This window comes from Halomonas fontilapidosi (genome assembly GCF_014192285.1).
GTDB classification, from domain to species: Bacteria; Pseudomonadota; Gammaproteobacteria; order Pseudomonadales; family Halomonadaceae; genus Halomonas; species Halomonas fontilapidosi.
The window spans coordinates 113,045-167,542 of the sequence record NZ_JACHXQ010000005.1 but is presented as its reverse complement, the minus strand read 5'-3'; the positions used below and the strand labels follow the sequence as shown (position 1 = coordinate 167,542).

Sequence of the window (54,498 nt, the reverse complement as noted above, 5' to 3'; positions counted from 1 at the left end):
ACCCTCGAGGAGATCGAGGAGGAGATCCGCGACAGCTTTATCGAGGCCGGGGGCGAGACCTTCACCTACATTCCCTGCCTGAACGACCGCGACGACCATGTCGCCGCACTGCTCTCCGTGATCAACAACGAGCTGGGGGGCTGGGTGTAGGCTCCGCCACGTCTTGTCGGATTCTGTCCACCCTGTATCGGGCCCGCCAATGGCGGGCCCGACATGTGTCAGCCGTGGCCGCGATCCGGGTGGGGCACCGGCTTCTCGCCGATCTCCTCGTCGCGCAGCTCGGGCGGGTTGCCGCGGGTCTTGTCCTCATGGCGCAGCTGCAGGTGCAGGCCGGTCTTGGCCAGCAGGTGGGCGCTGACCGGGGCAGTGATGAACAGGAACAGCGTGATCAGCATCTCCTGGATATCGGGCTTGCCCTCGATCACCCAGAAATACAGCATCGAGGCCGCCAGCATGCAGCCTATTCCCAGCGTGGTGGCCTTGGTAGGGCCATGCAGGCGCATGTAGAAGTCGCGCAGGTGGGCCATGCCCAGCGAGCCGATGAAGGCGAAGGCGCCACCGGCGATAAGCAGGAAGGCAATCACGCCTTCGAGGAGCACGTAAAGCGTCATGGGGCCCCCTATTCGATGATGTCGCCGCGCAGCAGGTACTTGCAGACCGCCACGGTACTGATGAAACCGAGCATGGCGATTAACAGCGCCGACTCGAAGTAGGTCTTGGTGTTCAGCCATAGCCCCATCAGCACGATCAGCGCAATGGAGTTCACGTACATGGTGTCCAGGGCCAGGATCCGATCCGGCATGTCCGGTCCCACCGCCAGCCGATAGACGTTGAGCAGCAGGGCCGCCACCACCAGGGCCATGCTGGTCCACAGGGCAATATCTAGCATTCGTAGATCTCCTTCAGCGGCCGCTCGTAGCGTTCACGGATATGCGTGATCAACGCGTCCTCGTCTTCCACGTCCAGGGCGTGAACCAGCAGGGTCCGGCCATCCAGTCGCAGGTTGGCCGATACCGTCCCCGGAGTCAGGCTGATGGTATTGGCCAGCAAGGTGATGGTGAAGCGGTCCTCCAGCATCAGCGGATATTCCACGAAGTGGGGGCGCATCCGGCGCCAGGGATTGACGATCAGCCAGGCCACTTCGATGTTGGCAATCAGGATGTCGCCGAGCACCCGCAGAACGAAACGCAGCAGCAGCCAGGGCTTGGCCACGTGGGGCTGGGCGTCCCAGAAGCGCTGGGTGGCCAGGGGGATGACGACTGCCAGGAGGCCGCCCAGCAAGAACTGTCCGAACGCGGTGCTGCGTACCAGCAGCAGCCAGACCACCAGCAGCAGGATCGACAGCAGAGGGGTCGGCAGCCAGGGCCGGGGCTTGATCATGGTGTGTCTCCGGCATCGTTCAACAGGGCGTTGACCACCACCGCGGGGTTGGCCAATTGCTCGGCAGTGGCCCGGGTGTAGTCGCTGACCGGTCCCGCCAGCACCACCAGCAATGGCGAGGCGCCCAGCAGCCAGGCAACCCCGAACCACTGGCGTCGCGGCAACGGCTGGCCCATCGGCTCCCCCTGGCTGCGCCAGAACAGGGTGGAGCCGGCGCGGGACAGGGCGATCAGTGCACACAGGCCGGTAGCCAACAGGATCGGCCACAGCCAGGCACGTTGGCCGCCTTCGGCCGAGGCCATCAGCAGCGCCTTGCCGATGGCGCCAGAAAGCGGTGGCAGGCCGGCTACCGCCACGGCACCAAGGAAGAACAGTCCGGCCAGCAAGCCGCCCTGATGGACGGGGCGGCCTTTGACCAGGCGGGTACCTGCCTTGCCGCGCTGCACCCCGATCAGTTCGGCCAGCAGGAAGAGACCGCCGGTGATCAGGGTGGTGTGCACCAGGTAGTAGAGCAGGGCGGAAACGGCGGCCGGCGAGCCCATGCCGATACCGGCCAGCAGGGTGCCCACCGAGACCAGCACCAGGTAGGCCACCAGCAGGCGCAGGTCGCGGGCGGCCAGCACGCCGACCCCGGCCGCCACCAGGGTGCCCAGCGACAGCCACCACACCCAGGCCTGCTCGATGTCCGCCAGGGGGCCGGCATGGTCGCCAAAGACCAGCGAGTAGACGCGCAGAATGGCGTAGATGCCCACCTTGGTCATGATCGCGAAGAGCGCCGCCACCGGCGCCGGGGCGGCGGCGTAGGCGCGCGGCAGCCAGAAGTAGAGCGGCAGGATCGCCGCCTTGAGGCCGAACACCACCAGCAGCATCAGGCCGCCGGCGGTGACCAACCCGGCGCGCTCGGCGGGCAGCTCGGCAAGGCGAGTCGCCATATCGGCCATATTGAGGGTGCCGGTGGCGCCGTAGAGCACGCCCACCGCGATCAGGAACAGCGAGGAACCGGCCAGGTTGAGCACCACATAGTGCACGCCAGCCTGGATGCGTGCCTTGCCGCCGCCGTGCAGGAGCAGGGCGTAGGAGGCCAGCAGCAACACCTCGAAGAACACGAAGAGGTTGAACAGGTCGCCGGTGAGGAAGGCCCCGTTGATGCCCATCAGCTGCCACTGGAAGAGGCCGTGGAAGTTGCTGCCGCGCTCGTCATCTCCCGCACAGGCAAACACCACGGCCCCCAGGGCAAGCACCGCGGTGAGCAGCACCATCAGCGCCGAGAGACGGTCGAGCACCAGCACGATGCCGAAGGGCGGCTGCCAGCCCCCCAGGGCGTAGTAGGTGACCTCACCACCGGCGGCACGCGCCACCAGCGCGATACCCACCACCACCAGCAGCGAGGTCGCGATGACCCCGATCAGGCGCTTGGCGCGGACGGCGCCCTGGCGGCGATAAAGCAGCAGTATACCGGCGACCAGCGGCAGTACCACGGGCAGGACGATCAGATGCTGCATCATGGGCGTCCCTCTCCCTCTTCACGTTTGCGGCCGTCGACATGGTCGTTGCCTGCCTCGCTGCGGGCTCGCATGGCCAGGATCACCACGAAGGCGGTCATCGCGAAGCCGATCACGATGGCGGTGAGCACCAGCGCCTGGGGCAGCGGGTCGGCGTAGTCGGCCGGTCCGTTGAGGATGGCGGCGCCGTCAGTGGTCAGCCCGCCCATGGAGAACAGGAAGAGGTTGACCGCATAGGAGAGCAGAGTGAGGCCGACCACCACCGGGAAGGTCCTGCCGCGCAATATCAGATAGAGGCCGCAGGCGGTCAGCACGCCGGTGGTAATGGCGTAGAGGCTTTCCATCAGCGTTTCTCCTTGCCGGGTCGCGAGGTGGGAGGGGAGTCGAAACTGCTGGCGGCTTCCTTGGCCGGACGGTGGGCCGTGGTGACCTTGCCCAGGTTGGCAAGGATCATCAGCGTGGCGCCGACCACCGCCAGATAGACGCCGAGGTCGAAGAGCATGGCCGTAGCCAGTTCGAACTTCCCGACCAGGGGCAGGCTGAAATAGCTGAAGGCCGAGGTCAGGAAGGGGTGGCCGAACAGCCAGCTACCGAGTCCCGTGAGGGTGGCGACGGCGACACCGGCGACCGCTACCGGTTGATAGGGGAAGTCGAGGCGCTGCTGGACCCACTCCACGCCGCGCGCCATGTACAGCAGAATCAGCGCGACGGCAGTGACCAGGCCGGCGATAAAGCCGCCGCCGGGCTGGTTGTGGCCACGCAGGAAGATGAAGGCCGATACCAGCAGGGCCAGTGGCAGCAGCGCCATGGAAATAGAGGTGAGGATCGCCGGGTAGCGGTCCGGCGACCAGAGGCGGCCCTCGCCGTCGCTGTGCGGCATGAACAGCCGCAGTCGGTTAAGCAGCTTGAAGATTGCCAGCCCCGCCAGTGCCAGCACGGTGATCTCGCCCAGGGTATCGAAACCACGGAAGTCCACCAGGATGACGTTGACCACGTTATGACCGCCGCCACCGGGGACGCTGTTCTCGAGGAAGAACCCGGAGATGGGCGCGTTGTCTCGGGTCAGTACCGCATAGTTGAGGCTGGCCACCACCATGCCCAGGGCGCCGGCCAGCACCACGTCGCGCAGATTGCGGCGATGCGAGGATTCCCGCGGGGTCTTCTGGGGCAGGAAGAACAGCGCCAGCATCAGCAGGATCATGGTCACCACTTCCACCGAGAGCTGGGTCAGCGCCAGGTCGGGCGCGGAGAAGCGGGCGAAGGTCAGGGCAACCACCAGTCCTACCACCGAGAGCATCAGCAGCGAGATCAGCCGGTAGCGATGGGTGGCGGCGGTGCCGATGCCGCCGAAGATCAACAGACCGGCGCCCAGCAGCAGGATGCCGTCGAGAGGCTGGTTGCCCTTGCTGCCGGTGAGCAGCGGCATGCCGGCCAGGCCCAGCCCGCCCATCAGCAGCGCGGCGAGCAGCAGCAGCAGCATGTAGCGCTGCAGCGAGCCTCCGTCGAAGCGGGCCAGGCCGACTTCGGCGCTGCGCCCCAGCCGCTGCAGAGCGGCTTCGAATACCAGGCGGGCATCCACCGGCCGGAATCCCTTGAGGAAGCGGCGCAGGTCGGCGTGTCGCCAGTAGGTCGCCACGCCGGCAACCAGCGCCACCAGGCTCATTAACAGCGGCAGATTGAGGCCGTGCCAGATCGCCAGGTGGAACGTGAACGCCTCACCCAGCACCGGTGCCAGGGCCAGGCCCAGCAGCCCCTCCGCCAATACCGGCGCCAGGCCCACGACCACGCACAGCGTTACCAGCAGTATCACCGGTGCGCGCATCAGCCAGGGTGGCTCATGGGGTGATTTGGGCGGCCCCTCCTTGGGTGGCTTGAAGAACACCGCATGCACCAGGCGCAGCGAGTAGGCCACCGAGAGGACGCCGCCCAGGGTCGCCAGCACCGGCAGTAACCAGCTCAGCCCACCCAGCACCGGCGTTGCCAGGGATTCGGTAAAGAACATTTCCTTGGAGAGGAAGCCGTTGAGCAGCGGCACCCCGGCCATGGCGGCCCCCGCCACGCTGGTCAATACCGCAGTGACCGGCATGGCACGCCGCAGCCCGCCGAGGCGTCGCAGCTCGCGGGTGCCCGCCTCGTGGTCGATGATCCCCGAGCTCATGAACAGGGCCGCCTTGAAGGTGGCGTGGTTAAGGATGTGAAAGAGCGCCGCGAGCACGGCCATGGGCGTACCGATCCCCAGCAATACGGTGATCAGCCCCAGGTGACTGACCGTCGAGAAGGCCAGGATGCCCTTGAGGTCGGTCTTGAGCAGGGCGAACCAGGCGCCGTAGAGCAGCGTCGCCATGCCGACCAGCGTGACGGTTACCGACCACAGCTCGCTGCCGGCGATGGCCGGGTGCAGCCGCGCCATCAGGAAAATCCCGGCCTTGACCATGGTGGCCGAGTGCAGGTACGCCGAGACCGGGGTCGGGGCGGCCATGGCATGGGGCAGCCAGAACTGGAAGGGAAACTGCGCCGACTTGGTGAAGGCCCCCAGCAGCACCAGCCCCAGCATCAAGGGGTAGCGGGGATCGGCGAGGATGATGTCGCCGCTGGCCAGCACCTCGTCCATGGCGTAGCTGCCGACCATGTCGCCCAGCAGCAGCAGGCCGGCGAGCAGCGCCAGGCCACCGGCACCGGTCACGGTCAGCGCCATGCGCGCGCCCTTGCGGGCGTCACTGCGATGCGACCAGAAGCCGATCAGCAGGAAGGAGGAGATACTGGTGAGTTCCCAGAATAGCCACAGCAGCAGCAGGTTGTCGGCCATCACAATGCCGACCATCGAGGCCATGAAAAGAATCAGGTAGGCATAGAAGCGCCCGAAGGGTTCCGACGGCGACAGATAGTAGTGCGCATAGAGCAGGATCAGCAGGCCGATCCCGATGATCAGCAGGTTGAACAGCACCGATAGCCCGTCCAGCCGAAAGGCCAGGTCGAGGCCTAGGGTGGGCACCCAGTCCACGGAGAAACGCAGCGCCTCACCCGCCGCCAGGCTCGGCAACTGGACAAGGGTCAGCGCCAGCGCCAGTGCGGGCAGCAGCGCGGTGGCCATAGAGCAGAAATATCGCCCGCGTCGCTCGGTGAAGGCGGGCACCAGCACCCCCAGCAGGGGCAGCAGGGCTATCCACAGCAATGTCATCGGTTGGTCATCCTGCGCGAGTCCAGAAACGGGGGACATGACGTGCACACGGAACAGGATGACGCAAGCGACATGCGGTTGCACTCCGTCCCTGGGCTGGTCCCCATGGCGTGATTTCTCCCCACTCTAACGCAATGGGGACGCATTCGCCGCCTCCTTGCCTTTCAACACTTTGACTCTATAGAGTAAGCGATCGAAGCGGTGGAGTGGCCACCTTGCCGCGATCGCCGTCACGACGGGGGAGGGTGCCTGATGCAACTTGCTGTGCTGGGAGGCTTCGTGGCGGCGGTCATGGCTCCCCTGCTGCATCACTGGTTCGGGGCACGAACCCCGCTGGTGATGGCCTTGTTGCCTGCCGCCCTGGCGGCCTGGCTGATCGGCCAATGGCCTGCGGTCGCAGCCGGTGAAGTCCTGCTGCTGGAATGGGCCTGGGTGCCGGGGCTCGATATTACCCTGACCTTCCTGATCGACGGTCTCGCCTGGCTGTTCGCCATGCTGATCACGGTGATTGGTGCCCTGGTGCTGGTCTACTCTGGCGAGTACCTGCGTGGTCATCGCGATCTGCCGCGCTTCCTGGTGGTGATCACCGCTTTCATGATGTCGATGCTCGGCCTGGTGCTGGCCGACAATCTGGTCACGCTCTTCGTGTTCTGGGAGTTGACCAGCATCACCTCCTACCTGTTGATCGGCTTCAACCATACCGACCTCGCCGCTCGCAAGGCGGCCCTCCAGGGACTCTTCGTTACCGTGGGCGGCGGACTGGCGTTGCTGGCCGGGTTCGTCATGCTCGCTGTGGCCGGCGATAGCTGGTCGCTGGTCGAGCTTACCCGCCGCGGTGAACTGCTTCGCGAGCATGCGCTTTACACGCCGATACTGGTCTGCGTGCTGCTGGGCGCCTTCACCAAGTCGGCGCAGTTTCCCTTTCACTTCTGGCTCCCCAACGCCATGGCGGCGCCGACTCCGGTCTCCGCCTACCTGCACTCGGCGACCATGGTCAAGGCGGGGATCTATCTGCTCGCCCGGCTGCATCCGGCCATGGGCGGCACCGAGGGCTGGGTGATCAGTCTATCGCTGGTGGGGGCGCTGACCATGGCCACTGGCGCCTTCATGGCGATCCAGCACACCAATGTCAAGAAGCTGCTGGCCTACTCCACTGTGATGGCGCTGGGCACCTTGACCATGCTGCTCGGCATTGGCACCCAAGGGGCGCTGGTCGCCTTCGTGGCCTTCCTGCTGGCCCACTCGCTCTACAAGGGGGCGCTGTTCATGGTGGCCGGCATCCTCGACCACGAGACTGGCACCAAGGACGTCACCGCCATGGGGGGGCTGCGCCGGGTGATGCCGCGCACCGCCGCCGTGGCCATGCTCGCCGCGCTGTCGCTGGCGGGGCTGCCACCCTTGCTGGGCTTTGTGGGCAAGGAGTTGATGTTCGCGTCGGTGCTCGAGGCCAGCGCCTGGCGCCCGCTGATTCTGCTCCTCGCTTTCATGGCGGCCTTTCTGACCCTGGCCGTGGCGGCCATTGTCGCCCTGCGCCCCTTCTTCGGCGCGTCCCGCGAAACGCCCAGCACACCCCATGAGGCGCCGCGTGCCATGCTCGCCGGGCCCGCTCTGCTGGCCGTACTGTCGTTGCTGTTCGGCCTGACGCCGGGGCTGCTCGACCCCCTGGTAGGGGCCACCGTGGCGGGTGTCCTGGCGCCGCCGGGGGAGACCCTCGTCGAGGCACACCTGGCGATTTGGCACGGCATCAATCTGCCTCTGCTGCTATCGCTGGCAAGCCTGCTGCTGGGGCTGCTGGTCTACCGTTACTGGGATCGCCTGCGGGCAATGCTGGCCCGCCTCGAGCCGCTCATGGCCCGCGGTCCGGAGGCCGGCTATGAGGCGCTGATGGCCGGCGTCGTGGCCGTCGCCGAGTGGCAGACCCGCCTGTTACAGAACGGGCAGCTGCGCAACTACCTGGTAATGACGCTGCTGGTGCTGGTCGGGCTGGTCGGTCATGCGCTGTTCTTCCGCCACACCCTCGAGTTCGACCTTGCGCTGTCATTCTACTTTCACGAGGCCGTGGTCGCGGGGCTGATGGTGGCCGGTGCCGTAGCGGCCTGCGTGATGCGTTCGCGCCTGGCGGCGGTGGCGGCACTGGGCATCATGGGCTTCTCCATCGCCCTGACCTTCGTGCTGTTCAGTGCCCCGGACCTGGCGATCACCCAGCTGCTGGTGGAGACGCTGACGGTGATCCTGCTGGTGCTGGTGCTGTTTCGCCTGCCGCGCTTTGCCAGCCTCTCGACGCCCACCGAGCGGCTGCGCGACCTGGCGGTGGCGATCCTCACCGGTGGGCTGATCACCCTGCTGATGCTCTCGGTGCTGTCCGGCGAGCGGCTGCCACGGATCTCGGATTACATGGTGGCCAACAGCCAGCCGCTGGGCCACGGCCATAATATTGTCAATGTCATCCTGGTCGATTTCCGGGCGCTGGATACGCTGGGCGAGATGTTCGTGCTGGCGCTGGCCGCCATCGGCGTCTACGCGATGCTGCGTTTCCATGCCCTGGAGTATGACGCCCGGCACACCGTGCCGCCGCGGGAGAGCGACGATGGTTAGATCGGGCACTCTGATCCTCAATGCCGCGGCGCGGCTGCTGCTGCCGCTTCAGCTGCTCTTTTCGCTGTTCCTGCTGTTGCGTGGGCACGACGAGCCCGGGGGCGGCTTTATCGCCGGCCTGGTGGCGGCAGGGGCCTTCGCGCTTTATCTCTTTGCCCTTGGGCGTCGCGCGCTGAGCGAGATGCTCAAGGTGTCGCCTCTCGATCTGGTCGGCATGGGACTGCTGCTAGGCGTGGTCGCGACGCTGCCCGCCTGGTGGGTCGGCGAGCCCTTCTTTACCGCTCAGTGGTGGACGATCCCGATCATCGACTTCAAGGCCTCGACGCCGCTGATCTTCGATATCGGCGTCTATCTGGTGGTGGTGGGCTCGGTGCTCACCGCCGTTACCGCATTGGTCAAGACCGATCAGGAAGACGCTGAACGCTAAGGAGGCTCCGTGGAACCCTTGATGGCCATCGTGATCGGCATCCTGTTCGCCGCCGCCATCTACATGATGCTGCGCCGCTCTATCGTCAAGCTGGTGATCGGGCTGATGCTGCTCTCCAATGCCGCCAACCTGCTGATCTTCGCCACGGCGGGCATGGTGCGCGGCGCCCCGCCGCTGGTGCCGCAGGGCCTGACGGCGCCCGAGGGCGCGGTGGCCGACCCGCTGCCCCAGGCGCTGGTGCTCACGGCCATCGTGATCGCCTTCGGTGTGCTGTCCTTCGCCGTGGTGCTGGTGCGTCGCGCCTGGGAAATCGTGCGAGCCGATGACCTGGACAAGATGAAGGATACCGACACGTGAACCCCCAGATCGGGCTGCCCATCCTTATCCCGCTGCTGGCGGGAGCCATCTCGCTGGTCTTCTGGCGTTCGCGGAGCATGCAGCGCTTCGTCGCCGTGGCCGGTACCGCCGGCCTGCTGCTGACCAGCCTGTGGCTGCTGGCCACGGTCAACCGCGACGGTATCCTGGTGCTGCACATGGGCGACTGGCCGGCGCCCTTCGGCATCAGCCTGGTGGCCGACCTGCTGGGCGCGATCATGGTCGTGCTCACCGGCATCATCGGCTTCGCCGTGGCACTCTTCTCGCTGGCCACCGTGGGCCGAGGTCACGAGGCCTATGGCTACTTTCCGCTGATGCACCTGCTACTGGCCGGCGTTGCCGGGGCCTTCCTCACCGGCGACATCTTCAACCTCTACGTCTGGTTCGAGGTGATGCTGGTGGCATCCTTCGCGTTGCTGATCCTGGGCAGCGAGAAGGCCCAGATGGAGGGTGCCATCAAGTACGTTACTCTCAACCTGGTCTCCTCGGTCATCTTCCTGGTTGCCGTGGGGCTGCTCTACGGCATGGTGGGCACGCTCAACATGGCCGACATCGCCCGTCGCCTGGCGACCCTGGAAGACAACGGCATGGTCGACGTGCTGGCGATGATGTTCATGGTCGCCTTCGGCATCAAGGCGGCGGCTTTCCCGCTGTTCTTCTGGCTGCCCGCCTCCTACCACACCCCGCCGGTGGCTGTCTCGGCACTGTTCGCTGGCCTGCTGACCAAGGTCGGCGTCTATGCGCTGTTTCGGGTCTTCACGCTGATCTTCAACCAGAGTCCGGGTTACACCCACGAGATCCTGCTGTGGGGCGCGGGGTTGACCATGCTCTGCGGTGTGCTGGGGGCGGCGGCGCAGTTCGAATTTCGGCGCATCCTGTCGTTTCACATCGTCAGCCAGATCGGCTACATGATCCTGGGGCTGGCGCTGTTCACGCCCCTGGCGATCATCGGCGGGGTCTTCTATATCATGCATCACATCATCGTGAAGACGAACCTCTTCCTGGTCAGCGGCATCGTGCACCGGCTGCGCGGCACCTACCAGCTGAAGTCGCTGGGGGGGTTCTATCGCAGCCACCCCTGGCTCGCCGTGCTGTTCCTGATCCCGGCGCTGTCACTGGCCGGCATGCCGCCCCTGTCCGGGTTCTTCGCCAAATTCATTGTGATCCGCGCCGGCATCGAGGCCGAGGCTTACGGGGTGACCTTCATTGCGCTGCTGGTGGGGTTGCTTACCCTCTATTCGATGATCAAGATCTGGGCCGAGGTGTTCTGGAAGTCGGTACCGCCCGAGGGCGATGTCGACCCCTATCCGGCGGTCGATCCGCGCGAGATGTGGCTGATGGCCGTGCCGGTGGCCGGCCTGGCGCTGTGCACCCTGTTCATTGGCCTCAATGCCGAGCCCCTCTACGCGCTGGCCGAGGCCTCGGCCGGCCAGCTGTTGGCGCCTGATCGCTATATCCAGGCCGTGCTCGACCATGGCAGGGAGGTCGCGCCATGATCGGGGCCGCCTGGAACCTGCTGCTGGGTTTCGCCTGGGTGGTACTCACCGGGGACTTCAGCGGCCGCAACCTGCTTGCCGGTCTGCTCTTCGGCTATCTGGCCTTGGCGCTGATCCAGCCCCAGGTGCCGGCACTGGCCGGTCATGCCCAGCGGCTTCCGCGCTTGATCCGTTTCGTCGGCTTCTTTATCAAGGAGCTGGTCATGGCCAACCTCAAGGTCTCCTACGACATCGTCACCCCGCCCTGGTACATGAAGCCGGGGGTGATCGCGATGCCCCTCAAGGCCAGCACCGAGTTCGAGATCGCCTTCGTCGCCAACCTGATCTCGCTGACGCCGGGCACCCTGAGCCTGGATGTCTCGGACGATCGGCGTGTGCTCTACATCCATGCCATGTTTCTGGATGACGAACCGGAACTTCGGCGCAGCCTGGCAGAACTGGAGCGCCGGGCCCTGGAGCTGTTCCATTAGCGTAAGGAGGTGACAGCGTGTCGATCGTGATCCTGCTGAGTCTGGCGTTGATGTCCCTGGCACTCTGCCTGGCCTTCGTGCGCCTGTTTCGCGGCCCTAGCCTGCCGGATCGGGTGGTGGCTCTGGAGCTCTTTTCGTCGATCCTCGTCGGCATCATCGGAGTTGTGGCCATCGCCACCGACGTGCCGAGTCTTCTCGATGTGGCCATCGTCATGGCGTTGATGGCGTTCATGGCGGCCATCGGTTTCGCTCGCTTCCTGGAGCGCGGGGGACCACGAGATGATTGAGCTGCTGAAAGAGGGGTTCATACTGGTCGGCGCGATCTTCATGCTCCTGGCGGCACTGGGGATCGTACGCTTGCCCGACCTGCTGACCCGCATGCACGCCACGACCAAGGCCGCGACCCTGGGCGCTACGCTGATCATGCTGGCGGTGGCCATCCATTTCGCTCAGGTGGCAGTGGTGGCGCGGGCCTTCGGCGTGATCCTCTTCATCATGATGACCGCCCCGGTGGCGGCGCATGTGATTGGCCGAGCCGGTTATTTCGTGGGTTCCAAGCTGTGGAGTGGCACGCTCAAGGACGAGCTGCGCCCCAACTACGATCCCTTGACCCATGAGCTGAAGAGTGGTCGCGAGACCGAGGCCAATGCTCGCCGTGAACCCCAGGAAACTGACCCCTCCTGACGCGTTGCGCCTGCCTGCTATTGAAGGCCGCCTGGTAGGCGGCCTTCTGCCGTGTGTGGGGCGGAAAACGGCGGGGCTTTAAGTTATACATATATTGTACGATAATCATGGTCTGTCCATGAATGTGGGGGTCTATCGTGCATCGCAAGCCTTACCTGCCCAGCAAGCTCTGCGGCCACTGTCGAAGATCCTTTGCCTGGCGACGCAAGTGGTCGCGCTGCTGGGAGGATGTGCGCTACTGCAGCGAGCGCTGCCGTCGCGAGGCGCGGCGCACGAGGGTCAGCTCATGAGCCGAGTGCTGGTGTGGCTGCGCAGTGATCTGCGACTGGCCGATAACCCCTTGTTTCATTTCCCGACGCCGCCCGAGTCATTGCTGTGTGTGTTCGTGCTGGACGACACTTGGCTGGACTCGCTACCAGGGCTCGATGCCCCGCGTATCGGGCCGGCTCGCCTGCAGTTTCTCTGGAAGAACCTTATCGAACTGCGGGGTGAGCTGCTCAAGCGGGGCAGTGACCTGCTGGTGCGCATCGGCAATCCCGTCGAGGCGATCGCCGAACTGGTCGAGGCTCACGCCATCGATGCCGTGAGGGTGCGCGCCGATGCCGGCTGGGAGGAGAGTCAGGCCAGCGTGACGCTTGCCGAGCGGATAGGTGGCCAACTGAGCATGGCGCCGCATGATAGCGGCATGCTGCTCGACGAGGCCTCTCTGCCCATGGCGGTGGAGGACATCCCTGCTAGCTTCTCGGCGTTTCGACGCAAGGTGGAGCGTCGCTGGGAGGTTCCTGCGGCGGCGCCGGCGCCGGTGACCCTGCCCGGCTGGCCGGCCAACGCGCCGCGAGGCTTCCCGTCGCTGGGCAAGGTCTGCGCCCGCGCGGCCGCCTGGGCGCCGGATGCCCGTGGCGGCTTTGCCTTTTCCGGCGGCGAGGCGGCCGCGCGGGCGCGGCTTGATCACTATCTGTGGGAGAGCGGCGCCGTGGCGCGCTATAAGCAGACCCGCAATGGTCTCGTCGGTGCCAACTTCTCCACGCGGCTCTCCCCCTGGCTGGCCCACGGCTGCCTGTCGGCGCGCCAGGTGCACGATGCGGTGCGCGCCTGGGAAGCCAGTCACGGGGCCAACGAATCGAGCTACTGGGTAATTTTCGAGCTGCTGTGGCGTGACTATTTCCACTGGGCGGCGCGGCAGGAGGGCGCTTCACTGTATGGCGAGCGCCAGCTGCCCGCCCCCAGTCCAGGCTTCCGTGCCTGGTGTGAGGGGTGTACCGGCGTGCCGTTCGTGGATGCCGCCATGCGCGAGCTATCCGCCACCGGATGGCTTTCCAATCGGGCGCGGCAGAACGTGGCCAGCTTCCTGGTCAATGAACTGGACGGCGACTGGCGGCTCGGCGCGGCCTGGTTCGAGCACTGCCTGCTCGACTACGACGTCGCCAGCAACTGGGGCAATTGGCGCTATGTCGCCGGGGTCGGACGCGACACCCGCGACCGCAGGTTCAATGTGCTCAAGCAGGCAGCGCATTATGACCCCGCCGGCGACTACGTGGCCCACTGGCAACCCGAGTTGGCCGAGTTGCCTCCCGGGCAAGCCCGGCACCAACCCTGGCGGGTGTCGCCGTCGCGCTTTGCCGCCCCGCTGGCGCCGTTATCGCTATTTGCCGACCCGGATTAAGGAGAGCCGCCCCGATGCCTACCGCCACGCCATTCCTGCCCTTGATGCTGGGCCTGGCAGGCCTGATTCCCTTCGTGGCCACCGCGACGGCCGCATGGTTGGCCCCGGTGGTATGGCAGGTCGTCGCCGTTGACGCCTTCCTGTACTACAGCGCGGTCATTCTGTCGTTTCTCGGCGGCGTGCAGTGGGGAGTGGCCATGTCGCAGCAGCCGGCGGGCAGCCCGGCCTTTCGGCTGCGTCTGCTGCTGAGCATGGCGCCGAGCCTGATCGCCTGGCCGGCGCTGCTGCTCCATCCGCTGACAGGCGCCTGGGTCCTGGCGGGCGGTTTCATCCTGGTGCGTCTTTACGAACTGACCCGCAGCAGCCGGGCGATACTGCCCGTGTGGTATCACACCCTGCGTATGCCGCTGACGCTGACCGTGCTGGCCTGCCACGGCCTGTTGATCGCGCGGCTCTGGGGCTACTGAAGCGGCTGGCCTGCTGGCCGGATCTGGGCGATGATCGAGCCGACCACGGAACTGTCCCTGCAGGAGCGACAATGAAACGGATGCTGACCACTCCCTTGCTGCTGGTGCTGCTGGCCGGCTGTCAAGCCACGCCTTCCAGCGAGGCCAGCGAGGCCGGGAAAGTCCCGAACGCTGCGACGACCGACGCCACGGCCGAGCAGCAGGCCGCCGAGCCGGCGGCCACGGTGGATTTCGACAGCTGGCTGGCCGGATTTCGCCGCGAGGCGCGGGCTGAGGGCATCGGCGAGGCGACCCTGTCGCGGGCCCTGGACGGCCTGCGCTATCGGCCGCGGGTGATCGAACTCGACCGTGCCCAGCCCGAGTTCGTGCGGCCGATCTGGGACTACCTGGACACCGCCGTGTCGGCGAGTCGGGTCACCAACGGACGGCAACGCCTGCACAATCACCGCGGCACGGCGCGCGAGATGGCGCAGCGCTACGGGGTGCCCGCCGAGGTGATCGTCGCCATCTGGGGCATCGAGAGCAACTATGGCAGCAACTTCGGTGACTTTTCGACCCTGGAGGCCCTGGCTACCCTGGCCTATGATGGCCGGCGCCGCGCCTTCGCTCGCGGCGAGCTGCTTGCGGCGCTGCGCATCCTGGAGGCCGGGGACATCTCGCCCGAGCGTATGCAGGGCTCCTGGGCCGGTGCCATGGGGCACACCCAGTTCATTCCCTCGAGCTTCGAGGCCTATGCCGTGGACGGTGACGGCGATGGGCGCCGTGACATCTGGGGCAGCATTCCCGACGTGATGGCCTCCACTGCCCACTACCTCGACCGGGCCGGCTGGCAGGCGGGGCAACCCTGGGGCGTGGAGGTTCGCCTCCCCGACGGTTTCGGCTACGCCGAGACCGAGCTTTCTATTCGACGCCCCAGTCGCGCCTGGGCCGAGCGGGGCGTGCGCAGCGTGGACGGGGAACCGCTGCCCGACCTCGCGGCCGCTTCGGTGATCGTGCCCGCTGGCGCCCAGGGCCCGGCCTTCCTGGTGGGCGCCAACTTCCGCGCCATCCTGCGCTACAACAATGCCACCAGTTACGCCTTGGCGGTGGGCACCCTGGCCGATGAGATCGCCGGTCGCGAGGGCGTGGTGCAGGGCTGGCCCCGGGGAGAGCAGCCGCTGAGCCGCCGCCAGGTACGTGAGATGCAGCAGCTGCTCAACCAGCGCGGCTTCGCGGTGGGGGCGCCGGATGGCATCATGGGTCCCAATACGCGCCGTGGCCTGCGTGAGTTCCAGGCCGCCATCGGGGCCACCCCGGATGGCTTCGCTACCCGCCACCTGCTCGAGCGCCTGAAGCGTTGAGCCCCGTCCCTTACCCCTGACCCGGAGACGTCCATGACCCCGATGCGTTATGCCCTTTCCCTGCTGGCTGCTCTGCTGCTGAGCGCCGCACCCCCGGCCATCGCCGCCGACGCGGACAGGGTCTTCGGCTGGGTAGAGAAGGCGACGCTGGAGCCCTGGGGCGTGGAGGTGAAGGCCAAGCTCGACAGCGGTGCCCTGACCTCATCGCTGGACGCCCGTGACATCGAGACCTTCGAGAAAAATGGCGAGGAGTGGGTGCGTTTTCGCCTCAGGCTCGAGGACGAGGCGAGCGGCGAGACCTTCACCGAGCGCATGGAACTGCCGCTCTACCGCGACCTTCGGGTGCGCGGCGCGGGCGGCATCGACGAGCGACCGGTGGTGCTGATGAAGGTCTGCCTGGGGGACACCGTCTACGAGGAGCAGTTCAGCCTGCGCGACCGCGAGGAGATGAACTACCCGCTGCTGCTTGGGCGCCGCTCCATCGGCCACCTGGGACTGCTCGACGTGCGCGATACCTTCCTCAACCGGCCCGATTGCGACGACGACGCCCCGCTCGTTGCCCACGACCCGGACGAGGACGACTAGCTCGACTCCCGGCGGTCAGAAGAGCCGGGCGAGCAGGGCCGTCACCGCGGTCTCCACGCGCAGGATGCGCGGGCCCAGGTGGATGCCCTCGCAGCCCGTTGCGAGCAGTCGTTCCACTTCCCAGGGAATGAAGCCCCCTTCCGGGCCTACCAGCAGCAGCACGGGCTCGTCGAGGTGGCGCGGGCAGTCGCCCGGCAAGCCGGGGTGGGCCACCAGACCGCGGCGCTTGGCCAGCAGGCTTGGCAGCCGCTCCTCGACGAAAGGGCGAAAGCCCTTGGCCAGCACCACCTCGGGCAGCCGGGTATCGCGGGCTTGCTCCAGGCCGAGCACCAGGTGGCGGTGGATCTTCTCCTCGCCGAGCTCCGGCGACTGCCAGTAGCTCTTCTCTACGCGGCGCGTGTTGAGCAGGGTGATGTGCTTCACACCGAGCGCGGTGACATGCTCCAGGGTGCGGGCAAGCATCCGCGGTCGGGGCAGGGCGAGCACCAGATGGACCGGCAGTGCCGGCGGCGGCGCCTGGTCCAGGCCGGCGACATTGAACAGGGCCTCGTCATCGCCCAGGGCCAGCAGTTCCCCGCGCCCTATCTTTCCCCCTTCGATGCCCAGCGTCAGCAGGTCGCCGGGGCTCGCCCGATGCACCTCGCGCAGGTGGGCCAGGCGTCGCGGATCACGGACCCGGGCGAGGCGGCCGTCCTCGATATCGTCGGGAGAGAGCAGGATCAGGTTCATGGGCCTCGTCGCGTTGGAGATTGAATGATGGCCATGCCTTGCATGGTGGGTGTCGCGGTGCACAATAGCCCTACTGGGGCAGCCGCCCCTTCGTAATAACAAGGAGCAGCGCCGTGCGCGTGATTCGCAAGTATGCCAACCGCAGGCTCTATGATACCGAACAGAGCCGCTATGTGACCCTCGAGGACCTGCGTGGCCTGATTATCGACGAGGTCCCGTTCCGGGTGGAGGATGCCAAGAGCGGCGAGGATCTGACGCGTACCATCCTGCTGTCGATCATCATCGAGCAGGAACAGGCCGATGGCGATGCGCAGGTCTTCTCCAACGACCTGCTCGCCCAGTTCATCCGTGTCTACGACATGGCTCAGCCCCTGCCCCTGTCCCGCTACCTGGAGCAGGGCACCAAGCTGATGCTCGAGCAGCAGCAGCGCATGCAGGACCAGTGGCAGCAGGCCATGCGCCACTCGCCCATGGAATTGATGCGCGAGCTGGCCGAGGAGAACATGAAGTTCTGGCAGAAGACCATCAACCAGGCCGGAAGCCCGGACGACGACGACAAGGGCAACGGCAAGCCGTAAGCGGCGTGCCGGGCGAGTTTCTGACATAATGCCGCGACGTTTCTTGCACGGTTTGAGGTAGCACAGCGGATGAAGGTCCTGATCATCGGCGGCGGTGGCCGCGAACACGCCCTGGCCTGGAAGGTCGCCCAGTCTCCACAGGTGGAGACCGTCTTCGTGGCGCCCGGCAATGCCGGCACGGCCCGCGAGCCGCGTCTCGAGAATGTGGCGATCGGCGTCTCGGACCTCTCGGATCTGGTGGCCTTCGCCCGGGACCAGGCGGTGGCGCTGACCATCGTCGGCCCCGAGGCGCCGCTGGTCGAGGGCGTGGTCGACCGCTTCCGCGAGGCGGGCCTGACGATCTTCGGGCCGACGGCCGGCGCAGCGCAGCTCGAGGGCTCCAAGGCCTTCTCCAAGGACTTCCTGGCGCGTCATGCGATCCCCACCGCCGACTACCGCAGCTTCACTGACGTGGCGCCAGCGCTCGCGTACCTCGAGGAGAAGGGCGCGCCGATTGTCATCAAGGCCGACGGCCTGGCCGCCGGCAAGGGCGTGATCGTGGCCGAGACGCTCGCAGAAGCCGAGGTGGCGGTGCGCGACATGCTCGAGGCCAACGCCTTCGGCGATGCCGGGGCGCGGGTAGTGATCGAGGAGTTTCTCGAGGGCGAGGAAGCGAGCTTCATCGTCATGGTCGACGGCGAGACGATCCTGCCCATGGCCACCAGCCAGGACCATAAGCGCGCGGGCGATGGCGACAGCGGCCCCAATACCGGCGGTATGGGCGCCTACTCCCCGGCACCGGTGGTCACCGACGCGGTCTTCGAGCGCATCATGGCGAGGGTCATCCGGCCCACCGTACGTGGTATGGCCGAGGAGGGGCATCCCTACACCGGCTTTCTCTACGCCGGCCTGATGATCGATGCCGAGGACAACCCCAGGGTGATCGAGTTCAACTGCCGCTTTGGTGACCCCGAGACCCAGCCGATCATGCTGCGACTGCGCTCCGACCTCGCCGAGCTGTGCCTGGCCGGGGCGCGCGGCGAGCTCGCCGATCACGCCTGCGACTGGGACCCCCGTGCCGCAGTGGGGGTGGTGCTGGCCGCCGGCGGCTATCCGGGCAGCTACCGCAAGGGGGATGCCATCGCGGGGCTGGAGGCCGCCGAGACCACCGGCTGCAAGGTCTTCCATGCCGGCACCGCCGAGGATGCGCAGGGCCGGGTGGTCACCGCCGGGGGGCGGGTGCTGTGCGTCACCGCCCTGGGTGACGGTGTCGGGGCGGCTCGCGACCTGGCCTACCGCGGCGTCGCCGAGATCGCCTGGCCTGACATGCTCTTCCGCCGCGACATCGCCCACCGGGCCATCGCCCGGGAGCGCCACGACGCCTGACGGCGTGCGATCCCGACACAACAAGAGCAGGAGCGAGGATGGAGCGTGTCAGACTGAGCTTTCCCGCAGAGGATGTGTTGCACCGTCATCCGCTGACGGTGCGCATCACCGACATGAACTATGGCCGCCACCTGGGCCACGATGCGCTGGTGTCGCTGCTGCATGAGGCGCGCGTGGCGGCCCTGGCGTCGCGGAATCTCCATGAGTGGGATCTGGGCGGCTACCCCTGCGTGGCGGCGGACCTGGCCGTGCAGTACCAGGCCGAATCGCGCTGGCCCGATGCCCTGGTGGTGGAGACGGCCGTCCCGGCGCCGGGACGCAAGGCGATCGGTGTCTATCATCGCATCCTGCGCGAGGCCGATGGTGCGACGGTGGCCACGGCCCGTATCAACCTGATGCTGGTCGATCCGGAAAATGGTAGGCCGGTGGTGATCCCGGCTGCCGTGCGGGATGCGCTGGCGGGAGCGAACTGATGTCGCGGGAGTATCCGATCATTGCCTTGACTGGCTCCTCAGGGGCCGGGACGACCACGGTAAAGCGTACCTTCGAGCGGATGTTTGCGCGGGAGGCGGTGCATGCCGCCTTCGTCGATGGCGATGCCTTCCATCGCTATACCCGCCAGGAGTTGGCACGCCTGGTCCTCGATGAGCCCGAGCGCAAGGACGAGCTCTCCCACTTCGCCGTGGAGGCCAACCTGCTCGACCGGCTCGAGGCGCTGTTCCAGGAGTACGGCGAACACGGCAATGGCACCTACCGCCACTATATCCACGCCGAAGACAAGCAGATGATCGAGGCCGGCTATCAGGTGGGCACCTTCACCGAATGGCAGCCATTGCCCTGTGGCACGGACCTGCTGTTCTACGAGGGACTGCACGGCGGGTTGGTCACCGCCGAACTCGACATCGCCCGCCACGTCGATCTGCTGGTGGGCGTGGCGCCGACCATGAATCTGGAGTGGATCCAGAAGATCGACCGCGACATGCGCCACCGCGGCTACGCCCAGGAGGCGGTGATCGACACCATCCTGGGGCGCATGGACGACTATGTGCGCTACATCCAGCCGCAGTTTTCGCGCACCCATATCAACTTTCAGCGGGTGCCCACGGTGGATACCTCCAACCCCTTCGAGGTGCAGGACATCCCCACCGACGCCGAGTCCTTCGTGGTGATCCGCTTCCGCGACCCGGCCACGGTGGACTTCCCCTATCTGCTGGCGATGATCCAGGATGCCTTCATGAGCCGACCGCATACCCTGGTGGTACCGGGCTCGCGGCTGTCGCTGGCCATGGAGCTGATCCTGGGGCCACTGGTCCGCCATCTGCTCGCCCAGCGGCGCTTTCGCTGACTCGAGACCCGACCGAAAGGAGTGACACTCATGGATTGCCTGTTCTGCAAGATCATCGAACGCGAGATTCCCGCCGAGATCGTCTTTGAAGACGACGAGGTGCTGGCCTTCAACGACATCAATCCTCAGGCGCCCACCCATATCGTGATCGTGCCCAAGCAGCATATCGCGACGCTCAACGATATCGAGGAGCGCGATCTGGCGCTGATCGGCCGGCTGCAGTACACCGCGGCGGCGCTGGCGGCGGAGAAGGGCTTCGCCGAGGAGGGCTACCGGGTGGTCATGAACTGCAACGAGCAGGGTGGCCAGACCGTCTATCATATCCACATGCACCTGATGGGCGGTCGTCGCTTCATCTGGCCGGCCGGCTAGCCGACAGGCTCACGGATGGCGCTTGCGCCGACCGTGAGCCAGACGCTTCAGGTGCCATCCCGAGAGACCCATCATGACGCGCTCGCTTTCCCGCACAGACAACCTGATTCACCAGTTCGATACCGTGTTGAGGACCCTGGTGCCCCATGCGGCAGAGCCATCACGCCCTTCGCCGGCGACCGATGCGATCCGCGACGAAGAGCTGAGCGAGGAGGAGCGGCGGCACGCCGCCGGGCTGATGCGCATCAACCATACCGGTGAGGTGTGTGCCCAGGCCCTCTACCAGGGCCAGGGGCTGACCGCCACGCTGCCGGAGGTGCGCGACCAGATGGAGCAGGCCGCTCAGGAGGAGATCGACCACCTGGCCTGGTGCGATGCCCGACTGCAGGAGCTGCATGACCGCCCGAGTCTGCTCAACCCGCTGTTCTACGTCGCTTCCTTCGGCCTCGGGGCCACGGCGGGTGCCGTCGGTGACCGGATCAGTCTGGGCTTTGTGGCCGCCACCGAAGAGCAGGTGGGTCACCACCTCGAGAATCACCTGGTCAAGCTGCCCCCGGGGGACCAGCGCTCCCGAGCGGTGCTGCGCCAGATGGCCGTCGACGAGGCCCACCATGCGCAATTGGCCATCGAAGCCGGGGGCGCCCGCTTTCCCGCCCCGGTCAAGCTTGGCATGAAGCTGATGTCAAAGGTGATGACCAAGAGCGTCTATCGTCTCTGAGCGACCCTGTGAAATCCGCGGCTGATCTGGCGACAGGCCTACGAGGGGGCGCTGTGAACCCATCCCTGGCATAGGACCCCCTCTACGGCCTGTCCCCAGCGCCGCTTGCGGTTGACGTCGTCTTCCGGCGCTACTCCTCGACGATGGTAAAGGAGTGGGTGATCTCGACCCCGCCCTTGACCAGCATGATCGAGGCGCTGCAGTACTTCTCGGCCGAGAGCTCCACGGCACGTGCCACCTGCTTCTCCTTCAACCCCTTGCCGCTGACGGTGAAGTGGACGTGAATCTTGGTGAACACGCTGGGGACCTCGTCGGCGCGCTCGGCTTCGAGGCTGGCCACGCAGTCGGTGACGTCGGCGCGGGCCTTCTCGAGAATATTGAGGACATCGAAGGAGGTGCAGGCGCCCATGCCCATCAGCAGCATCTCCATGGGCCGCGAGCCGGTGTTGCGGCCGCCGTGGTCGGGCGGACCATCGATAACGACGCTGTGGCCGCTGCCGCTCTCGGCGACGAATTGACGACCGTCGGTCCATTTCACGCTGGCTTTCATACGTCAGGCATCCTTAACTTGGCTATTCGGCAGCCTGCTCGGGGCCTTCCCGTCGACAAGCCTGCGAGGAGGCGCTGTGAATACATCCTTGTACGCTACCGACGCCATCCATGGCGTAGGACCTCCTCTACGGCTTGTCCCCGGCGCCCCTCGCTCGGCAGGCTGATGTGAGGGTAATCAGGCAAAGGCGGTCAGCATAGCAGCTACGGCTGCTGTGCTCAGCCCCGCAGGCGGCGGTCGAGGTCGTCCAGACGCTCGGGCGTGCCCACATCGACCCAGGCGCCACGGTGGCGGTGGCCGCCGACGCGGCCTTCGGCCATGGCGCGCCGCAGCAGCGGGGCCAGGGCGAAGGCGCCGGGTGGCTCGTCCGCTACCAGTGCCGGGTCGAGCAGGCTGATGCCGGCGAAGGTCAGGCGCGGCTCGCCCTCGGCGTGCACTCGGCCAGCGGCATCCAGGTGGAAGTCGCCCTGCGGATGGTGGTCGGGGTTGTCCACCAGCACCAGCCGGGCCAGATCGTCGCCCAGGGCGGGCAGGCCGGCCGGGTCCAGATCGCACCAGACATCGCCGTTGACCAGCAGGAAGGGGGCTTCGCCGAGCAGAGGCAGTGCCTGACGGATACCGCCGCCGGTCTCCAGCGGCGTCGTCTCGCGGCTCCAGGCGATATGTACGCCGAAGTCGCGGCCGTCGCCCAGCGCCGCGACGAGCTGCTCGGCGCGGTAGCTGACGTTGATCACCACATCAATGATGCCGCCCGCCAGCAGGCGCTCCAGGTGGTGGACGATCAGCGGCTTGCCGCCGGCCTCGAGCAGCGGCTTGGGGCAGTGGTCGGTGAGCGGGCGCATGCGGGTGCCGAGCCCCGCAGCGAGAATCATCGCCCTCATGCGCCAGCCCCCAATCGCGCCGCCAGCGCCGGGCGGAAGGTGTCGGTGAGCCAGGTGCGAAGGCTCGTGTGGCCGGGCAGGTCGGCGAGGCTGTCCTCCAGATGGCCCAGGAAGTGCGGCAGCCGCTCGAGATAGCCCTCGCGGGCGTCGCGCAGGGTCAACCGGCAGAAGATGCCCAGCACCTTGAGGGCACGCTGGGCGGCCATGGCCTGCGCCTGACGATGGAAGGTCAAGGGGTCGACGCTGGCAGGCAGTCGCTCGTCAGCAATGGCGCGCTCCCGGAAGGCCTCCACCCAGGCGGCGAAACGCGCCGGAGGAAAACGGCAATAGCGGCCGCGCAGCAGCGAGATCAGGTCGTAGCTGAGCGGTCCGGCCACGGCATCCTGAAAGTCGATCAGGTGCAGGGCCTCATCCTGCACCATCAGGTTCATGGCATCGAAGTCGCGATGCACCGCCACCACCGGCTGGGCAATGGCCTCGGCGATCAGCGATTCGCGCAGCGCCTCCCACCCCGGCGGGACAGCCATGCCCAGCCACTCTCCCAGACACCAGACGGGGAAGAGGTCGAGCTCGCGGCCGAGCGTGGCGGCGTCATAGGCGGGCAGTCCCTCGACAGGGGCACGGTTCTGCAGCGTATGGATCAGCTCCAGGGCGCGTTCGTGCCAGGCCAGGGTGGCAGGCGCGTCGTCGCCCTGGAAGCACGCCTGCAGCGGCGTGTCGCCCAGGTCATCGAGTTCGATGAAGCCCTCCGCGAGGTCGACGTTGTGCAGGTTCGGCACCGGTAGATCGGCCGAGCGCCACTGCTCGGCGATGGCCACGAAGGGGTGGCTATCTTCGCGCTCAGGCGGCGCATCCATCAGCATGCGGGTGGTGCCGTCGGGTAACTGCAGGCGAAAGTAGCGTCGAAAGCTGGCATCGCCGGCTGCCAGGCGCATCGCGATCGCGGATACCGGCAGCGCGTGGCGACGGGCAGCCCACTGGCGCAGGCGTTCCGATCGCGTGGGGTCGTGGGCCTCTGGCATCGGTGTCTCGCTCCTTGGGTGTGAAGGCGGGCAGTTGACGCCCCCCTGGAGGCCCCGCATGCTGAGTCCCGACAGCGTCGGCGATGGCAGGGCCCATGCCGGCAGGACAGGCCGGGCGCGGCCTGTATAATACCGATTCACCCCGCCAAGGACATCGTGGAGCATGGGCAAGCGACTCTCGTGGACATGGACGGCCCTGGCTGGCCTGGCTTCCGCCGGCCTGACAACGGGCCCCCTGATGGCGGCGCCGCCCGAGCCATTGCCGGCCGACCAGCTCGACTGGCAGCCCTGGGGGGATGCGCGCCCGGCCGACGCGCTGTGTCGCGGCCGCTACGTGATGCCGGATTACCGGCTGCCGGCGCCGCGCGGTGATAAGGTGGCCAGCGTGTCGGATATCGCCGATTACGGCGAAGAGGGCGAGACGACCCTCGGTGGCGAGGTGCTGCTGCGCCGCGGCGATGCGCAGCTCGAGGCACCTCGTGTGCGCGTGCCGGGCAGTCGCGAGACCGCCTATGCCGAGGGCCCCCTGGCGCTGCGCGATAGCGGCCTGCTGGTGCGCGGCGAGTCCGCCGAGCTGTCGCTGAACAGCGATGCCGCCAGCATCGACAGCGCCCACTACGTGGCCCATGAGCAGCGCCTGCGCGGCGATGCGGTGCGCCTGGCACGCCTCGAGGATGGCCGCTATCGCCTCAGCGAAGCAAGCTTCACCACCTGCGAGCCGGGCAGCGATTTCTGGCGGTTGGTTGGCCATGACATCCTGCTCGACCGCGAACAGGGTGTAGGCATTGCGACCCATGCCCGGCTGGAGCTGGGCAAGGTGCCGGTCTTCTACTGGCCCTGGGTGCGCTTTCCCCTCGATGAACGCCGCCAGACCGGCTTTTTGTGGCCGACGCTGGGGCTCTCGAGCGACTCGCTGGACTATGCCCAGCCCTTCTACTGGAACATCGCCCCGAATCACGATGCCACACTTACGCCGCGCTCGATCAGCGATCGCGGTCTGCTGTTGGGGGGTGAGTACCGCTATCTGTTCGAGCAGGACGCGGGACAGGTCGAGGGCGCCTACATCGTCGATGATCGTAAGGCAGGCGACGACGCCTCCGATGCCTCCGTCCTGGAGAACGGCGATGCCCGCTGGTATCTCGACTATCGCCACGCGGGCCGCGTCGATGCCCGCACCCGCTATCAGCTACGTTACGGCGCGGCCAGCGACGGGCGCTACTTCGACGACTTCGGGCGAGGCTTCAGCGAGGGGGAGAGCGATATCGGTAGCATGCCGCGGCTCGCTCAGATCGACCAGCGTGGCGACGTCTGGCAGCTGCAGGCCAAGGCTCAGGGCTACCAGAAGCTCGACGACCCCTTGCGCGAGCGTGACAAGCCCTTCTATCGTCTGCCCAGCCTGACCGCCAACGCCCGCTGGGCCCAAGGCGGTGGCCTGTACCAGCAGTGGCGTTCTAATGTCACTCATTTCTGGCGTGATGTGGACGAAACGCGGGTGCCCCTCCAAGAGGCGGCCAACGGGACTCGGCTGCACCTCTCGCCGGCCATCGGCTGGCGCCTCGACGAGAGCTGGGGCTACCTCGAACCGCGGCTCGCGTGGCTCGCCACCGCCTATCAACTCGACTACGGTAAGCGCGATACCCAGCGTGACGAGAGCCTCACCCGCAGCGTGCCGGTGAGCACCCTTGACGCCGGTCTGGTGTTCGAACGGGAACTGGAGCTTGGCGGGCGTGGCTATCGCCAGACCCTGGAGCCGCGCGTCAACTATGCGTATGTGCCCGCGCGCGACCAAGCCGACTTCCCGGACTTCGATACCGCCGAACAGGCCTTCTCGTGGCATCAGCTGTGGTCGCCTTACCGCTTCTCCGGAAGCGACCGGGTGGGCGACCTCAACCGTCTCTCGCTAGGCCTGGACTCGCGCCTGCTGGCCGACGAAACCGGACGCGAACGGCTCTCGGTCGGGCTGGGACAGGCCTACTACCTTGAGGATCGCCGCATTGATATGGGGGGCGACCCGGATACGCTGCCGGATCCCGACACGCGTCCGGTGGATTACTATCGGGCAACCCGCGATCGCTCGCCGCTGGTCACGCGCGCCGACTGGCGCCTCAACGACCACTGGCGCTCGCGCTGGCAGTGGCTCTATGACGATCATCGAGAGCAGACCGAAAGCACCTCGCTGGCTCTGCAGTATCGTGCCGATGCCGGCCATGTACTGAACTTCGGCTATCGCTGGCAACTCGAAGGCTTCGACCCGTCCCAGGAGGACGAGGACGTGGTCAGCTATAACCGGGAGGAGTTCGATCTCTCGTTCGCCTGGAAGGCCAGCCGCCACGTGGACCTGATCGGCCGGCTGCTCTATGACAACACCAACGACCGTGCCCTGGAGCAGTTGGCAGGCGTTCAGTGGAACGACTGCTGCTACGGCCTTCAGCTGGTGTGGCGCGAGTGGATCGATGATAGCGATACGGCGAACACCATCGAGGACGACCTCACCGACCGGGGGGTCTTCCTACGCTTCGTGTTCAAGGGGCTGGGCGGCGTCGGCGGTGAGGCCGATCGCTACTTCGAGGAGGCGATCCCGGGATATCGGGCCACTGCCCTTGGCCGGCCGTGAGACATTCGACAACGACGAGAGGAAAGAGAGACATGCGCAGTCGATATATCGCCACCCTGGCGCTGGCCTTGAGCCTGGCCGTTCTGCCCCTGTCGGGGTTGGCGCAGGAAGCCGGTTCCTCGGATTCCCAGCCGCTGGGTCGCCAAGGGCTGGATCGTATCGTGGCGGTGGTCAACGATGGCGCCATCATGCAGAGCGAACTCGAGGCGCGCGTCGAGCAGACACGCAGTCAGCTCGCCCGCCAGGAACAGGGGATGCCGCCCGACGCGGTGCTACGCCAGCAGGTGCTGGACCGCATGATCGTCGAAGAGATCCAACTGCAGATGGCGAGAGATGCCAACCTGAGCGTCGACGACACCGAACTCAACAGCCAGGTGCGCGCCATCGCCGAGAGCAATGGCATGACGCTGGATCAGTTCGCCGATGCCCTCGAGGCTGACGGCCTCTCGCTCGCCGTGGTTCGCGACCAGGTTCGTCGCGAACTGATGATGCGCCAGTTGCAGCAGCGTCAGGTCGCCAGCCGCGTCAACATCTCCGAACGCGAGGTGGACCGTTTCGTGGAGCAGCAGGGCACCAGTCGCGAACAGGCCCGTCAGGCTCTATTCCAGCGCAAGGTCAATGCCGAGATGGAGGAGTGGATCCAGGAGATTCGCAGCCGGGCCTTCGTCGACAACCGTCTCGCGGACTCTTGATGGCGACAGGCGAGAGACCCGTGTTGGCCCTGACCTGTGGCGAGCCAGCAGGCATCGGGCCCGATCTTGCGGTGATGCTGGCGGCCGGCGGAGTGCCCCCCGCTCGAGTCGTGGCAGTGGGCGACCCTGTCCTGCTGGCCGAGCGTGCCACGCTGCTCGGCCTGGGGGTGGAAATCCACACGCTCGCCCCTGGCGAGTCACCGCCGCTGCCGCGTCGTGGTGTGTTGCCGGTGTGGCCCGTGGCGCTGCGGTCCGCCGCGCATCCAGGTTGCCTCGATGTCGCCAATGCCGATCATGTGCTCGAGACCCTGGACGTGGCGATTGACGCCTGTCAGCGCGGCCGGGCCGACGGCATGGTCACCGCCCCGCTGCACAAGGGGGTGATTCTTGATGCCGGCCACGTTGGCTTCACCGGGCATACCGAGTACCTGCGAGATGCCTGCGGGGTGCAGGAGGTGGTGATGATGCTCGCCACCGACAGCGCGCTGCATGCCCGCGAGGCAGGGTGGCCGGGCGAAACGGCGCTGAGGGTGGCATTGGCCACTACCCACCTGCCGCTGCGCGAGGTGGCCGATGCCATCACCGCGCCCCGGCTCGAACGTCTGCTGCGCATCCTTCACGCCGACCTGCAGCGCTGGTTCGGCGTATCGGCGCCGCGTATTGCCGTCTGCGGACTCAATCCCCACGCCGGCGAGGGCGGCCACCTGGGCCGCGAGGAACTGGACGTGATCATCCCAGCCCTGGAGGGCCTGCGGGCCGAAGGGCTGGCCCTTGACGGCCCCCTGCCCGCCGATACGTTGTTTACCCCGCGTCACCTCGAGGGCGTCGATGCGGTGCTGGCCATGTACCATGACCAAGGGCTACCGGTGCTGAAGTATGCCGGCTTCGGCCGCGCCGCCAACATCACCCTGGGGCTACCGCTGGTACGCACCTCGGTGGACCACGGCACGGCTCTCGACCTGGCCGGCACGGGGCGTGCCGACCTCGGTAGCCTGCGGGTCGCGGTGGCCCTGGCCGCCGAGATGGCAGGCCGCGGGGTATAGCCGATCTGGAAGAGCGTCGGGGACAGGCTGAAGAGCAGGTCCTACGCCATGGGTGAGGAGCACTGCTCCGAACGGGCTGGCCATGGATGGCCAGCACCGGACCTGCAAGCGGCGCAGGATGCGAGAGCGCCGCAGGGCGTCGGTAGCGTACAGGGATGACTTCACAGCGCCTGCTCGTAAGTCTGTCGCCGGGAAAGCTCCGTGCACGGAAAATTGCTCAAGACTCTAGCGATAGAAGGACACCCCTGAATGGCATCCCGCCCACCGGTTCACCAGGCCCGCAAACGCTTCGGCCAGAACTTTCTGCGCGACCCCGGCGTCATCTCGCGCATCGTGCGTGCCATCGGGCCCCGTCCCGGCGAGCGGCTGGTCGAGATCGGCCCCGGCCAAGGGGCCCTGACCGAACCGCTGCTCGAGGCGGCCGGCGGCCATCTGGAAGTAATCGAGCTCGACCGTGACCTGATCCCCGGCCTGCGCGTGCAATTCTTCGACAAGCCCGGCTTCGTCATCCACGAAGGCGATGCCCTGAAGGTGGACTTCCGGGCCCTGAAAGGCGATGGCGCGGCACTGCGGGTGGTGGGCAACCTGCCCTATAATATCTCCACGCCGCTGATCGCCCACCTGCTGGAAGCCGGCGATGCCGTGGCCGACATGCACTTCATGCTGCAGAAGGAGGTCGTCGAGCGCCTGGCCGCGGCCCCGGGCGGTCCCGACTGGGGGCGGCTCTCGGTGATGGCCCAGTACCATTGTCGGGTCGATGCGCTGTTCACCGTGCCGCCCGAAGCCTTCGTGCCGCGCCCCAAGGTGGAGTCGGCGATCGTGCGTCTCACTCCCCATCTGGCCTTGCCGTACCCGGCACGTGACGAGAAGCTGCTCTTCGCCCTGGTGCGCGAGGCCTTTGGCCAGCGGCGCAAGACGCTACGCAACAACCTCAAGGGCCGCATCGACGCCGAGACCCTCGAGTCACTGGAGATCGATCCGGGGCGGCGCCCCCAGACGCTCAGCGTCGCGGAGTTCGTGCGTATCGCCAACCACCTGGCCGAGGCCGGACAAGGAGAGCTCTCATGACCCTGACCACCCCGGAAGCACTCGACCATGCCGTCCGCGTCGATGTGGCACCGGATTTCCGCCTCGATGAATCCTCGCCCGACGAGCAACGCTTCGTCTTCAGCTACACCGTCACGGTGCATAACACCTCCGCGCACAGCGTGCAGCTGCTCGCGCGCTACTGGAAGATCACCCAGGGCAGCGGCAAGGTGCAGGAAGTGCGCGGCAAGGGCGTGGTGGGTCAGCAACCGCTGATCGGCCCCGGCCAGACCTTTCGCTATACCAGTCGGGCGATCCTCGATGGCCCGGTGGGGGTGATGGAGGGCGCCTATACCTGCGTCGACACCGCCAGCCAGCGCCCCTTCGAGGTGGCCATCGCGCCCTTCCGGCTGGCCGGGCCCAATCAGGTGCACTGAGCCACCCAGCCGACACCATCTCATCGATTCAGGGAGCCGCGATGTCCACCTATGCCATCGGCGATCTGCAGGGCTGTCACGACGAGTTCGTCGCCCTGCTCGAGCAACTCGACTTCGACCCGCGTCACGACCACCTCTGGCTGGCCGGCGACCTGGTCAACCGTGGCCCGGCCTCGCTGGCCTGCCTGCGCGAGGTCATGGCGCTGGGCGAGGCCGCCACCACCGTGCTCGGCAACCACGACCTGCACCTGCTGGCAGTGGCCCGCGGCGGGGCCCGGGAGAACCGCAAGGATACCCTCTCGGCGATCCTCGCCGCCCCGGATCGCGAGCGCCTGCTCGACTGGCTGCAGTCGCGCCCGCTGCTGATGCGCCGGCGCGCCGGAGAGCAGGACGATACCGTCATGACCCATGCCGGTCTGCTGCCGCACTGGTCGGTCGAGCAGGCTGCTGGTTTGGCCGCCGAGGCCGAGTCGCGTCTCGAGAGCGAACGGGCCGGGGCCTTCCTCGAGCAGATGTACGGCAACGCACCGGCCTGCTGGCGCGACGACCTCGACGGCATCGACCGCCTGCGGGTGATCGTCAATGTCTTCACGCGCATGCGCTTCATCGATGCTGCCGGCTGTCTCGATTTTGCCGCCAAGGAAGGATTGGAAAGCGGGCCGGCGGGGTTTGCTCCGTGGTTTCAGTTTCCTCGCGACGACGACCCCTGGCTGCTGTTCGGTCATTGGGCCGCCCTGCAGGGCGAGACGCCGGCGCGCCGGGTACGCGCCGAGGCGCTGGATACCGGCTGCGTCTGGGGTAACCGCCTGACCGCTCTGGACCTCGAGAGCGGCAAACGCATCAGCGTGCCGAGTCGCCAGCGCTGAGATCTCCTTTCCCTGCCACGAGGCTGCCATGACGACGTTTCAGCATCTTGATATTCCCACTCTGGCGGATTGGCTCGACGCGCGACATGCGCTGGCGCTGGTCGACATCCGCGATCCGCACAGCTTCGAGCACGGCCATATCCCCGGCAGCCGCCGCCTGGACAACGACACGGTGGGCGCCTTCATCGACGAGGCGCCGCGCGAGCTGCCTCTGGTGGTGGTCTGCTACCACGGCCACTCCAGCCAGCAGGCGGCGGCCTGGCTGGCCGGTCAGGGCTTCGCCGAGGTCTACAGCCTGGATGGCGGCTTCACCGACTGGCAACTTCGCCACCCCGATCGTGTGGAGCGCTGAACCATGCCCGAGGATCCGCACCTGCAAGGGCTCGAGGTCTACCGGGTCGGTGGGGCGGTGCGCGACGCTCGGCTCGGCTGGCCGGTCAAGGACACCGACTGGGTGGTTGTCGGCACTACGCCGGAGGAGATGCGTCGGCGGGGCTTCAAGCCGGTAGGGCGTGATTTCCCGGTCTTTCTGCACCCCGAGAGTCACGAGGAGTTTGCCCTGGCGCGCACCGAGCGCAAGTCGGGGCACGGCTATACCGGCTTCGAGGTTCATGCCAGCCCCGAGGTGAGCCTGGAAGAGGACCTGGCACGCCGTGACCTGACGATCAATGCCATGGCCGAGACCCCGGAGGGTGTGCTGGTTGATCCGCATGGCGGCCTGGCCGACCTGGAGGCGCGGCAGTTGCGCCACGTCTCGCCGGCCTTCGTCGAGGACCCGCTGCGGGTGCTGCGTACGGCACGTTTCCTGGCCCGCTATGCCGGCCTGGGTTTCGTCATTGCCGAGCCGACGCGCCGGCTGATGCGCGAGCTGGTGGAAACGGGCGAAATCAGCCATCTGGTCGCCGAGCGCGTCTGGACCGAGACCGAGAAGGCACTCACCGAGCCCTGGCCGGAGGTCTATTTCCGGGTACTCGACGGTTGTGGCGCCCTGGCGGTGCTGATGCCGGAGCTCGCGGCGGATCCGGCGGCCCTTGACGAGGCGCTGCAGCGCCTGCACCGCTTGCCGGAGGATATCGCCGCGGAGGCCCAGGCTCGCTGGCGCTGGGCGCGGCTGGTGGAGCATCTGGATGACGAGGATCGTGATGCCCTCGCCGGGCGGCTGCGGCTGCCGCGAGCCCATCGCGAGCTGGCCACTCAGGCGGCACGTACTCGCACGCTGCTGGCGCGGGTGGCACGCCATGGCCTGGACGGGGCCCGGGTAATGGCCTGGCTCGACGGGATCGATGCCTGGCGCCGCAGCGACCGCGTGGCGCCGCTGATCAGCCTGGTGAGCCTGGAAAATCCGGCGCTGGCCGAGGACCTTGCCCTGGCCTGGCGTCTGGCCCAGCAGATTCTGCCCAAGGCCCTGGTGGCGGAAGGCTATCGCGGGCGGGAGCTGGGTGAGGAGCTGACCCGGCGGCGCTGGGAGGCCATCGAGGGCGTGCTGGCCGCTACCGATGGGCGGCCCTGATGATCACTCCGCCGCAGAAATGCGCCGGCCCTGCCATACGAAGTCCACGGGCCAGAGGCGCTGATCGCCGGCCTCGAAGGCGTCCCAGTGGTGGCGGTAGCGCTTGCCGGTCAGGGGATGGCGCGCCTCCGGAAGCAGCTCAGCCAGAGGCTGCAGCACGAAGGCATGCTGGAGAATCTCGTCGCGGGGCAACTCGACCCCATCGTGGCGGCCGGTCAGCGCGCCGACGGTGAGCAGGTCGATGTCCAGGGTCCTTGGGCTGAACTTCGCCACGCCTTTGCGGCGGCCATTGGCGAACTCCAGCCGCTTGCACCAGGCCTGCAGCTCGCCCACCGGCAGGTCGCTCTCGAAGGCCACCACCAGGTTGTAGAAGTTGCGACCATCCTCGAAGCCTACCGGCTCGCTTTCGAAGACCCGCGAGATGGCAAGCGGGCCGAACGTCGCGGCAAGGGCATCCAGGCAGACGCGCACATGCTGCTCGCGCTCGATGTTGCTGCCGACGCTGACGGTGACCCGGGCCATCAGGCGCCCCCTGTCCAGTTGCCACGCTCGATGCAGACGCCTACCGCGTCGGCGCTCGGCACGGCACCGGGTTTGCGCACGGTGAGGCGCAGCCAGGCAATACCGAACGTGTCGCGCAGGGTCTCGGCCAGGCGTTCGGCGAAGGTCTCGACCAGGGCAAAGTCATGCTCGCCGGCGAAGGCGATGATGCGCTCGCTGATGGCGGCATAGTTGAGGGTCAGGTCGATGTCGTCATCGGCCGCCGCAGGGCGGATGTCGGTGCCCAGCGTCAGGTCGAGACGCAGCGTCTGGGTGATGGTGCGCTCCCAGTCATAGACGCCGATCACGGTGTCTACCTCGAGCGCTTCGATCAAGACAAGATCCATCGGGGCTCCCGGGCCGTTGGAGGTTGCGGACCGGGCGATGCGCCGGCTCCGCCTGCAGGCGCACGATTGTACGCCAGCCCGTCCTCCAGCGACACCGGTGGTGTCGGGTCTGTCGCATGTCCGCCATGGCTGGCAGAATCACCGTCTCACTCCAGCAGGAGGCCGCCCGTGGAGGCGCCATTCGACCTCATCCTGCCGTTGATGGCGATCGGCTATCTGAGCGGCACCTGGCTCGGTGCACTGACGGTGTGTCGATGGGTCGGCGTAGAGGACCCGCGACTGACCGGCTCCTGCAACCCCGGCTTCTCCAATGTCCTGCGCCTGCACGGTCGGCGTCTGGCACTGGCCACCCTGGTGGTGGATGTGGCCAAGGGCATGCCGGTGCTGTGGCTGGCCATGTGGCTGGGCTTGCCGCCCTGGGGGCTGGGGCTGGTAGGGCTCGGCGTGCTGCTGGGCCACAGCTATCCGGCCTGGCATCGTTTCCGGGGCGGCAAGGGCGTGGCCAGTGCCTTCGGCGTGATGCTGGTGCTCACGCCCTGGGTGGCGATCTGCTGCGCCGGGCTGTGGATGCTGCTGGCCTGGCGAATGCGAACGGCGGCCATCGCTTCCCTGGCCAGTGCCGCCATGGCACCGCTGGTCAGCCTTTGGCTGGCGCCGGATTTCGCCGGCGTGGTGATCGTCTTCACCCTGCTGGTGCTGGCGCGCCACGTGCTCAATATTCGCCGACTGGGCAGGGGAGATGAGCCACCTCTTTAAGCTGGAGGCTTGAAGAGCGTCGCTTCGCTCCTCGAAGCGGGAAGAAACCCTTCGCCCAAGGGGCGGATCATGCTGCCTTCCAGCTTCCAGCTTCCAGCTTCCAGCTTCCAGCTTCCAGCTTTCAGCTCTCTTAGCGTATCCATCGGCCAACGCGGCACCGTCTTCATGATGTCTGTCTCGTCGTTCTCGCCGGCCAGCAGACGCTGGGCGCTGTGACATAAAGAGCGCGATCATGACGCCCTTCAGTCTTGTGTGGGAGCTTCCAGGATATCCATCGGCCAACGCGGTACCGCCTGCATGATGCCGGTCTCATCGCGTTCGCCGGCCAGCAGACGTTGGGCGCTGTGACATAAAGAGCGCGATCATGACGCCCTTCAGTCTTGTGTGGGAGCTTCCAGGGTATCCATCGGCCAACGCGGCACCGCCTGCATGATGCCGGTCTCATCGCGTTCGCCGGCCAACAGGCGCTGGGCGCCGACATACGCGATCATGGCGCCGTTATCGGTGCAGAAGCGCCCGCGGGGGTAGTAGGCCCGGGCGTTACGCTTGGTGCACTCCCGCTCCAGGCGTTCGCGAAGGCGAACGTTGGCGCTGACGCCGCCGGCCACCACCAGGCGCTTGAGACCGGTGGCGTCCAGCGCACGGCGGCATTTGATGACCAGGGTGTCGACCACGGCTTCCTCGAAGGCGCGCGCCACGTCGGCGCGAGCCTGGTCATCGAGCTCGCCGGCCTGATCGAGCTGGCGGATGGCAGTCAGCGTGTGGGTCTTGAGCCCCGAGAAGCTGAAGTCGAGCCCCGGACGATCGGTCATCGGCCGCGGAAAGCGCAGGCGCTCGGGGTCGCCTGCCTCGGCCAGCTTGGCCACGTGCGGACCGCCAGGGTAGGCGAGCCCCAGCATCTTGGCCGCCTTGTCGAAGGCTTCGCCCGCGGCGTCGTCCACCGATTCGCCGAGCAGGCGATACTGCCCCAGGCCACTCACTTCGACCAGCTGGGTATGGCCGCCGGAGACCAGCAGGGCAACAAAGGGAAAGCCGGGGGGATCGTCCTCCAGCATGGGGGCGAGCAGGTGGCCCTCCATGTGATGGACGCCAAGCACCGGGATGTCCAGTGCCCGCGCCATGCCGTGTGCGGTGCTGGCGCCTACCATCAGCGCTCCGACCAGCCCGGGGCCGGCGGTATAGGCGATGGCATCCAGCTCGGTGCGTGCCAGGCCGGCCTCGTCGAGCACCTGCTGGATCAGCGGCAGCAGACGGCGCGTATGGTCCCGCGAGGCGAGCTCTGGCACCACGCCGCCGTATTCGGCATGCATCGCGATCTGACTGTAGAGCGCGTCGGCCACGAGGCCGCGCTCGGTGTCGAAGAGCGCAACGCCGGTCTCGTCGCAGGAGGTCTCGATACCCAGTACACGCATGATGATGGCTCGATGGTACATGGAGGGCGGCATTCTACCCTTTTTGCCCTGCCGGCGCAGTTTGTCCTGCCGGCGCAGTAGGGCTATCGCAGTTACGCAAGATGGGAGGTGCTGGACGGCGTAGTGCGGAAACGGTTTGCACGACACCGCTGTGGCGACTAGAATACTGTCCGCTGCAAGACTGGGTCGTGCACCCAGGAGCGGCCTTTCGCTTGTCACGCTTCGTTCCGGTTCGCCTGGCGATTCCGGCGCGTCTTGCGTGACGGCTCCAGGTCCTCACAAGGTGTGCGTACAAACCGAACTCTAGTTACCCAAGGTAGGTGAGTGCTTAATGCCTTCTGTCAAAGTACGTGATAACGAGCCGTTTGACGTCGCGCTGCGTCGCTTCAAGCGTTCCTGTGAAAAAGCCGGTGTTCTCTCTGAAGTGCGTCGTCGCGAGCAGTACGAGAAGCCGACTGCAGAGCGCAAGCGCAAGGCGGCCGCAGCCGTCAAGCGCCATGCCAAGAAGCTTCAGCGTGAGCGCAAGCGTTTCGAACGGCTCTATTGATCCGTACTGGAGTCGGTAGGGGCTCTACGCCCATGCCGCCTCAAGAGGGACGCCAAGCGGCTGCCTAACGGTGGCCGCTTGTTTTTGGTCTCTTCCTCTCTCTCCCGCAGGGAGCCTGAATGGCCGGTCAGATTCCTCAGCGCTTTATCGATGACCTCCTGGCCCGTGTCGACGTGGTCGAGGTGGTCGGTGAGCGTGTGAAACTGAAGAAGGCCGGCCGTAACCACTCCGGGCTCTGCCCCTTCCATCAGGAGAAGTCGCCTTCGTTTACCGTCAGTGCCGACAAGCAGTTCTACCACTGCTTCGGCTGCGGGGCGCACGGCAATGCCCTGCGTTTCCTGATGGAGTACGAGAACCTGCGCTTCCCCGAGGCGGTGGAGCAGCTCGCCGCGCGACTGGGCATGGAGGTGCCGCGCGAAGGCGCCGACGATCCCCGCGCTCAGGCCCGCGAGCGCAAGCGCAAGGAGGGGGTTAATCTGCTGGAGCTCTCCGCCAGCTTCTACCGCGAGCGTCTCAAGATGCCCGAAGCGGAGGCTGCCCGCCGGTACCTGGCGGAACGCGGGCTGTCGCCGGAGATGCAGCAGGCCTTCGCCATTGGCTATGCCCCGGCCGGCTGGGACGTGCTCAAGCGTCACCTTCTGGAGCGTGGCGTTGCCGACGCGGTACAGATCGAGTACGGCCTGCTGGTGCATCACGAGGATAGTGGGCGAACCTATGATCGCTTCCGTGACCGAGTGATGTTCCCGATCCGCGATATCCGCGGGCGGACGATTGCCTTCGGTGGACGCGTGCTGGGTGATGCCAAGCCCAAGTATCTCAACTCGCCCGAGACGCCGGTATTTCACAAGGGGCGTGAGCTTTATGGCCTCTACGAGGCTCGGCAGGCGAATCCGCGGCTCGAGCGCCTGGTGATCGTCGAAGGCTACATGGACGTGGTGGCGCTGGCTCAGTTCGGCATCCGCAATGCCGTAGCGACGCTTGGTACCTCCACCAGCGACGAGCACCTGGGGCGGCTGTTCCGGATGGTCGGTGAGGTGGTGTTCTGCTTCGACGGCGATCGCGCCGGTCGCCAGGCTGCCGCTCGGGCGCTGGAAACGGTGTTGCCGCAGATGATCGACGGGCGCCAGGCGCGCTTCATGTTCCTGCCCGAGGGGGAGGACCCCGATACTCTGGTGCGTCGGGAGGGTGCGGAGGCCTTCGAGGACCGCATCACCTGCGCCAGCCCCTTGTCGGAGTTCCTCTTCGATCACGCCGCCGAGGGTCGCGATCTGGGGTCTATCGAGGCGCGTGAACGCTTCGCCAGCCAGGTGCTGTCGGCGATCGGCAAGCTGCCGGAAGGGGTGCTCAAGTCGCTGCTGTTGACGGAACTCTCGCGACGTACTGGCGTCGACCAGACGCATTTCGAGGCGTTGCTGTCTCGTGAGGTGGCCGAGGCGTCGCCTCCCGATATGTCGCCGGCCTCGGCCGAGCCGATGCCGCCTTCGTCGGGCGAGCGGCCATCGGAAGCCGGGCGGGGTCAGGCGTCGCTGGGGCGGATGGCGCGTGCGCTGCAACTGTTGGTGCACGAGCCGGGATTGGTCGAGCGCCTGCCCGAGGATGACGACTGGTGCGACCAATCCGACCCGGAGGCAGGGCTGTGTCGCGAGGTAGTGCGCCTGCTCAGGGCGGGCGGCTATCGCAGTGCCCAGGTGCTGTTGGCTCACTTCCATGGCACGCCCGAGGGCGAGCGGTTGGCGGCCCTGGCGCGCCAGGAGCCACTGGTTCCCCGGGGGTTGCGGGGCGCCGAGCTCGATAACTGGGTGGCCTACTTTCAGCGCCATCGCCGGCAGCAGTCGCCGCAGGAGGAGTATGACGCCTTGCTGGCGCGAATGCAGGCCGGGGAGCGGCTATCGCAGGAGCAGCGCCAGCGCCTGGGAGAACTGCTTACCGAGCTCAAGGGCTGATGCAGGGGTGATGCAAGATCTAGCCATGCGTCGAGAAGTTGGTGGCGGGGTTGAATTCTCTCCTACTATCACCACATACAAAGGGCGGCCGTGAGCGGCTCAACCTGACAACCTAACACACCTGAATGACCGCGCAAATACACCGAACTGGCAGAAAGGTGGTTTCACCCGCTATACTGTTCGGCTTATCGAGTTTTCACCGCCTCAGTGCTTCAGGTGCTTCATTCTTCTTCGTCGAGATAGGGTTTCTATGGCTGGAAATGCACAGCAGCAGTCACGTCTGAAGGAGTTGATCGCGCGCGGCAAGGAACAGGGCTTCCTGACCTATGCCGAGGTCAACGACCACCTTCCCGAGGATATCGCCGACCCGGATCAGGTGGAAGACATCATCGGCATGATTAACGACATGGGTATCAGTGTCGTCGAGGAAGCCCCCGATGAAGACACCCTGATGATGTCAGATCATTCCACGGACGAGTCGGCCGCCGAAGAGGCGGTCGCCGCGCTCGCCGCCGTGGAGAGCGACGTCGGTCGCACCACCGATCCCGTGCGCATGTACATGCGCGAGATGGGGACGGTGGAGCTGCTGACCCGCGAGGGCGAGATCGAGATCGCCAAGCGCATCGAGGAGGGCACACGCGAGGTCATGTCGGCGTTGGCCTACCTGCCGGGCGCCGTGGACTCCATCCTGGATGCCTACGATGCCACCCAGGATGAAGAGGCGCCAGGACGCCTCTCCGACCTGTTCTCCGGCTTCATCGATCCCGACGAGGGGATTCCTGGCGTGGCCGAGGCCGAGGTGCCCGAGGAAGAGCCTCACGATGAATCCGAGGGCGATGCCGACGACGAGGATGCAGAGGCCGAGGAGGAGAGCTCCGGTGGCCCGGATCCCGAGGAGGCTCGCGCCCGCTTCGAGCAGATCCGCGAGCAGAACACCGCGGCGCTGGCCGCTATCGAAGCTCACGGCCGGAGCTCGAAGGAGGCCCAGGAAGAGTTGGCGCGCCTCGCCCAGCTGTTCTCGCCAATCAAGCTGGTGCCCAAGCACTTCGAGCGCCTGGTGGGGCAGGTGCGCATCAGCGTCGAGCAGGTGCGCGCCCAGGAAAAGGCGATCATGCAGCTGTGCGTGAAGAAGGCCAAGGTGCCGCGCAAGACCTTCATCAAGGCCTTTCCGGGCAGTGAGTCGAACCCCGAGTGGCTTGACGAGTTCAGTGAGGCCAATGCGAAGTACGCTGCCCGCCTGGCGCCGCTGCGCGGCGATATCCAGCGAGCCCAGCGCAAGATTGCCTTCGAGGAGGAGATGATCCAGCTGCCGGTGACCGAGATCAAGGAGGTCAACCGCCGGCTCTCCATCGGCGAGGCCAAGGCGCGCCGGGCCAAGAAGGAGATGGTCGAGGCCAACCTGCGTCTGGTGATCTCCATCGCCAAGAAGTACACCAACCGCGGGCTGCAGTTCCTGGACCTGATCCAGGAGGGCAACATCGGCTTGATGAAGGCCGTGGACAAGTTCGAATATCGTCGCGGCTACAAGTTCTCGACTTATGCTACCTGGTGGATCCGTCAGGCGATTACTCGCTCCATCGCCGACCAGGCCCGCACCATCCGCATTCCGGTGCACATGATCGAGACCATCAACAAGCTCAACCGCGTATCACGGCAGATGCTGCAGGAGATGGGCCGTGAGCCGACCCCGGAAGAGCTCGGCGAACGTCTCGAGATGCCCGAGGACAAGGTGCGCAAGGTGCTCAAGATCGCCAAAGAGCCGATCTCAATGGAGACGCCCATCGGCGACGATGACGACTCCCACCTGGGTGACTTCATCGAGGACGGCACTATCCTGCTGCCCATCGATTCGGCGACCGGCGAAGGGCTGATCGAAGCCACCCGCAACGTGCTCGGCGGTCTCACCGCCCGCGAGGCCAAGGTGCTGCGCATGCGCTTCGGTATCGACATGAACACCGACCATACCCTCGAGGAGGTCGGCAAGCAGTTCGATGTCACCCGTGAGCGGATCCGTCAGATCGAGGCCAAGGCGCTGCGCAAGCTGCGCCACCCCAGCCGCTCCGAGCCGCTGCGCTCCTTCCTCGACGAGTAGTCGTCGGGAAGGGCATTATGCCCGCCCCAACGACAAGCCCCGCCGGCGATGCCTGCGGGGCTTGTTGCGTTCGGGGGTGCGTCAGGCGGCACGACGCGCCAGGGCCCAGCGGCGGGTCAGCAGAGCCAGCTCGATCATGGCGATCAGGATCAGCGCATAGCCGAACAATTCCACCATCTCCTCGGCGGCATCCTTGAAGGTGCGCGCATAGTCGTCGCGGAGAATCGCCTGCCACATCTCGCTGCGGCCATACAGGCGCGAGAACACATAGGTGGTCAGAAAGCCGGCGGCGAACAGGCCGAAGGAGAGGCTGTTGGCGTAAGCCGCGAACTGGGCGGCGAACGCCCGGCGGTGGCGAATTACCCCGTAGAGGCTGGGCAGAATGATGGCGGTCACCAGCAGCTGCCAGGCCCCGTCGAAGACATGGGTATCGAGCAGGGCGTCCTGCTCGCGCACCAGGGAGCTGGCCACGAAGGCGAGCAGCAGCAGGCTGACCTGTGGCAGTTCGCGCAGCCCGAGCCTCACGTAGAGCAGCAGCAGCGTCGAGAGCGCCAGCAGTCCGCTCTGGGCCAGCTCGGTGAAGCCGTGCTCCGAGAAGCGGCTAGCGGGCAGGTTGAGGGCTTCGTCGTAGGCGCCTTGGGCGATGCCGGCGACCAGCAGGATATAGAGGCTGGCTCTCAGGCTGGTGGCAGCAAAGCCGATCGGCATGGGTTGGTCGGGGGGCATACGGGGAGGCATCGCGAGTCCATTCAAACAGATCATCCAGGGGGCAATTATTCTACCTTCCCGTCCCCGGCGTGCCTATTCGACCGGCATACCCGCCGAGCTGGCACGGCGCGCTTCCTCGACGATCCAGTCGTGAACAGCGGCCACCCGGCGGTCGTCCAGGGCGCCAGCGGCATGCACGATGCCGTAGCGCATGCCGGTCGCTACCCGCTTTGCAAAGGGAGCGATCAGTACGCCGTTCTCCAGCTCGCCGCGAATCAGGGTCTGGCGGGCGATGGCGACTCCCATCCCGGCGATGGCGGCTTCCATGGTCAAGTGGTTGCGGTTGAAAGTGTAGCCCCGGCGCAGGTTAAGGGGCGGGGCGTCGATGGCTTCGAGGTAGCGTTCCCATTCGGCATGCTCGTGGCTGCCGCGCCAGGCGGTCACGTCATGCAGCAGTGGATACCAGGCCAGATCAGCGGGGTGGCGAAGGGGAGGGCGCCCGCGTAGCAGGGCCGGGGCGCAAACGGGAAAGATGTGCTCCTCCATCAGCGGCGTAATGAAGAGCCCCGGGACCTGGCCGTCGTTGAGGTCGATGGCCAGGTCGAAGTCGCCGTCGCGCAGCGAGAGGCTGCTGTCCTCGGCCCTGACATGCAGCTCGATGTCGGGGAAGCGCGCTTGAAGCCGTGGCAAGCGCGGCATCAGCCACTTGTGCAGAAAGGAGGGCACCGAGCGCAGGCGGATCACCCCGCTCATCACCCCGCTGCGCAGTCGCCGCACCTCCAGGCCCACGGCCTGGTAGGCCTCGTCCACCACTGCGGCCAGTCGCCGCCCCTCCTCGGTCAATTCCAGCTGCCGTGGCAGGCGGCGGAACAGCTTGAAGCCCAGTCGCTCTTCCAGCTGCTTGATCTGCTGGCTCACCGCGCCGGTAGTGACATGCAGCTCCTCCGCTGCCCGAGTGAAGGAGAGGTGCCGGGCGCTGGTGGCGAAGACTTTCAGCCAGGCATGGGTCTGGGCGTGCAGGAGTCGGCTCATGATTTAGTAAAACTATACTATGGGCGAGATATTCTGGCTTGTTGCCGAAGCAATGCCGCACCAGCATAGAGACATCTTCAACCCAAGGCCAGTAGCGTTCAGTAGCGCTGAACCCGGAGACTGCATGCTCCGCCCGGCCATCCGTCAGTCAGCGAGGCTAGTCACATGGCAATCAGCGTCTTCGATCTGTTCAAGATCGGCATCGGGCCCTCCAGCTCTCACACCGTGGGGCCGATGGCGGCGGCTCATGACTTCGTCCAGGTACTGAAGGGGCGAAACCTGCTGGACCGTGTGACGCGCCTCGAGATTCACCTGCATGGCTCGCTCTCCGCGACCGGCAAGGGCCACGGTACCGACCGGGCGGTGGTGATGGGGCTGATGGGCGAGTATCCGTCGCGCATTGACCCAGCCATCGTGGCGCCGCGTATCGAGACGCTGCTCGCATCGCGTAGCCTGCCCCTGGATGACCAGTACGCGATCCCCTTCCACTGGACCCGTGACCTGCAGTGGCATGACGAGAGTCTGCCGTATCATCCCAACGCCCTGACCCTGGTCGCTCACGGCCACGATGACGTGCTCTATCGTAACGTTTACTACTCCGTGGGCGGTGGTTTCGTGGTCGATGAGGCGCAGGCGCGCGCCGGTGAGCTGGACAGCGATACCACGGCCTTGCCCTATGATTTCCACTCCGCCGCGGAACTGATGGCGCTATGCCGTATGCACGGCCTGCGCATCAGCGAACTGATGATGGAGAACGAGAAGGCCTGGCGCAGTGAAGCCGAGGTGCGCGCCGGCCTGTGGGAGATCTGGCAGGCCATGCAGGAGTGTGTCAAGACGGGGCTGGACGCGGAGGGTATTCTGCCTGGCGGTCTCGAGGTCCGGCGCCGGGCGGCTGCGCTGCACCGGCGACTGCAGGCCATGGACGGCGATGACAGCCTGATCGCCTCGACCTTCTCAGCCATGGACTGGGTCAACGTTTTCGCCCTGGCCGTGAACGAAGAGAATGCAGCGGGCGGGCGCATGGTCACCGCGCCCACTAACGGTGCGGCAGGCATCATCCCCGCGGTGTTGCATTACTACATGAAATTTCAGCCGGAGGCCTGCGAGCGCGAGGTGGTGGACTTCCTGCTGACCGCCGGCGCGGTGGGGATCCTTTGCAAGAAGAATGCCTCCATCTCAGGTGCCGAAGTCGGCTGTCAGGGCGAGGTCGGCTCGGCCTGCGCCATGGCCGCGGCCGGCCTTGCGGAAGTGATGGGAGGAAGCGTGGGTCAGGTCGAGAATGCCGCCGAGATTGGTCTGGAGCACAACCTGGGGCTGACCTGCGACCCGATCGGCGGCCTGGTGCAGGTGCCCTGCATCGAACGCAACGCCATTGCTTCGGTCAAGGCCATCAATGCCGCCCGCATGGCCCTGCGCGGCGACGGTGAGCATTTCGTTTCCCTAGACCACGTGATCCGCACGATGCGCGATACCGGCGCCGACATGCAGGAGAAATACAAGGAGACCTCTCGCGGCGGCCTGGCCGTCAACGCCATCGAGTGCTGACGATTGCCCGGCAGCATCGGCCTCGCGCGAGATCCGACGCGATGTCCCGACAGGGGCATCGCGTTTTTTTGCTCGATATTGTTTGCAATCTATTGATCACGCGGGCGTCTACACCATTGGTCGAGTTCGACGCTTCTCCTGTTGCCGTGCCGCGGCCAGTCCTCTAGCTTACGTAAACGTAAAGTGCAGAGTGTTCTCCGGGGCCGCCTGAACGTGTCACCCATTCAGGCCCTCGATGCCGGAACCGTCACAACCACAACAACGGCCGACAACAACGACAACAGCATCCACGGCGGATCGCCCAAGCGATCCAGAGAGGACGAACCATGACCCAGGAGTTCATACTGGAAACTCGCGGGTTGACCAAGGAGTTTCGCGGCTTCACCGCCGTGGACGACGTCAACCTGCAGGTCCGGGACGGGCATATTCACGCCCTGATCGGCCCCAACGGGGCCGGCAAGACAACGGTCTTCAACCTGCTCACCAAGTTCCTGCCGCCGACCCGCGGCGAGATTCTCTATCGCGGCAAGCCGATCACCGGCATGAAGGCCAACGAGATCGCCCGGCTGGGGCTAGTGCGCTCCTTCCAGATCTCTGCGGTATTCGCTCACATGACCGCCATGGAGAACGTGCGGGTGGCGCTGCAGCGCAAGCTGGGCACCTCCTTCCATTTCTGGAAATCCGAGAAGAGCCTCGAACACCTCAACGAGCGTGCTCTGGAACTCCTCGATGAGGTGGGGCTGCGCGAGTACGCCGACGTGCTCACCGTGGAGATGCCCTACGGGCGCAAGCGGGCGCTGGAGGTGGCGACCACCCTGGCCCTGGAGCCCACGCTGATGCTGCTCGACGAGCCGACCCAGGGTATGGGCGCCGAGGACGTCGACCGTATCGTCGAACTGATCCGTCGCGTGGCCAAGGGCCGCACCGTGCTGATGGTGGAGCACAACCTCAGCGTGGTCAGCCGCCTTTGCGACCGCATCACCGTGCTGGCTCGCGGCAGCGTGCTGGCCGAGGGCGACTACCAGAGCGTCTCGCGCGATCCGCAGGTGCGAGAAGCCTACATGGGCAGCGATGCCGCCGCGGAAGAGGAGGCCAGCGCATGAGTCAGGCAGCCGAGACGCTCACCGAGTTCCGCGACCTGGACGGCGCCGAGATGCTGCGGGTCAGCGATCTGCACGCCTTCTATGGCGAGTCGCACATCCTCCACGGTGTCGACTTCGACGTGAAGCGTGGCGAACTGGTCACCCTGCTGGGGCGCAATGGCGCCGGACGCAGCACCACGCTCAAGTCGATCATGAACATGGTCGGCCATCGTACCGGGTCGATCGTCATCAACGGTTCCGAGACCCTGAGCATGAAGCCGCACCGCATACCGCGGCTGGGCATCGGCTACTGCCCCGAGGAGCGTGGCATCTTCTCGAGCCTCGACGTCGAGGAGAACCTGCTGCTGCCGCCGACGGTGCGCAGTGGCGGGATGGGGATCGACGAGATCTACACGATGTTCCCCAATCTCTATGAGCGGCGCCATAGTCAGGGAACCCGGCTCTCCGGGGGCGAGCAGCAGATGCTGGCCATGGCGCGCATCCTGCGCACTGGGGCACGACTGCTGCTGCTCGACGAGATCACCGAGGGGCTGGCCCCGGTCATCGTGCAGGCGCTGGGCGAAGTGCTGATCAAGCTCAAGGAGCGTGGCATGACCATTGTGCTGGTGGAGCAGAACTTCCGCTTCGCCGCCCCGCTGGCCGACCGTCACTTCGTGATGGAGCACGGCCGGATCATCGAGGAGATCAGTGCCGCCGAGCTACCCTCGCGGCGTGAGCACCTCAACTCTCTGCTGGGAGTCTGACGGCGTGCCGTCCTGCCAGCAGTTCATCCACCGCAATGCATTCTGCATCGACAACAACAAGCAGCCCTTGCTGGGGCCACGGAGATGAAGCTATGACCTTCAACAGCATGACCTTCAACAAGAAAACGCTCGCCAGCAGCATCGCCCTCGCCGCTACCCTGATGGCCACCGGTGCCCAGGCGCAAATGAGCGACAACGAGGTGCGTATCGGTTATCTGGCTGACTTGTCAGGCACCTATCGTGATCTGGCCGGCCCGGGCGGTCTCGAGGCCCTGAAGATGGCCGTGGAGGACTTCGGCGGCGAGGTCAACGGCGTTCCGATCGACGTCTTCAGCGCCGATGATCGCAACAGCGCCGACGTCGGCGCCACCACCGTACGCAGCTGGTTTGACCAGGAAAACGTTGACCTGGTCGCCGGCATGGTGGCCTCCTCGGTGACCATCGCGGTGACCAATGTGCTCGAGGAGAACAACGGCCTGGGCATCGTCTCCGGTTCCGCGGCATCCAGCATCACCAACGAGCACTGCACGCCCAACCACATTCACTGGGTCTACGACACCTACCCGCTGGCCAACGGCACGGCCAAGGCGGTGGTGGAGCAGGGCGGCGACACCTGGTTCATGCTCACTGCCGACTACGCCTTCGGCCACGCCCTCGAGGCCGATGTAACCAAGGTGGTGGAAGAGAACGGCGGCGAGGTTGTCGGCGGCGTGCGTCATCCCTTCCCGACCAGCGACTTCTCCTCCTACATCCTCCAGGCCCAGGGCTCCGGCGCCGATATCGTGGGCCTGGCCAACGCCGGTTCCGATACCGTCAACGCCATCACCACCGCCAGTCAGTTCGGCCTGACCCAGTCCGGCCAGCAACTCGCCGGCCTGCTGATCTTCCTCAATGACGTCCATGCCATGGGCCTCGAGGATACCCAGAACCTGCTGCTCACCACCGGCTGGTACTGGAACATGGATGATCAGGCGCGCGCGTGGTCCGATCGCTACTTCGATCGCGTCGGCAAGCGCCCGACCATGGTCCAGGCGGGCGTCTACTCCAGCACCATGCATTATCTGGAGACCGTGGCCGAAGCGGGTACCGACGACCCCGAGACCATCCGTGCCGCCATGGCCGAGCGCCCCGTGGAGGACTTCTTCTCGCGCAACGGACATATTCGCGAGGACGGCCGCATGGTTCACGACATGTACCTGGCGCGGGTGAAGACACCTGAGGAGTCACAGGGCGAGTGGGATCTTTACGAGATTCTCGCCACCATCCCCGCCGAAGAGGCCTACCGGCCGCTCTCCGAAAGCCAGTGCGACCTGGTCAACAACTGAGCACGGGCGGAAACGGCGGCGGCTTCGGCCGCCGCCCCTCTGACGGGAGGTCCATGACATGACAATGATTTTCGGGGTGCCGTTGATGGTGTTCATGGGCCAGCTGATGCTGGGCCTGATCAACGGTGCCTTCTATGCCCTGCTCAGTCTGGGGCTGGCGGTGATCTTCGGCCTGTTGAAGATCGTCAACTTCGCCCACGGTGCCCAGTACATGCTGGGGGCTTTCGCTGCGCTACTTGGGCTGCAGTACCTGGGCATCAACTACTGGGTGGCGCTGCTGCTCGTGCCGCTGGTGGTCGGCGGGCTGGGCATGGTGATCGAACGCCTGATCCTGCGGCGCATCGCCCATCTCGACCATCTGTATGGGCTGCTGCTCACCTTCGGCCTGGCGCTGATCTTCGAGGGCAGCCTGATCAACTTCTTCGGCGTCTCGGGTTCGAGCTACCCCACGCCCGCACTCCTCGAGGGCGGGATGAACCTGGGCTTCATGTTCCTGCCCACCTACCGCGCCTGGGTGCTGGTGGCGGCACTGGTGGTCTGCCTGGGGACCTGGTTCGTGATCGAGCGCACACGCCTGGGTGCCTACCTGCGGGCCGGCACCGAGAATCCGGCGCTGATGCAGGCCTTCGGTGTCAACGTGCCGCTGCTGATCACCCTGACCTATGGCTTCGGCGTGGCACTGGCTGCCTTTGCCGGCGTGCTGGCCGCCCCGCTGTATCCGGTATCCCCGACCATGGGCTCGAGCCTGCTGATCGTGGTCTTCGCCGTGGTGGTGATTGGCGGCATGGGCTCCATCCTGGGGGCCATCCTCACCGGCCTGGCCATGGGCCTGATCGAGGGCCTCACCAAGGTCTACTACCCCGAGGCGGCCAATACCGTGATCTTCCTGGTGATGATCCTGGTGCTGTTGCTGCGCCCCGCGGGACTCTTCGGCAAGGAGGCATGACGTGATGGCTACGACTCAACAACTGACGCCCGCCATGCAGCGCCAGCGCAGTGCCCGGCTGCGTCGCAATACCCTTTACCTGGTGCTGATCGTGCTCGGCTTGCTCGCGCCGCTCGCCATCTATCCAGTTTTCCTGATGAAGGTGCTGTGCTTCGCGCTGTTCGCCTGCGCCTTCAACCTGCTGCTCGGCTATGCCGGCCTGCTCTCCTTCGGGCACGCCGCCTTCCTGGCCACTGGCGGCTACTTCACCGGTATCATGCTGGCCAGCTATCCGGGGCTGACCCCGGAAGTCGGCATCCTGATCGGCACCCTCGCTGCGGTGGTGCTTGGCACCTTCTTTGGGGTGCTGGCGATTCGCCGCCAGGGGATCTACTTCGCCATGGTAACCCTGGCGCTGGCGCAGATGGTGTTCTTCTTCTTTGTCCAGGCGCCCTTTACCGGCGGCGAGGACGGCCTGCACGGCGTGCCACGCGGCGAGCTGTTCGGGCTGATCAGCCTCTCTGACAATCTCAACATGTACTACTTCGTGTTCGCGGTCTTCGTGATCGGCTTCGCCATCATCCAGCGTGCCGTGCATTCGCCCTACGGGCAGGTGCTCAAGGCGATCCGCGAGAACGAGCCGCGCGCCGTCTCGCTGGGCTACAACGTGGATGCCTACAAGCTGGTGGCCTTCGTGCTCTCCGCCGGGCTGGCGGGTCTGGCGGGCTCCACCAAGACAGTGGTCTTTCAGCTGGCCTCGCTGACCGACGCCCACTGGCACATGTCCGGCGAGGTGATCCTGATGACCCTGCTGGGCGGTGTGGGCACCCTGTTCGGCCCGGTGGTCGGTGCCGGCCTGGTGGTCAGCCTGCAGACCCAACTGGCCCAGTCGCCGCTGGGTAACTGGGTGAGCGTGATCCTCGGCCTGATCTTCGTGGTCTGTGTATTGAGCTTCCGCAGCGGCATCGTCGGCGAGATTCAGAAGATGGTGCGCAAGAACTTCAAGTAGCTTTTGACGGCCAGTACGTTATCGGGCGCCCATGGGGCGCCCGTTTTCGTCTGGTCTCAGCGATCCGCATGCAGTCGTTCATCGATATGTGTCACCAGGTAGTCGAGGAACTGGACCACCTTGGGAGAGCGATGGCGATGACGCGGGGTGACCGCCCAGACCGCGGTATCGTCGTGACGGTAGGCATCGAGCACCGAGATCAGCTCGCCGCTGGCCAGGTGGGGGTCCACGTAATAGTCGGGTAGCTGGGCCAGCCCCAGCCCCTTGAGAGCCGCATCCAGTAGCGCCGGTCCCGAGTTGCCCTCCCAGGGTCCCGAGACCCTCACCTCGCGGCGCACACCCTCGACGGCGAAGCGCCAGTGGTCGCGCGAGCCCACCAGGCAGCGATGGCGGGACAGTTCCGAGAGCGCATGGGGTTGGGCCATCCGAGTGAAATAGTCCGGCGAGCCCACCACGTGCTCGCGACGTTCGCAGAGCCGCCGGGCGATAAGCGAGGAATCCTCCAGGTGGCCCATGCGGATCGCGATGTCGAAGCCCTCCTCGATCAGGTCGACCTGCCGGTTGGTGAAATGCAGGCGCACCCCCAGCTGCGGGTAGCGGCACTGGAAGTCGTTGATCAGGGGGGCGATGAAGCGTTCGCCGAAGGTCGTGGCGCAGGTCAGGCTGAGGATGCCGCTGGGGCGCGCCTGGAGATCCTTGACCGCCGCCTCGGCTTCGCGGAAGCCATCGAAAAGATGCCGACAGTGATGGTAGTAGTGCGCGCCGGCCTCGGTGAGGCGAATCTGGCGGGTGGTGCGGTAGAGCAGGGTGGTCCCCAGCTGGTTCTCGAGCTGACTGACCAGCCGACTGATATGGGAGCTGGAGACCTTCAGGCGGCGTGCGGCCGCGGTAAAGGTGCCCGCGCGCACCACTTCGACAAAGGCCTCGATTCGATCCCAGCGCTGCACTTGGGTCTCTCCTGACGCGATTATTGCCATGCGGCAATAATGTCATGTGTTTGATGCAGTTTATCTCAGGGTGCGGAATTGCCTAGACTGTACTCAGAATCAACACATCCACCGAGGAAGATGCCATGAAGTCACGCGCCGCCGTCGCCCTGGAAGCGGGCAAGCCCCTGGAACTGGCCGAAATCGACGTCGAGGGCCCCAAGGCCGGCGAGGTGCTGGTGAAAATCGCCGCCACCAGTGTCTGCCACACCGACGCCTATACCCTCTCCGGGGCCGACCCGGAAGGCAACTTCCCCGCCGTGCTGGGCCACGAGGGTGCTGGCGTGGTGCAGGAAGTGGGCGAGGGTGTCACCAGCGTGCGCCCTGGTGACCACGTCATCCCGCTGTATACCGCCGAGTGTGGCCAGTGCAAGTTCTGCCTCTCGGGCAAGACCAACCTGTGCAGCGCGGTGCGTGCTACCCAGGGCAAGGGCGTAATGCCAGACGGTACCAGCCGCTTTTCGCTGGACGGCAAGATGCTGCACCACTATATGGGCTGCTCCACCTTCAGCGAATACACCGTGCTGCCCGAGGTCTCGCTGGCGGTGGTCTCCAAGGCGGCGCCCATGGACAAGATCTGCCTGCTGGGCTGCGGCGTGACCACCGGTATCGGCGCGGTGATGAACACGGCCAAGGTGGAGCCAGGTGCGACCGTCGCCGTGTTCGGCCTGGGGGCCATCGGCCTGGCGGTGATCCAGGGCGCAGTGATGGCCAAGGCCTCGCGAATCATTGCCGTCGACGTCAATCCGGAAAAGTTCAAGCTGGCCGAGCAGTTTGGCGCAACCGATTTCGTCAATCCCAAGGACTACAGTGATCCCATCCAGCAGGTGATCGTTGATCTGACCGACGGCGGTGTCGACTACTCCTTCGAGTGCATCGGCAACGTCAACGTCATGCGCTCGGCGCTGGAGTGCTGCCACAAGGGCTGGGGCGAGTCGGTGATCATCGGCGTGGCCGGCGCCGGCGAGGAGATCAGCACGCGGCCATTCCAGCTGGTGACCGGCCGGGTCTGGAAAGGCTCCGCCTTCGGCGGGGTGAAGGGGCGTACCGAGCTGCCGGGTTACGTCGAGCGCTACATGGAAGGTGAGCTCAACATCGATGACTTTATCACCCATGACATGCCCTTCGAGAAGATCAACGAGGCCTTCGAACTGCTGCACAAGGGCGAAAGCATCCGCACTGTCCTTCACTACTGAGTCCTCAGGAGCCTGATCCATGACCATGACCGAACACCTCGAGCTGGTCTCGGCCAACAAGAGCTTCGGCGGCTGGCACAAGCGCTATCGCCATCGCTCTCGGGCGCTGGATTGCGAAATGACCTTCGCCATCTATCTGCCCCCCCAGGCCGAGGTCGGTCGCGTGCCGCTGCTGTGGTGGCTCTCCGGGCTGACCTGCACCGACGAGAACTTCATGCAGAAGGCCGGTGCCCACCGGGTCGCCGCCGAACTCGGCGTGGCCATTCTCTGTCCGGACACCAGCCCGCGAGGGACCGACCTGCCGGGCGAGGATGACAGCTATGACTTCGGCAGCGGGGCGGGCTTCTACGTCAATGCCACCCGAGAGCCCTGGAAGAAGCACTACCGCATGTATGACTACGTGGCCGAGGAGCTGCCCTCGGTGGTCCGCCAGCACTTCCCGGTTAACGGCCGCGAATCGATCAGCGGTCACTCCATGGGCGGACATGGGGCGCTGATCCTGGCGCTTCGCCGCCCTGGCCACTACCGCTCAGTGTCGGCCTTCGCCCCGGTCGTCAACCCCAGTGAGTGCCCCTGGGGACAGAAGGCCTTCTCCGCCTATCTGGGGGAGGACCGTGGGCTCTGGACCCAGTACGATGCCTGCGAGCTGGTGGCCCGCGGGGCCTCCAGCCAGCCACTGTTCATCGACCAGGGCGACGCTGACGACTTCCTCGAGGAGCAGCTCTGCCCCGACCGCCTCGAGACTGTCTGCGCCGAGCATGATCACCCGCTGACCCTGCGGCGGCATCCCGGCTATGACCACAGCTACTTCTTTATCGCCACCTTCATCGAGGAGCATCTGCGCTACCATGCCGAGCGGCTGAACAAGCGCTAAAGCGGCGCAGACGCGTCCGGGTGACACGCTGCCTCCCTTCGGGGAGGCAGCGTCGTTATACTGGCAACCATTCACGCAGCGGCGAGGAGTGCCAATGGCCGAGCGAGACGCGCAATGAGGACCTGGCGCCAGCGGGTCTGGCGGGTCATGTGGCGGACCCTGCTGGGCTTCGTGGTGGGCTCCCTGGTACTGGTACTGCTGCTGCGCGTGGTGCCGGTATTCGGCTCCATGGTGATGATGGAGCGCAAGGTCCAGTCCTGGTTTGCCGGGGAGTCACTCGACATCCGCCACCAGTGGCAGCCCTGGGAGCATCTCTCCGATCATGCCAAGCTGGCGGTGATCGCCGCCGAGGACCAGCGCTTCCCGACCCATCACGGCTTCGATCTGGCCGAGATGCGCCGCGCCTGGGAGGCCAGTCGCAACGGCGGGCGCCTGCGCGGGGCCAGCACCATCAGCCAGCAGACCGCCAAGAACCTCTTCCTGTGGACCGGGCGCAGCTGGGTGCGCAAGGGGCTGGAGGCCTGGTTCACCCTGCTGCTCGAAGCGCTCTGGCCCAAGCAGCGCATCCTCGAGGTTTACCTCAACATCGTCGAGTGGGACAGCGGGGTGTTTGGCCTCGAGGCGGCCTCAGGTCACTATTTCGGCGTCGCCGCGAGTCAGCTCAACGAGGCCCAGTCCAGCCGACTGGCGGCGGTCCTTCCCGACCCCCGCGGTCGCGATGCAGCGCGTCCGGGGCCGCTGGTCGAACGACGCAGCGCCTGGATTCGCCAGCAAATGCGTAACCTTGGCGGCACACGCTATCTCGAGCGGCTCTGAGGACCGCCGGTCCCGCTTCTTACCACCAGCACCACGCCGGCGATGGCAATGGCCATGCCCACCAGCGAGAGCGGCGGCAGGCGCTCGTCGAACAGCCACCACGCCTCCAGCGCCGTCACCGGCGGGACCAGGTAGAAGAGACTGGCCACCCGCGAGGCCTCGCCGCGCTTGATCAGTGCCATCAGCAGCAGGATGGCGGAGATGGAGAGCACCAGCACCAGCCAGGCCAGGGTCAGCAGGAAGGTGGGTGCCCAGTCGATCTGTCGCGTCTCGAACAGCAGGGCGCCCAGTCCCAGCAGCGTTCCAGCCCCCAGGTACTGTACGACGGTGCCGGAGAGCAGCGGCATGCCGGTGCAGAACCGCTTCTGGTAGAGAGTGCCCAGCGAGATGCCGACCAGTGCCACCATGACGCTGCCCAGCGCCCCGAGGCCGAACCCCTGGAACAGCATTTCCCCCGGATCAAGCTTGCCGCCCAGTACCATGGCGATGCCGAGCAGTCCCATCACCAGCCCCAGCCACTGGAGGCGTCCCAGCGTTTCGCCCAGCAGCGGGCCGGCGAGCCCGGCGGTCAACAGCGGCTGCAGCCCCACCAGCAGGGCAGCCAGGCCCGCCGGCATACCCTGATAAATGCCATAGAAGACGCCACCCAGGTAAGCCCCGTGGACCAGCAGGCCGGATACCGCGATATGCCCCCACAGACGCGGTCCCTGTGGCCAGCCGCCGCGCATCAGCACGACCAGCGGGACCAGCAGCGCCAGGGTCAGCACGAAGCGCACGAACAGGAAGGTAAAGGGTTCGGCATGGGGCAGGCCGAACTTGGCGCCAATGAAGCCGGTACTCCATAGCGCCACGAAGAGAATGGGCATGGCGGCAAGCCAAGCCTGACGGCGACGTTCCGATGTCATGACAAACACGTTCCAGGGTTCAGTGATGTGGGCATCATCGCGGCCTGAGGCGCGGGATGCCACTCTTGAGGCTCGTGCTTTGGTCGTAGGTATCGTCTCCCCGGGAAATTGGTAAGACCAAGATTTTCCCATTATAGTCAGTCGGTTGTCGCCAAAAACTTCGTGGTCTGACCAATGTTGACGCTCGACCTGCGTTGAAAGTCGCTATTGGCCGGGGGCGAGCTTTTCGCTAACTTTCATCTTGGAAGTCGTTTCCAGATTACGAAAACTTCCCGAGTCCGCAGGGAAAGCGGTACCAGTCGCCTGAAGTCACTCCAGAGGTCTCGGGTGAGCGTGTCCGGCCATGGATGACAACAACAAGATCCCGTTGATGCCCGCTCGCCTAAGTCGTGCGGGTGCTTCCCAACCAGGAGTCCATGCCATGCAAGACGACAAGCAGCCGTCAAGCATTTCTTCCGTCGACAATGAAACCACCAAGGTCCGCGAGGCGTTCAAGACCCCGAGTCGGCGTAACTTCTTGAAGGCCGCGGCCGTCGGTTCAGCGGCGGCCGTGGCGGCCCCCTGGGTCGGCAACGTTCAAGCGCAGGAGGGCATTCGCATCCGCATGCAATCCTCCTGGCAGCCGGGTACCACCGGTTACAAGATTTTCGAGGAGTGGGCGGCCAGCGTCGCTGAGCTGACGGGCGGCGAGGTGAGCATCGAGCCCTTCCCCGCCGGCGCCGTGGCCGGCGCCTTCGAGGTCGCCGATGCGGTGCGTAACGGCGTGATCGACGGTCAGAACTGGTTCACCGTCTACTGGCCCGGCAAGATGCCGGCCGGTGTCTTCCTCACCGCCTATCCGATGGGCCTCTCCGTCCCCCATCAGTGGGACATGATGTTCGGTGCTTACGGCGGCATGGGGATCGCCAAGGACCTCTACCGCAAGCAGGGTCAGGAGCTGCTGGGCTACGTTCACCACGACCTCAACCTGATCCACTCCAAGGTGCCGCTGCGCAGCTTCGACGACTTCAAGGGCGTTAAGCTGCGGGTGCCGGGCGGGATCGTCGCCGAGACCTTCGCCTCCATCGGCGCGCAGACGACCCTGCTGCCGGGCTCCGAGGTTTATCCGGCGCTGGAGAAGGGCACCATCGACGCCGCTGACTACGTGGGGGCGGCGGTCAACTATGAGCTGGGCTTCTGGCAGGTGGCCGACTACATCATCATGGGGCCGCCCTCCACGCCCTGCCTGCACCAGGCCGTCGACCTCATGGATATCTCCGTGAACCGTCGCACCTACGAGCGCATGTCGCCGCAGACCCAGGACCTCATGCACGACCTGGTGGCCGCCTATTCCCGTGAGCACTACGCGGCGATCCAGAAGGCCAACGCCGAGGCCTGGCCGAAGTATCGCGAGAAGGGCGTGGAGATCATCCACCTCAGCGAGGAGGACGGCGACCGCTTCCGCCAGGCAGCCATTCCGCTGTGGTTCAAGTGGGCCAACAAGGATCCGGATGCCGCGCGGCTCTTCAAGGCGCACCTCGATACCATGTTGGATCCGGCAGTGGCGCTGGTCACCGAAGAGGACATTCAGGGTTACGAACTCAACGTCTGACCCTGCTGCATGACCAGACCGGGTGTTGTGGGCCGAGGGCCGCAACACCCGGTTTGGGTAGGAAAAACCACTACTGATCCCGCATCCCGTCGACTCTAGGATCCGTCGCCATCGCCGGGAGGTGATGGTGTCGCGGAGGAGTGTCCATGAATCTTGATATCGAATTCGTTCTTCCGCACTGGCTCTACTGGTC

Annotated in this window: 60 protein-coding genes (2 of these 60 only partly in view); 42 read left to right on the top strand and 18 right to left on the bottom strand. The window is 66.0% G+C overall.

The window, feature by feature from the left end; all coding sequences use genetic code 11:
* Nucleotides 1-150, top strand: partial view of a ferrochelatase gene (hemH, locus tag FHR95_RS09350; RefSeq protein ID WP_183314202.1) — the 3' end only. It extends 939 nt beyond the left edge of the window; 150 of the gene's 1,089 nt are visible here — the last part of the coding sequence; its start codon lies off the left edge, out of view; its stop codon occupies nt 148-150.
* Nucleotides 151-218: 68 nt separating this feature from the next.
* Here the strand turns inward: hemH and FHR95_RS09345 are convergent, their stop codons facing one another.
* The 6 genes from FHR95_RS09345 to FHR95_RS09320 are packed head-to-tail and all read right to left on the bottom strand — an operon-like array spanning nt 219 to nt 6,060.
* Nucleotides 219-611, bottom strand: a complete 393-nt coding sequence (locus FHR95_RS09345; RefSeq protein ID WP_040185518.1) for a Na+/H+ antiporter subunit G — start codon at nt 609-611, stop codon at nt 219-221.
* Nucleotides 612-619: 8 nt separating this feature from the next.
* Nucleotides 620-889, bottom strand: a complete 270-nt coding sequence (locus FHR95_RS09340; RefSeq protein ID WP_040185519.1) for a K+/H+ antiporter subunit F — start codon at nt 887-889, stop codon at nt 620-622.
* Nucleotides 883-1,380, bottom strand: a complete 498-nt coding sequence (locus tag FHR95_RS09335) for a Na+/H+ antiporter subunit E (protein ID WP_040185521.1) — start codon at nt 1,378-1,380, stop codon at nt 883-885. The genes FHR95_RS09340 and FHR95_RS09335 overlap by 7 nt, the downstream gene beginning before the upstream one ends.
* Nucleotides 1,377-2,885: a monovalent cation/H+ antiporter subunit D gene (locus FHR95_RS09330; protein WP_183314201.1), complete on the bottom strand. Its 1,509-nt coding sequence runs from the start codon at nt 2,883-2,885 to the stop codon at nt 1,377-1,379. The genes FHR95_RS09335 and FHR95_RS09330 overlap by 4 nt, the downstream gene beginning before the upstream one ends.
* On the bottom strand, nt 2,882-3,226 hold the full coding sequence (locus FHR95_RS09325) for a Na+/H+ antiporter subunit C (RefSeq protein ID WP_040185527.1): 345 nt from the start codon (nt 3,224-3,226) through the stop codon (nt 2,882-2,884). Before FHR95_RS09325 ends, FHR95_RS09330 begins: the two co-directional genes overlap by 4 nt.
* Nucleotides 3,226-6,060 (bottom strand): monovalent cation/H+ antiporter subunit A, encoded by a 2,835-nt coding sequence (locus FHR95_RS09320; RefSeq protein ID WP_183314200.1) that lies wholly within the window; start codon nt 6,058-6,060, stop codon nt 3,226-3,228. The genes FHR95_RS09325 and FHR95_RS09320 overlap by 1 nt, the downstream gene beginning before the upstream one ends.
* Nucleotides 6,061-6,312: 252 nt before the next feature.
* On the opposite strand from FHR95_RS09320, the gene FHR95_RS09315 reads away from it, so the two are divergent.
* The 12 genes from FHR95_RS09315 to rloA3 all read left to right on the top strand — a co-directional run bounded on the left by FHR95_RS09315 (nt 6,313) and on the right by rloA3 (nt 16,162).
* A complete protein-coding gene (locus FHR95_RS09315) occupies nt 6,313-8,655 on the top strand; it encodes a putative monovalent cation/H+ antiporter subunit A (protein WP_183314199.1) in 2,343 nt (780 codons plus the stop codon).
* Nucleotides 8,648-9,082, top strand: a complete 435-nt coding sequence (locus FHR95_RS09310; RefSeq protein WP_040185532.1) for a Na+/H+ antiporter subunit B — start codon at nt 8,648-8,650, stop codon at nt 9,080-9,082. Before FHR95_RS09315 ends, FHR95_RS09310 begins: the two co-directional genes overlap by 8 nt.
* Before the next feature lie 9 nt (nt 9,083-9,091).
* A complete protein-coding gene (locus tag FHR95_RS09305) occupies nt 9,092-9,439 on the top strand; it encodes a Na+/H+ antiporter subunit C (protein WP_040185533.1) in 348 nt (115 codons plus the stop codon).
* Complete coding sequence (locus tag FHR95_RS09300; protein WP_183314198.1) at nt 9,436-10,953, top strand: Na+/H+ antiporter subunit D; 1,518 nt, start codon at nt 9,436-9,438, stop codon at nt 10,951-10,953. The genes FHR95_RS09305 and FHR95_RS09300 overlap by 4 nt, the downstream gene beginning before the upstream one ends.
* Nucleotides 10,950-11,423, top strand: a complete 474-nt coding sequence (locus FHR95_RS09295) for a Na+/H+ antiporter subunit E (RefSeq protein ID WP_040185537.1) — start codon at nt 10,950-10,952, stop codon at nt 11,421-11,423. The genes FHR95_RS09300 and FHR95_RS09295 overlap by 4 nt, the downstream gene beginning before the upstream one ends.
* 17 nt (nt 11,424-11,440) lie before the next feature.
* On the top strand, nt 11,441-11,710 hold the full coding sequence (locus FHR95_RS09290; RefSeq protein ID WP_183314197.1) for a monovalent cation/H+ antiporter complex subunit F: 270 nt from the start codon (nt 11,441-11,443) through the stop codon (nt 11,708-11,710).
* Complete coding sequence (gene mnhG / locus FHR95_RS09285) at nt 11,703-12,107, top strand: monovalent cation/H(+) antiporter subunit G (RefSeq protein ID WP_040185538.1); 405 nt, start codon at nt 11,703-11,705, stop codon at nt 12,105-12,107. Before FHR95_RS09290 ends, mnhG begins: the two co-directional genes overlap by 8 nt.
* A 122-nt stretch (nt 12,108-12,229) precedes the next feature.
* On the top strand, nt 12,230-12,397 hold the full coding sequence (locus FHR95_RS17300) for a DUF2256 domain-containing protein (RefSeq protein ID WP_221199277.1): 168 nt from the start codon (nt 12,230-12,232) through the stop codon (nt 12,395-12,397).
* Complete coding sequence (locus tag FHR95_RS09275) at nt 12,394-13,770, top strand: DASH family cryptochrome (RefSeq protein ID WP_183314196.1); 1,377 nt, start codon at nt 12,394-12,396, stop codon at nt 13,768-13,770. The genes FHR95_RS17300 and FHR95_RS09275 overlap by 4 nt, the downstream gene beginning before the upstream one ends.
* Nucleotides 13,771-13,784: 14 nt before the next feature.
* On the top strand, nt 13,785-14,237 hold the full coding sequence (locus tag FHR95_RS09270) for a DUF3429 domain-containing protein (RefSeq protein ID WP_040185542.1): 453 nt from the start codon (nt 13,785-13,787) through the stop codon (nt 14,235-14,237).
* A 71-nt stretch (nt 14,238-14,308) separates the two neighbouring features.
* A complete protein-coding gene (locus FHR95_RS09265; RefSeq protein ID WP_183314195.1) occupies nt 14,309-15,577 on the top strand; it encodes a lytic murein transglycosylase in 1,269 nt (422 codons plus the stop codon).
* A 33-nt stretch (nt 15,578-15,610) separates the two neighbouring features.
* Nucleotides 15,611-16,162 (top strand): retropepsin-like aspartic peptidase RloA3, encoded by a 552-nt coding sequence (gene rloA3, locus FHR95_RS09260; protein ID WP_425485284.1) that lies wholly within the window; start codon nt 15,611-15,613, stop codon nt 16,160-16,162.
* Between the two features lie 15 nt (nt 16,163-16,177).
* Here the strand turns inward: rloA3 and FHR95_RS09255 are convergent, their stop codons facing one another.
* Nucleotides 16,178-16,891, bottom strand: a complete 714-nt coding sequence (locus FHR95_RS09255; protein ID WP_183314194.1) for a 16S rRNA (uracil(1498)-N(3))-methyltransferase — start codon at nt 16,889-16,891, stop codon at nt 16,178-16,180.
* A 113-nt stretch (nt 16,892-17,004) separates the two neighbouring features.
* Between FHR95_RS09255 and phaR the strand changes: the two genes are divergently transcribed.
* From phaR to coq7, 6 genes are all read left to right on the top strand, one after another.
* Entirely contained in the window at nt 17,005-17,469 is a 465-nt protein-coding gene (phaR, locus tag FHR95_RS09250; RefSeq protein ID WP_040185552.1) for a polyhydroxyalkanoate synthesis repressor PhaR, read from the top strand.
* A gap of 69 nt (nt 17,470-17,538) precedes the next feature.
* Nucleotides 17,539-18,834, top strand: a complete 1,296-nt coding sequence (gene purD, locus FHR95_RS09245; protein ID WP_183314193.1) for a phosphoribosylamine--glycine ligase — start codon at nt 17,539-17,541, stop codon at nt 18,832-18,834.
* Between the two features lie 38 nt (nt 18,835-18,872).
* The gene (locus FHR95_RS09240; protein WP_183314192.1) at nt 18,873-19,307 is read left to right on the top strand and encodes an acyl-CoA thioesterase; all 435 of its coding nucleotides are present in this window, start codon (nt 18,873-18,875) and stop codon (nt 19,305-19,307) included.
* On the top strand, nt 19,307-20,179 hold the full coding sequence (locus tag FHR95_RS09235; protein ID WP_040185556.1) for a phosphoribulokinase: 873 nt from the start codon (nt 19,307-19,309) through the stop codon (nt 20,177-20,179). Before FHR95_RS09240 ends, FHR95_RS09235 begins: the two co-directional genes overlap by 1 nt.
* 30 nt (nt 20,180-20,209) lie before the next feature.
* Nucleotides 20,210-20,551 (top strand): histidine triad nucleotide-binding protein, encoded by a 342-nt coding sequence (locus FHR95_RS09230; protein ID WP_040185558.1) that lies wholly within the window; start codon nt 20,210-20,212, stop codon nt 20,549-20,551.
* 73 nt (nt 20,552-20,624) lie between these two features.
* Nucleotides 20,625-21,269: a 2-polyprenyl-3-methyl-6-methoxy-1,4-benzoquinone monooxygenase gene (gene coq7 / locus FHR95_RS09225; protein WP_183314191.1), complete on the top strand. Its 645-nt coding sequence runs from the start codon at nt 20,625-20,627 to the stop codon at nt 21,267-21,269.
* 130 nt (nt 21,270-21,399) lie between these two features.
* On the opposite strand, the gene FHR95_RS09220 is transcribed toward coq7, so the two are convergent.
* The 3 genes from FHR95_RS09220 to FHR95_RS09210 all read right to left on the bottom strand — a co-directional run bounded on the left by FHR95_RS09220 (nt 21,400) and on the right by FHR95_RS09210 (nt 23,722).
* Nucleotides 21,400-21,819, bottom strand: a complete 420-nt coding sequence (locus FHR95_RS09220) for an OsmC family protein (RefSeq protein ID WP_040185561.1) — start codon at nt 21,817-21,819, stop codon at nt 21,400-21,402.
* Nucleotides 21,820-22,037: 218 nt separating this feature from the next.
* Nucleotides 22,038-22,700: an N-acetylmuramate alpha-1-phosphate uridylyltransferase MurU gene (gene murU / locus FHR95_RS09215; protein ID WP_183314190.1), complete on the bottom strand. Its 663-nt coding sequence runs from the start codon at nt 22,698-22,700 to the stop codon at nt 22,038-22,040.
* Complete coding sequence (locus tag FHR95_RS09210) at nt 22,697-23,722, bottom strand: aminoglycoside phosphotransferase family protein (protein WP_040185563.1); 1,026 nt, start codon at nt 23,720-23,722, stop codon at nt 22,697-22,699. The genes murU and FHR95_RS09210 overlap by 4 nt, the downstream gene beginning before the upstream one ends.
* A gap of 163 nt (nt 23,723-23,885) precedes the next feature.
* On the opposite strand from FHR95_RS09210, the gene FHR95_RS09205 reads away from it, so the two are divergent.
* The 8 genes from FHR95_RS09205 to FHR95_RS09170 all read left to right on the top strand — a co-directional run bounded on the left by FHR95_RS09205 (nt 23,886) and on the right by FHR95_RS09170 (nt 31,910).
* Complete coding sequence (locus tag FHR95_RS09205) at nt 23,886-26,336, top strand: LPS-assembly protein LptD (protein ID WP_183314189.1); 2,451 nt, start codon at nt 23,886-23,888, stop codon at nt 26,334-26,336.
* A 32-nt stretch (nt 26,337-26,368) separates the two neighbouring features.
* On the top strand, nt 26,369-27,028 hold the full coding sequence (locus tag FHR95_RS09200) for a SurA N-terminal domain-containing protein (protein ID WP_183314188.1): 660 nt from the start codon (nt 26,369-26,371) through the stop codon (nt 27,026-27,028).
* Nucleotides 27,028-28,071 (top strand): 4-hydroxythreonine-4-phosphate dehydrogenase PdxA, encoded by a 1,044-nt coding sequence (gene pdxA, locus FHR95_RS09195; protein WP_183314187.1) that lies wholly within the window; start codon nt 27,028-27,030, stop codon nt 28,069-28,071. The genes FHR95_RS09200 and pdxA overlap by 1 nt, the downstream gene beginning before the upstream one ends.
* A 249-nt stretch (nt 28,072-28,320) precedes the next feature.
* Nucleotides 28,321-29,139: a 16S rRNA (adenine(1518)-N(6)/adenine(1519)-N(6))-dimethyltransferase RsmA gene (gene rsmA / locus FHR95_RS09190; RefSeq protein WP_183314186.1), complete on the top strand. Its 819-nt coding sequence runs from the start codon at nt 28,321-28,323 to the stop codon at nt 29,137-29,139.
* Nucleotides 29,136-29,534, top strand: coding sequence for a Co2+/Mg2+ efflux protein ApaG (gene apaG, locus FHR95_RS09185; protein WP_052448704.1), 399 nt, complete (start codon nt 29,136-29,138; stop codon nt 29,532-29,534). Before rsmA ends, apaG begins: the two co-directional genes overlap by 4 nt.
* A gap of 41 nt (nt 29,535-29,575) precedes the next feature.
* On the top strand, nt 29,576-30,400 hold the full coding sequence (locus FHR95_RS09180; RefSeq protein ID WP_040185571.1) for a symmetrical bis(5'-nucleosyl)-tetraphosphatase: 825 nt from the start codon (nt 29,576-29,578) through the stop codon (nt 30,398-30,400).
* A 28-nt stretch (nt 30,401-30,428) separates the two neighbouring features.
* Nucleotides 30,429-30,752, top strand: coding sequence for a thiosulfate sulfurtransferase GlpE (gene glpE, locus FHR95_RS09175; protein WP_183314185.1), 324 nt, complete (start codon nt 30,429-30,431; stop codon nt 30,750-30,752).
* A 3-nt stretch (nt 30,753-30,755) separates the two neighbouring features.
* Nucleotides 30,756-31,910 (top strand): tRNA nucleotidyltransferase/poly(A) polymerase-related protein, encoded by a 1,155-nt coding sequence (locus FHR95_RS09170; RefSeq protein ID WP_183314184.1) that lies wholly within the window; start codon nt 30,756-30,758, stop codon nt 31,908-31,910.
* Between the two features lie 3 nt (nt 31,911-31,913).
* On the opposite strand, the gene folK is transcribed toward FHR95_RS09170, so the two are convergent.
* Nucleotides 31,914-32,432, bottom strand: a complete 519-nt coding sequence (gene folK / locus FHR95_RS09165) for a 2-amino-4-hydroxy-6-hydroxymethyldihydropteridine diphosphokinase (RefSeq protein ID WP_183314183.1) — start codon at nt 32,430-32,432, stop codon at nt 31,914-31,916.
* Nucleotides 32,432-32,797 (bottom strand): dihydroneopterin aldolase, encoded by a 366-nt coding sequence (gene folB / locus FHR95_RS09160; RefSeq protein ID WP_183314182.1) that lies wholly within the window; start codon nt 32,795-32,797, stop codon nt 32,432-32,434. Before folB ends, folK begins: the two co-directional genes overlap by 1 nt.
* Before the next feature lie 168 nt (nt 32,798-32,965).
* Here folB and plsY point away from each other — a divergent pair, with 168 nt between their 5' ends.
* Nucleotides 32,966-33,553, top strand: a complete 588-nt coding sequence (plsY, locus tag FHR95_RS09155) for a glycerol-3-phosphate 1-O-acyltransferase PlsY (protein ID WP_425485283.1) — start codon at nt 32,966-32,968, stop codon at nt 33,551-33,553.
* Here plsY and FHR95_RS09150 read toward each other — a convergent pair.
* Complete coding sequence (locus FHR95_RS09150; protein ID WP_183314181.1) at nt 33,550-33,720, bottom strand: hypothetical protein; 171 nt, start codon at nt 33,718-33,720, stop codon at nt 33,550-33,552. The two genes, plsY and FHR95_RS09150, sit on opposite strands and share 4 nt — an antisense overlap.
* 207 nt (nt 33,721-33,927) lie before the next feature.
* Nucleotides 33,928-34,965, bottom strand: a complete 1,038-nt coding sequence (gene tsaD, locus FHR95_RS09145; protein ID WP_183314180.1) for a tRNA (adenosine(37)-N6)-threonylcarbamoyltransferase complex transferase subunit TsaD — start codon at nt 34,963-34,965, stop codon at nt 33,928-33,930.
* A gap of 331 nt (nt 34,966-35,296) precedes the next feature.
* Here tsaD and rpsU point away from each other — a divergent pair, with 331 nt between their 5' ends.
* The 3 genes from rpsU (at nt 35,297) to rpoD (ending at nt 39,547) form a co-directional block, all read left to right on the top strand.
* Nucleotides 35,297-35,512: a 30S ribosomal protein S21 gene (gene rpsU, locus FHR95_RS09140; RefSeq protein ID WP_013333229.1), complete on the top strand. Its 216-nt coding sequence runs from the start codon at nt 35,297-35,299 to the stop codon at nt 35,510-35,512.
* Between the two features lie 119 nt (nt 35,513-35,631).
* On the top strand, nt 35,632-37,455 hold the full coding sequence (gene dnaG / locus FHR95_RS09135) for a DNA primase (protein ID WP_183314179.1): 1,824 nt from the start codon (nt 35,632-35,634) through the stop codon (nt 37,453-37,455).
* Nucleotides 37,456-37,705: 250 nt separating this feature from the next.
* Nucleotides 37,706-39,547, top strand: a complete 1,842-nt coding sequence (gene rpoD / locus FHR95_RS09130; RefSeq protein WP_040185578.1) for an RNA polymerase sigma factor RpoD — start codon at nt 37,706-37,708, stop codon at nt 39,545-39,547.
* Between the two features lie 81 nt (nt 39,548-39,628).
* Here the strand turns inward: rpoD and FHR95_RS09125 are convergent, their stop codons facing one another.
* Together FHR95_RS09125 and FHR95_RS09120 are read right to left on the bottom strand one after the other, a co-directional pair.
* Nucleotides 39,629-40,273, bottom strand: a complete 645-nt coding sequence (locus FHR95_RS09125; protein WP_183314178.1) for a hypothetical protein — start codon at nt 40,271-40,273, stop codon at nt 39,629-39,631.
* Between the two features lie 75 nt (nt 40,274-40,348).
* Complete coding sequence (locus tag FHR95_RS09120) at nt 40,349-41,287, bottom strand: LysR substrate-binding domain-containing protein (RefSeq protein WP_183314177.1); 939 nt, start codon at nt 41,285-41,287, stop codon at nt 40,349-40,351.
* Nucleotides 41,288-41,452: 165 nt separating this feature from the next.
* Here FHR95_RS09120 and FHR95_RS09115 point away from each other — a divergent pair, with 165 nt between their 5' ends.
* From FHR95_RS09115 to FHR95_RS09090, 6 genes are all read left to right on the top strand, one after another.
* The gene (locus FHR95_RS09115) at nt 41,453-42,832 is read left to right on the top strand and encodes an L-serine ammonia-lyase (protein WP_040185582.1); all 1,380 of its coding nucleotides are present in this window, start codon (nt 41,453-41,455) and stop codon (nt 42,830-42,832) included.
* 326 nt (nt 42,833-43,158) lie between these two features.
* A complete protein-coding gene (locus FHR95_RS09110; RefSeq protein WP_040185583.1) occupies nt 43,159-43,935 on the top strand; it encodes an ABC transporter ATP-binding protein in 777 nt (258 codons plus the stop codon).
* The gene (locus FHR95_RS09105) at nt 43,932-44,678 is read left to right on the top strand and encodes an ABC transporter ATP-binding protein (RefSeq protein ID WP_040185584.1); all 747 of its coding nucleotides are present in this window, start codon (nt 43,932-43,934) and stop codon (nt 44,676-44,678) included. The genes FHR95_RS09110 and FHR95_RS09105 overlap by 4 nt, the downstream gene beginning before the upstream one ends.
* A gap of 107 nt (nt 44,679-44,785) precedes the next feature.
* Nucleotides 44,786-46,003: an ABC transporter substrate-binding protein gene (locus tag FHR95_RS09100; protein ID WP_040185611.1), complete on the top strand. Its 1,218-nt coding sequence runs from the start codon at nt 44,786-44,788 to the stop codon at nt 46,001-46,003.
* A 58-nt stretch (nt 46,004-46,061) separates the two neighbouring features.
* Nucleotides 46,062-46,949 (top strand): branched-chain amino acid ABC transporter permease, encoded by an 888-nt coding sequence (locus FHR95_RS09095; protein ID WP_183314176.1) that lies wholly within the window; start codon nt 46,062-46,064, stop codon nt 46,947-46,949.
* 4 nt (nt 46,950-46,953) lie between these two features.
* A complete protein-coding gene (locus tag FHR95_RS09090) occupies nt 46,954-47,937 on the top strand; it encodes a branched-chain amino acid ABC transporter permease (RefSeq protein WP_040185612.1) in 984 nt (327 codons plus the stop codon).
* A gap of 56 nt (nt 47,938-47,993) precedes the next feature.
* Here the strand turns inward: FHR95_RS09090 and FHR95_RS09085 are convergent, their stop codons facing one another.
* On the bottom strand, nt 47,994-48,884 hold the full coding sequence (locus tag FHR95_RS09085; protein ID WP_183314175.1) for a LysR substrate-binding domain-containing protein: 891 nt from the start codon (nt 48,882-48,884) through the stop codon (nt 47,994-47,996).
* A gap of 125 nt (nt 48,885-49,009) precedes the next feature.
* Here FHR95_RS09085 and FHR95_RS09080 point away from each other — a divergent pair, with 125 nt between their 5' ends.
* From FHR95_RS09080 to mtgA, 3 genes are all read left to right on the top strand, one after another.
* Nucleotides 49,010-50,119: an S-(hydroxymethyl)glutathione dehydrogenase/class III alcohol dehydrogenase gene (locus FHR95_RS09080; RefSeq protein ID WP_040185588.1), complete on the top strand. Its 1,110-nt coding sequence runs from the start codon at nt 49,010-49,012 to the stop codon at nt 50,117-50,119.
* 19 nt (nt 50,120-50,138) lie between these two features.
* Entirely contained in the window at nt 50,139-50,993 is an 855-nt protein-coding gene (fghA, locus tag FHR95_RS09075) for an S-formylglutathione hydrolase (RefSeq protein ID WP_183314174.1), read from the top strand.
* A 114-nt stretch (nt 50,994-51,107) separates the two neighbouring features.
* Nucleotides 51,108-51,809 carry a monofunctional biosynthetic peptidoglycan transglycosylase gene (mtgA, locus tag FHR95_RS09070; RefSeq protein WP_183314173.1) on the top strand — a complete coding sequence of 234 codons (702 nt, stop codon included), beginning with the start codon at nt 51,108-51,110 and terminating at the stop codon, nt 51,807-51,809.
* Here the strand turns inward: mtgA and FHR95_RS09065 are convergent.
* A complete protein-coding gene (locus FHR95_RS09065; protein ID WP_183314172.1) occupies nt 51,791-52,714 on the bottom strand; it encodes a DMT family transporter in 924 nt (307 codons plus the stop codon). The genes mtgA and FHR95_RS09065 overlap by 19 nt on opposite strands.
* A 421-nt stretch (nt 52,715-53,135) precedes the next feature.
* Between FHR95_RS09065 and dctP the strand changes: the two genes are divergently transcribed.
* Together dctP and FHR95_RS09055 are read left to right on the top strand one after the other, a co-directional pair.
* Nucleotides 53,136-54,305 (top strand): TRAP transporter substrate-binding protein DctP, encoded by a 1,170-nt coding sequence (gene dctP / locus FHR95_RS09060; RefSeq protein ID WP_183314171.1) that lies wholly within the window; start codon nt 53,136-53,138, stop codon nt 54,303-54,305.
* Between the two features lie 146 nt (nt 54,306-54,451).
* Nucleotides 54,452-54,498, top strand: partial view of a TRAP transporter large permease subunit gene (locus tag FHR95_RS09055; protein WP_183314170.1) — the start only. It continues 2,152 nt past the right edge of the window; 47 of the gene's 2,199 nt are visible here — the first part of the coding sequence; its start codon is at nt 54,452-54,454; its stop codon lies beyond the right edge, outside the window.

Coding starts and splice junctions, on each gene's coding strand:
- FHR95_RS09345 (WP_040185518.1), bottom strand. CDS start 611: ATGACGCTTTACGTGCTCCTCGAAGGCGTGATTGCCTTCCTGCTTATC.
- FHR95_RS09340 (WP_040185519.1), bottom strand. CDS start 889: ATGCTAGATATTGCCCTGTGGACCAGCATGGCCCTGGTGGTGGCGGCC.
- FHR95_RS09335 (WP_040185521.1), bottom strand. CDS start 1,380: ATGATCAAGCCCCGGCCCTGGCTGCCGACCCCTCTGCTGTCGATCCTG.
- FHR95_RS09330 (WP_183314201.1), bottom strand. CDS start 2,885: ATGATGCAGCATCTGATCGTCCTGCCCGTGGTACTGCCGCTGGTCGCC.
- FHR95_RS09325 (WP_040185527.1), bottom strand. CDS start 3,226: ATGGAAAGCCTCTACGCCATTACCACCGGCGTGCTGACCGCCTGCGGC.
- FHR95_RS09320 (WP_183314200.1), bottom strand. CDS start 6,060: ATGACATTGCTGTGGATAGCCCTGCTGCCCCTGCTGGGGGTGCTGGTG.
- FHR95_RS09315 (WP_183314199.1), top strand. CDS start 6,313: ATGCAACTTGCTGTGCTGGGAGGCTTCGTGGCGGCGGTCATGGCTCCC.
- FHR95_RS09310 (WP_040185532.1), top strand. CDS start 8,648: ATGGTTAGATCGGGCACTCTGATCCTCAATGCCGCGGCGCGGCTGCTG.
- FHR95_RS09295 (WP_040185537.1), top strand. CDS start 10,950: ATGATCGGGGCCGCCTGGAACCTGCTGCTGGGTTTCGCCTGGGTGGTA.
- mnhG (WP_040185538.1), top strand. CDS start 11,703: ATGATTGAGCTGCTGAAAGAGGGGTTCATACTGGTCGGCGCGATCTTC.
- FHR95_RS17300 (WP_221199277.1), top strand. CDS start 12,230: ATGTGGGGGTCTATCGTGCATCGCAAGCCTTACCTGCCCAGCAAGCTC.
- FHR95_RS09275 (WP_183314196.1), top strand. CDS start 12,394: ATGAGCCGAGTGCTGGTGTGGCTGCGCAGTGATCTGCGACTGGCCGAT.
- FHR95_RS09270 (WP_040185542.1), top strand. CDS start 13,785: ATGCCTACCGCCACGCCATTCCTGCCCTTGATGCTGGGCCTGGCAGGC.
- FHR95_RS09265 (WP_183314195.1), top strand. CDS start 14,309: ATGAAACGGATGCTGACCACTCCCTTGCTGCTGGTGCTGCTGGCCGGC.
- rloA3 (WP_425485284.1), top strand. CDS start 15,611: ATGACCCCGATGCGTTATGCCCTTTCCCTGCTGGCTGCTCTGCTGCTG.
- FHR95_RS09255 (WP_183314194.1), bottom strand. CDS start 16,891: ATGAACCTGATCCTGCTCTCTCCCGACGATATCGAGGACGGCCGCCTC.
- purD (WP_183314193.1), top strand. CDS start 17,539: ATGAAGGTCCTGATCATCGGCGGCGGTGGCCGCGAACACGCCCTGGCC.
- FHR95_RS09240 (WP_183314192.1), top strand. CDS start 18,873: ATGGAGCGTGTCAGACTGAGCTTTCCCGCAGAGGATGTGTTGCACCGT.
- FHR95_RS09235 (WP_040185556.1), top strand. CDS start 19,307: ATGTCGCGGGAGTATCCGATCATTGCCTTGACTGGCTCCTCAGGGGCC.
- FHR95_RS09230 (WP_040185558.1), top strand. CDS start 20,210: ATGGATTGCCTGTTCTGCAAGATCATCGAACGCGAGATTCCCGCCGAG.
- coq7 (WP_183314191.1), top strand. CDS start 20,625: ATGACGCGCTCGCTTTCCCGCACAGACAACCTGATTCACCAGTTCGAT.
- FHR95_RS09220 (WP_040185561.1), bottom strand. CDS start 21,819: ATGAAAGCCAGCGTGAAATGGACCGACGGTCGTCAATTCGTCGCCGAG.
- murU (WP_183314190.1), bottom strand. CDS start 22,700: ATGAGGGCGATGATTCTCGCTGCGGGGCTCGGCACCCGCATGCGCCCG.
- FHR95_RS09210 (WP_040185563.1), bottom strand. CDS start 23,722: ATGCCAGAGGCCCACGACCCCACGCGATCGGAACGCCTGCGCCAGTGG.
- FHR95_RS09205 (WP_183314189.1), top strand. CDS start 23,886: ATGGGCAAGCGACTCTCGTGGACATGGACGGCCCTGGCTGGCCTGGCT.
- FHR95_RS09200 (WP_183314188.1), top strand. CDS start 26,369: ATGCGCAGTCGATATATCGCCACCCTGGCGCTGGCCTTGAGCCTGGCC.
- pdxA (WP_183314187.1), top strand. CDS start 27,028: ATGGCGACAGGCGAGAGACCCGTGTTGGCCCTGACCTGTGGCGAGCCA.
- rsmA (WP_183314186.1), top strand. CDS start 28,321: ATGGCATCCCGCCCACCGGTTCACCAGGCCCGCAAACGCTTCGGCCAG.
- apaG (WP_052448704.1), top strand. CDS start 29,136: ATGACCCTGACCACCCCGGAAGCACTCGACCATGCCGTCCGCGTCGAT.
- FHR95_RS09180 (WP_040185571.1), top strand. CDS start 29,576: ATGTCCACCTATGCCATCGGCGATCTGCAGGGCTGTCACGACGAGTTC.
- glpE (WP_183314185.1), top strand. CDS start 30,429: ATGACGACGTTTCAGCATCTTGATATTCCCACTCTGGCGGATTGGCTC.
- FHR95_RS09170 (WP_183314184.1), top strand. CDS start 30,756: ATGCCCGAGGATCCGCACCTGCAAGGGCTCGAGGTCTACCGGGTCGGT.
- folK (WP_183314183.1), bottom strand. CDS start 32,432: ATGGCCCGGGTCACCGTCAGCGTCGGCAGCAACATCGAGCGCGAGCAG.
- folB (WP_183314182.1), bottom strand. CDS start 32,797: ATGGATCTTGTCTTGATCGAAGCGCTCGAGGTAGACACCGTGATCGGC.
- FHR95_RS09150 (WP_183314181.1), bottom strand. CDS start 33,720: ATGAAGACGGTGCCGCGTTGGCCGATGGATACGCTAAGAGAGCTGAAA.
- tsaD (WP_183314180.1), bottom strand. CDS start 34,965: ATGCGTGTACTGGGTATCGAGACCTCCTGCGACGAGACCGGCGTTGCG.
- rpsU (WP_013333229.1), top strand. CDS start 35,297: ATGCCTTCTGTCAAAGTACGTGATAACGAGCCGTTTGACGTCGCGCTG.
- dnaG (WP_183314179.1), top strand. CDS start 35,632: ATGGCCGGTCAGATTCCTCAGCGCTTTATCGATGACCTCCTGGCCCGT.
- rpoD (WP_040185578.1), top strand. CDS start 37,706: ATGGCTGGAAATGCACAGCAGCAGTCACGTCTGAAGGAGTTGATCGCG.
- FHR95_RS09125 (WP_183314178.1), bottom strand. CDS start 40,273: ATGCCCCCCGACCAACCCATGCCGATCGGCTTTGCTGCCACCAGCCTG.
- FHR95_RS09120 (WP_183314177.1), bottom strand. CDS start 41,287: ATGAGCCGACTCCTGCACGCCCAGACCCATGCCTGGCTGAAAGTCTTC.
- FHR95_RS09115 (WP_040185582.1), top strand. CDS start 41,453: ATGGCAATCAGCGTCTTCGATCTGTTCAAGATCGGCATCGGGCCCTCC.
- FHR95_RS09110 (WP_040185583.1), top strand. CDS start 43,159: ATGACCCAGGAGTTCATACTGGAAACTCGCGGGTTGACCAAGGAGTTT.
- FHR95_RS09105 (WP_040185584.1), top strand. CDS start 43,932: ATGAGTCAGGCAGCCGAGACGCTCACCGAGTTCCGCGACCTGGACGGC.
- FHR95_RS09100 (WP_040185611.1), top strand. CDS start 44,786: ATGACCTTCAACAAGAAAACGCTCGCCAGCAGCATCGCCCTCGCCGCT.
- FHR95_RS09095 (WP_183314176.1), top strand. CDS start 46,062: ATGACAATGATTTTCGGGGTGCCGTTGATGGTGTTCATGGGCCAGCTG.
- FHR95_RS09090 (WP_040185612.1), top strand. CDS start 46,954: ATGGCTACGACTCAACAACTGACGCCCGCCATGCAGCGCCAGCGCAGT.
- FHR95_RS09080 (WP_040185588.1), top strand. CDS start 49,010: ATGAAGTCACGCGCCGCCGTCGCCCTGGAAGCGGGCAAGCCCCTGGAA.
- fghA (WP_183314174.1), top strand. CDS start 50,139: ATGACCATGACCGAACACCTCGAGCTGGTCTCGGCCAACAAGAGCTTC.
- mtgA (WP_183314173.1), top strand. CDS start 51,108: ATGAGGACCTGGCGCCAGCGGGTCTGGCGGGTCATGTGGCGGACCCTG.
- FHR95_RS09065 (WP_183314172.1), bottom strand. CDS start 52,714: ATGACATCGGAACGTCGCCGTCAGGCTTGGCTTGCCGCCATGCCCATT.
- dctP (WP_183314171.1), top strand. CDS start 53,136: ATGCAAGACGACAAGCAGCCGTCAAGCATTTCTTCCGTCGACAATGAA.